This window comes from Ramlibacter sp. PS4R-6, assembly GCF_037572775.1.
GTDB lineage: Bacteria > Pseudomonadota > Gammaproteobacteria > Burkholderiales > Burkholderiaceae_C > Ramlibacter.
Genome location: NZ_JBBHKA010000001.1, coordinates 390702 through 446250, shown reverse-complemented (window position 1 = coordinate 446250; position 55549 = coordinate 390702). Strand labels below are relative to the sequence as shown.

At 68.4% G+C, this 55549-nt stretch carries 49 protein-coding genes, 2 tRNA genes and 2 rRNA genes (1 of these 53 running past the window's edge); 25 read left to right on the top strand and 28 right to left on the bottom strand.

Annotation, left to right across the window (positions count from 1 at the left end):
- The first annotated feature begins 70 nt into the window (after positions 1 to 70).
- Positions 71 to 1441: a glycosyl hydrolase family 8 gene (locus WG903_RS02155; protein ID WP_340072551.1), complete on the top strand. Its 1371-nt coding sequence runs from the start codon at positions 71 to 73 to the stop codon at positions 1439 to 1441.
- Here WG903_RS02155 and WG903_RS02150 read toward each other — a convergent pair.
- A complete protein-coding gene (locus WG903_RS02150) occupies positions 1431 to 1871 on the bottom strand; it encodes a PaaI family thioesterase (protein WP_340072550.1) in 441 nt (146 codons plus the stop codon). The genes WG903_RS02155 and WG903_RS02150 overlap by 11 nt on opposite strands.
- Before the next feature lie 173 nt (positions 1872 to 2044).
- Here WG903_RS02150 and WG903_RS02145 point away from each other — a divergent pair, with 173 nt between their 5' ends.
- Together WG903_RS02145 and WG903_RS02140 are read left to right on the top strand one after the other, a co-directional pair.
- On the top strand, positions 2045 to 3223 hold the full coding sequence (locus WG903_RS02145) for an SGNH/GDSL hydrolase family protein (protein WP_340072549.1): 1179 nt from the start codon (positions 2045 to 2047) through the stop codon (positions 3221 to 3223).
- A 17-nt stretch (positions 3224 to 3240) separates the two neighbouring features.
- Positions 3241 to 3903 carry an OmpW/AlkL family protein gene (locus WG903_RS02140; protein ID WP_340072548.1) on the top strand — a complete coding sequence of 221 codons (663 nt, stop codon included), beginning with the start codon at positions 3241 to 3243 and terminating at the stop codon, positions 3901 to 3903.
- On the opposite strand, the gene WG903_RS02135 is transcribed toward WG903_RS02140, so the two are convergent.
- The 4 genes from WG903_RS02135 to WG903_RS02120 are packed head-to-tail and all read right to left on the bottom strand — an operon-like array spanning position 3896 to position 6477.
- Positions 3896 to 4378: a 5' nucleotidase, NT5C type gene (locus tag WG903_RS02135; RefSeq protein WP_340072546.1), complete on the bottom strand. Its 483-nt coding sequence runs from the start codon at positions 4376 to 4378 to the stop codon at positions 3896 to 3898. The two genes, WG903_RS02140 and WG903_RS02135, sit on opposite strands and share 8 nt — an antisense overlap.
- On the bottom strand, positions 4378 to 4740 hold the full coding sequence (locus WG903_RS02130; protein ID WP_340072545.1) for a hypothetical protein: 363 nt from the start codon (positions 4738 to 4740) through the stop codon (positions 4378 to 4380). Before WG903_RS02130 ends, WG903_RS02135 begins: the two co-directional genes overlap by 1 nt.
- Before the next feature lie 7 nt (positions 4741 to 4747).
- A complete protein-coding gene (locus tag WG903_RS02125; RefSeq protein ID WP_340072544.1) occupies positions 4748 to 5308 on the bottom strand; it encodes a hypothetical protein in 561 nt (186 codons plus the stop codon).
- A gap of 11 nt (positions 5309 to 5319) precedes the next feature.
- Positions 5320 to 6477, bottom strand: coding sequence for a zinc-dependent alcohol dehydrogenase (locus tag WG903_RS02120; protein WP_340072543.1), 1158 nt, complete (start codon positions 6475 to 6477; stop codon positions 5320 to 5322).
- Between the two features lie 104 nt (positions 6478 to 6581).
- Between WG903_RS02120 and rocF the strand changes: the two genes are divergently transcribed.
- Complete coding sequence (gene rocF, locus WG903_RS02115; protein WP_340072542.1) at positions 6582 to 7490, top strand: arginase; 909 nt, start codon at positions 6582 to 6584, stop codon at positions 7488 to 7490.
- Here the strand turns inward: rocF and WG903_RS02110 are convergent.
- Positions 7487 to 7831: a hypothetical protein gene (locus WG903_RS02110; RefSeq protein WP_340072541.1), complete on the bottom strand. Its 345-nt coding sequence runs from the start codon at positions 7829 to 7831 to the stop codon at positions 7487 to 7489. The two genes, rocF and WG903_RS02110, sit on opposite strands and share 4 nt — an antisense overlap.
- A gap of 142 nt (positions 7832 to 7973) precedes the next feature.
- Between WG903_RS02110 and WG903_RS02105 the strand changes: the two genes are divergently transcribed.
- From WG903_RS02105 to WG903_RS02095, 3 genes are all read left to right on the top strand, one after another.
- On the top strand, positions 7974 to 9533 hold the full coding sequence (locus WG903_RS02105; protein WP_340072540.1) for a sensor histidine kinase: 1560 nt from the start codon (positions 7974 to 7976) through the stop codon (positions 9531 to 9533).
- A 65-nt stretch (positions 9534 to 9598) separates the two neighbouring features.
- Positions 9599 to 10969 carry a glutathione-disulfide reductase gene (gene gorA, locus WG903_RS02100; RefSeq protein ID WP_340072539.1) on the top strand — a complete coding sequence of 457 codons (1371 nt, stop codon included), beginning with the start codon at positions 9599 to 9601 and terminating at the stop codon, positions 10967 to 10969.
- Between the two features lie 81 nt (positions 10970 to 11050).
- Positions 11051 to 11389, top strand: a complete 339-nt coding sequence (locus WG903_RS02095; RefSeq protein ID WP_340072538.1) for a hypothetical protein — start codon at positions 11051 to 11053, stop codon at positions 11387 to 11389.
- A 3-nt stretch (positions 11390 to 11392) separates the two neighbouring features.
- Here WG903_RS02095 and WG903_RS02090 read toward each other — a convergent pair whose 3' ends face one another.
- Complete coding sequence (locus WG903_RS02090) at positions 11393 to 14359, bottom strand: L-glutamate gamma-semialdehyde dehydrogenase (protein ID WP_340072536.1); 2967 nt, start codon at positions 14357 to 14359, stop codon at positions 11393 to 11395.
- Positions 14360 to 14431: 72 nt separating this feature from the next.
- Between WG903_RS02090 and WG903_RS02085 the strand changes: the two genes are divergently transcribed.
- The gene (locus WG903_RS02085; protein WP_340072535.1) at positions 14432 to 14911 is read left to right on the top strand and encodes an Lrp/AsnC ligand binding domain-containing protein; all 480 of its coding nucleotides are present in this window, start codon (positions 14432 to 14434) and stop codon (positions 14909 to 14911) included.
- Here the strand turns inward: WG903_RS02085 and WG903_RS02080 are convergent.
- Positions 14908 to 15159, bottom strand: a complete 252-nt coding sequence (locus WG903_RS02080) for a hypothetical protein (RefSeq protein ID WP_340072534.1) — start codon at positions 15157 to 15159, stop codon at positions 14908 to 14910. The two genes, WG903_RS02085 and WG903_RS02080, sit on opposite strands and share 4 nt — an antisense overlap.
- Positions 15160 to 15284: 125 nt before the next feature.
- Between WG903_RS02080 and glpK the strand changes: the two genes are divergently transcribed.
- Both glpK and WG903_RS02070 read left to right on the top strand, forming a co-directional pair.
- A complete protein-coding gene (gene glpK, locus WG903_RS02075; protein WP_340072533.1) occupies positions 15285 to 16781 on the top strand; it encodes a glycerol kinase GlpK in 1497 nt (498 codons plus the stop codon).
- A gap of 77 nt (positions 16782 to 16858) precedes the next feature.
- The gene (locus WG903_RS02070; protein ID WP_340072532.1) at positions 16859 to 17410 is read left to right on the top strand and encodes a DUF3617 domain-containing protein; all 552 of its coding nucleotides are present in this window, start codon (positions 16859 to 16861) and stop codon (positions 17408 to 17410) included.
- Here WG903_RS02070 and WG903_RS02065 read toward each other — a convergent pair.
- Positions 17382 to 18071: a YggS family pyridoxal phosphate-dependent enzyme gene (locus WG903_RS02065; RefSeq protein WP_340072531.1), complete on the bottom strand. Its 690-nt coding sequence runs from the start codon at positions 18069 to 18071 to the stop codon at positions 17382 to 17384. The two genes, WG903_RS02070 and WG903_RS02065, sit on opposite strands and share 29 nt — an antisense overlap.
- Positions 18072 to 18128: 57 nt before the next feature.
- On the opposite strand from WG903_RS02065, the gene WG903_RS02060 reads away from it, so the two are divergent.
- Entirely contained in the window at positions 18129 to 19172 is a 1044-nt protein-coding gene (locus tag WG903_RS02060) for a type IV pilus twitching motility protein PilT (protein WP_340072529.1), read from the top strand.
- 19 nt (positions 19173 to 19191) lie between these two features.
- Positions 19192 to 20328, top strand: coding sequence for a PilT/PilU family type 4a pilus ATPase (locus WG903_RS02055; protein ID WP_340072528.1), 1137 nt, complete (start codon positions 19192 to 19194; stop codon positions 20326 to 20328).
- A 57-nt stretch (positions 20329 to 20385) separates the two neighbouring features.
- Here WG903_RS02055 and WG903_RS02050 read toward each other — a convergent pair whose 3' ends face one another.
- Positions 20386 to 21501 carry an ABC transporter substrate-binding protein gene (locus tag WG903_RS02050; protein WP_340072527.1) on the bottom strand — a complete coding sequence of 372 codons (1116 nt, stop codon included), beginning with the start codon at positions 21499 to 21501 and terminating at the stop codon, positions 20386 to 20388.
- Between the two features lie 116 nt (positions 21502 to 21617).
- Between WG903_RS02050 and WG903_RS02045 the strand changes: the two genes are divergently transcribed.
- Positions 21618 to 22520 carry an NAD(P)-dependent oxidoreductase gene (locus WG903_RS02045; RefSeq protein ID WP_340072526.1) on the top strand — a complete coding sequence of 301 codons (903 nt, stop codon included), beginning with the start codon at positions 21618 to 21620 and terminating at the stop codon, positions 22518 to 22520.
- Positions 22521 to 22523: 3 nt separating this feature from the next.
- On the opposite strand, the gene WG903_RS02040 is transcribed toward WG903_RS02045, so the two are convergent.
- From WG903_RS02040 to WG903_RS02030, 3 genes are read right to left on the bottom strand one after another with little or no spacing between them, the layout of a single operon-like run.
- Positions 22524 to 23297 (bottom strand): BON domain-containing protein, encoded by a 774-nt coding sequence (locus tag WG903_RS02040; RefSeq protein ID WP_340072525.1) that lies wholly within the window; start codon positions 23295 to 23297, stop codon positions 22524 to 22526.
- Entirely contained in the window at positions 23294 to 23893 is a 600-nt protein-coding gene (locus tag WG903_RS02035) for a phosphoheptose isomerase (RefSeq protein WP_340072524.1), read from the bottom strand. The genes WG903_RS02040 and WG903_RS02035 overlap by 4 nt, the downstream gene beginning before the upstream one ends.
- Before the next feature lie 32 nt (positions 23894 to 23925).
- A complete protein-coding gene (locus tag WG903_RS02030; protein WP_340072523.1) occupies positions 23926 to 24291 on the bottom strand; it encodes a YraN family protein in 366 nt (121 codons plus the stop codon).
- Between WG903_RS02030 and rsmI the strand changes: the two genes are divergently transcribed.
- Positions 24290 to 25189 (top strand): 16S rRNA (cytidine(1402)-2'-O)-methyltransferase, encoded by a 900-nt coding sequence (gene rsmI, locus WG903_RS02025; protein ID WP_340072522.1) that lies wholly within the window; start codon positions 24290 to 24292, stop codon positions 25187 to 25189. The genes WG903_RS02030 and rsmI overlap by 2 nt on opposite strands.
- Here the strand turns inward: rsmI and WG903_RS02020 are convergent.
- Both WG903_RS02020 and hemE read right to left on the bottom strand, forming a co-directional pair.
- Entirely contained in the window at positions 25186 to 27222 is a 2037-nt protein-coding gene (locus tag WG903_RS02020) for a primosomal protein N' (protein ID WP_340072520.1), read from the bottom strand. The genes rsmI and WG903_RS02020 overlap by 4 nt on opposite strands.
- Positions 27223 to 27569: 347 nt before the next feature.
- Complete coding sequence (hemE, locus tag WG903_RS02015; RefSeq protein ID WP_340072518.1) at positions 27570 to 28667, bottom strand: uroporphyrinogen decarboxylase; 1098 nt, start codon at positions 28665 to 28667, stop codon at positions 27570 to 27572.
- A 46-nt stretch (positions 28668 to 28713) separates the two neighbouring features.
- Here hemE and WG903_RS02010 point away from each other — a divergent pair, with 46 nt between their 5' ends.
- Positions 28714 to 29811 carry a tetratricopeptide repeat protein gene (locus tag WG903_RS02010; protein WP_340072517.1) on the top strand — a complete coding sequence of 366 codons (1098 nt, stop codon included), beginning with the start codon at positions 28714 to 28716 and terminating at the stop codon, positions 29809 to 29811.
- On the opposite strand, the gene WG903_RS02005 is transcribed toward WG903_RS02010, so the two are convergent.
- Genes WG903_RS02005 through WG903_RS01995 form a run of 3 tightly spaced genes read right to left on the bottom strand, consistent with a single transcriptional unit; the run spans position 29792 to position 33274 of the window.
- Positions 29792 to 30397, bottom strand: coding sequence for a thioredoxin family protein (locus WG903_RS02005; protein WP_340072516.1), 606 nt, complete (start codon positions 30395 to 30397; stop codon positions 29792 to 29794). The two genes, WG903_RS02010 and WG903_RS02005, sit on opposite strands and share 20 nt — an antisense overlap.
- A gap of 10 nt (positions 30398 to 30407) precedes the next feature.
- Entirely contained in the window at positions 30408 to 32534 is a 2127-nt protein-coding gene (locus tag WG903_RS02000) for a thioredoxin family protein (protein ID WP_445263566.1), read from the bottom strand.
- Positions 32531 to 33274 carry an alanyl-tRNA editing protein gene (locus WG903_RS01995; protein ID WP_340072515.1) on the bottom strand — a complete coding sequence of 248 codons (744 nt, stop codon included), beginning with the start codon at positions 33272 to 33274 and terminating at the stop codon, positions 32531 to 32533. The genes WG903_RS02000 and WG903_RS01995 overlap by 4 nt, the downstream gene beginning before the upstream one ends.
- A 64-nt stretch (positions 33275 to 33338) precedes the next feature.
- Between WG903_RS01995 and mdeB the strand changes: the two genes are divergently transcribed.
- The 3 genes from mdeB to WG903_RS01980 all read left to right on the top strand — a co-directional run bounded on the left by mdeB (position 33339) and on the right by WG903_RS01980 (position 37056).
- Positions 33339 to 35936, top strand: coding sequence for an alpha-ketoglutarate dehydrogenase (gene mdeB / locus WG903_RS01990; protein ID WP_340072514.1), 2598 nt, complete (start codon positions 33339 to 33341; stop codon positions 35934 to 35936).
- The gene (locus WG903_RS01985; protein ID WP_340072512.1) at positions 35933 to 36730 is read left to right on the top strand and encodes a creatininase family protein; all 798 of its coding nucleotides are present in this window, start codon (positions 35933 to 35935) and stop codon (positions 36728 to 36730) included. Before mdeB ends, WG903_RS01985 begins: the two co-directional genes overlap by 4 nt.
- A 149-nt stretch (positions 36731 to 36879) precedes the next feature.
- Positions 36880 to 37056: a hypothetical protein gene (locus WG903_RS01980; protein WP_340072510.1), complete on the top strand. Its 177-nt coding sequence runs from the start codon at positions 36880 to 36882 to the stop codon at positions 37054 to 37056.
- 63 nt (positions 37057 to 37119) lie between these two features.
- Here the strand turns inward: WG903_RS01980 and WG903_RS01975 are convergent, their stop codons facing one another.
- From WG903_RS01975 to WG903_RS01940, 8 genes are all read right to left on the bottom strand, one after another.
- Entirely contained in the window at positions 37120 to 37401 is a 282-nt protein-coding gene (locus WG903_RS01975; RefSeq protein WP_340072509.1) for a KGG domain-containing protein, read from the bottom strand.
- A gap of 153 nt (positions 37402 to 37554) precedes the next feature.
- Entirely contained in the window at positions 37555 to 37938 is a 384-nt protein-coding gene (locus WG903_RS01970; protein WP_340072507.1) for a thioredoxin family protein, read from the bottom strand.
- Positions 37939 to 37982: 44 nt separating this feature from the next.
- Positions 37983 to 38654 carry a histidine phosphatase family protein gene (locus WG903_RS01965; protein WP_340072506.1) on the bottom strand — a complete coding sequence of 224 codons (672 nt, stop codon included), beginning with the start codon at positions 38652 to 38654 and terminating at the stop codon, positions 37983 to 37985.
- A gap of 35 nt (positions 38655 to 38689) precedes the next feature.
- Entirely contained in the window at positions 38690 to 39655 is a 966-nt protein-coding gene (locus WG903_RS01960) for a threonine dehydratase (protein ID WP_340072505.1), read from the bottom strand.
- Position 39656: 1 nt separating this feature from the next.
- Entirely contained in the window at positions 39657 to 40331 is a 675-nt protein-coding gene (locus WG903_RS01955) for a VOC family protein (protein ID WP_340078181.1), read from the bottom strand.
- 2 nt (positions 40332 to 40333) lie between these two features.
- The gene (locus tag WG903_RS01950; RefSeq protein WP_340072504.1) at positions 40334 to 41182 is read right to left on the bottom strand and encodes a PhzF family phenazine biosynthesis protein; all 849 of its coding nucleotides are present in this window, start codon (positions 41180 to 41182) and stop codon (positions 40334 to 40336) included.
- Between the two features lie 8 nt (positions 41183 to 41190).
- A complete protein-coding gene (locus WG903_RS01945; protein WP_340072503.1) occupies positions 41191 to 41811 on the bottom strand; it encodes a glutathione S-transferase family protein in 621 nt (206 codons plus the stop codon).
- On the bottom strand, positions 41805 to 42998 hold the full coding sequence (locus WG903_RS01940; protein ID WP_340072502.1) for an aminotransferase-like domain-containing protein: 1194 nt from the start codon (positions 42996 to 42998) through the stop codon (positions 41805 to 41807). Before WG903_RS01940 ends, WG903_RS01945 begins: the two co-directional genes overlap by 7 nt.
- 136 nt (positions 42999 to 43134) lie before the next feature.
- Between WG903_RS01940 and WG903_RS01935 the strand changes: the two genes are divergently transcribed.
- On the top strand, positions 43135 to 44568 hold the full coding sequence (locus WG903_RS01935; protein WP_340072501.1) for an aminotransferase-like domain-containing protein: 1434 nt from the start codon (positions 43135 to 43137) through the stop codon (positions 44566 to 44568).
- Here WG903_RS01935 and WG903_RS01930 read toward each other — a convergent pair.
- Together WG903_RS01930 and WG903_RS01925 are read right to left on the bottom strand one after the other, a co-directional pair.
- Positions 44565 to 46214: a phospholipase D family protein gene (locus WG903_RS01930; RefSeq protein ID WP_340072500.1), complete on the bottom strand. Its 1650-nt coding sequence runs from the start codon at positions 46212 to 46214 to the stop codon at positions 44565 to 44567. The genes WG903_RS01935 and WG903_RS01930 overlap by 4 nt on opposite strands.
- 80 nt (positions 46215 to 46294) lie before the next feature.
- On the bottom strand, positions 46295 to 48157 hold the full coding sequence (locus WG903_RS01925; protein ID WP_340072499.1) for an ATP-binding cassette domain-containing protein: 1863 nt from the start codon (positions 48155 to 48157) through the stop codon (positions 46295 to 46297).
- 102 nt (positions 48158 to 48259) lie between these two features.
- Between WG903_RS01925 and WG903_RS01920 the strand changes: the two genes are divergently transcribed.
- From WG903_RS01920 to WG903_RS01895, 6 genes are all read left to right on the top strand, one after another.
- Entirely contained in the window at positions 48260 to 48712 is a 453-nt protein-coding gene (locus tag WG903_RS01920) for a (2Fe-2S)-binding protein (RefSeq protein WP_340072498.1), read from the top strand.
- Positions 48709 to 50982 (top strand): xanthine dehydrogenase family protein molybdopterin-binding subunit, encoded by a 2274-nt coding sequence (locus WG903_RS01915; RefSeq protein WP_340072497.1) that lies wholly within the window; start codon positions 48709 to 48711, stop codon positions 50980 to 50982. The genes WG903_RS01920 and WG903_RS01915 overlap by 4 nt, the downstream gene beginning before the upstream one ends.
- Before the next feature lie 489 nt (positions 50983 to 51471).
- Positions 51472 to 53006, top strand: a 16S ribosomal RNA gene (locus WG903_RS01910).
- Positions 53007 to 53093: 87 nt separating this feature from the next.
- Positions 53094 to 53170: transfer RNA gene (locus tag WG903_RS01905), tRNA-Ile, on the top strand.
- A 16-nt stretch (positions 53171 to 53186) separates the two neighbouring features.
- A tRNA-Ala gene (locus tag WG903_RS01900) sits at positions 53187 to 53262 on the top strand.
- Between the two features lie 284 nt (positions 53263 to 53546).
- Positions 53547 to 55549 (top strand): 23S ribosomal RNA (locus tag WG903_RS01895) (it continues 873 nt past the right edge of the window).
- The 16S and 23S rRNA genes sit together here with 2 tRNA genes alongside, the layout of an rRNA operon.

Below are 55549 nucleotides of genomic sequence, written 5' to 3'. Positions count from 1 at the left end.
GCTCAGCGTCACGACGCAGTCCCGGTCGCATCCCTGTCTCGGCGCAACCCGCACTTACGAGTTGTCGAACATGAGACGTCGCCAGATCCTTTCCTCCCTTCCGGCCGCAGCCGCGCTCACCCTCGTGGGTTGCGGCGGCGGTGGCGGGGGAGGCAGCACCGCCAGCGCCGCGAGCGGCGGCACCCCGACCGGCTCGACCGGTGTCGTGGAGACCACCACGCCGCAGACGGGCACGACCGGCTCGACCGGCACGCCCGCAACCACCACCGGGGGCACCACCACCGCTTCCGGCAGCGGCTACGCCTTCGGCTCGCGCAAGACGCCGTACGCCGCCGGCATCCTGCCCTCGCAGAGCAACGCCGCGATGGACGCGATGCTCACCGCGCACTACGACCGGTGGAAGGCGGCGCGCGTCGTCGCGGCCGACTCCATCGTCGCCGGCGGCTACGCCGTGAAATTCTCCGACGCCACCTTCCTGTGCGTCTCCGAGGGCATGGGCTACGGCATGTTGCTCGCCGTGCTGTTCGCCGGGCACGACCCCAACGCGCAGCAGCTGTTCGACGGCCTGTTGGCGGTGGTGCGCACGCGCTACGCATATGGCAACGCGACCTACGACGCGCTGGGCAAGTACCTGATGGATTGGCGCCTGTATGCCAACGGCGCCTCCGGCGGCGAAGGCTGGAACGCCGTGGACGGCGACCTCGACGTCGCGATGGCGCTGCTGATGGCCGACCGTCAGTGGGGCTCCGGCGGCAAGTGGAACTACCTGCAGGAAGCGAAGAACACCATCGCCGCGATCAAGGCGATCTGCATGCGCAGCGACGGCACCACCAAGGGCCTGCGCACCGCCGACGTGAGCCGCACCTCCGACTACATGGTCGGCCACTTCCGCGCGTTCGCGAAGGCCACCGGCGACTCGTTCTGGAACACGGCGATCGACCGCTCGTATGCCTTGGCGACGCTGATGCAGACGACCTTCTCGTCGGCCGGCCTCATGCCCGACTTCATCGTGGGCACGGACACGGCGACGCCGATCCCCTCGCCCGGCTTCCGTGGCGACGGCAACGCCAACGAAGACCGCTACTGGTGGAACGCCTGCCGCAACCCGTGGCGCTTCTCCTCCGACTACCTGCTGTCGGGCGATGCGCGCTGGAAGACCGTGACCGCGCGCATGATCGATTTCTTCCGCTCGTCCTCGGGCGGCGACCCGATGAACATCGGCACGGGCTACTACCTCAACGGCACGATGGCCACCGGCGGCCAGAGCCCGGCGTACCACGGGCCGATCTGCGCCGGCGCGTGCATCGACGCGCAGTACCGCCCCTTCCTCGACGCGATGTGGACGTGGAACGCGAAGAACCTGATCACCGGCTACTACGACGGCGAGCTGCAGCTGCTGTCGCTGGTGGTGGCGTCGGGGAACTGGTGGTCTACAGCCTGACGCGCACCGCGACCACTTCGGCGTTGGCGCATTCCACATCGCCCTGCAGGACGCGGCAGGCGACGGTGAAGCGCTTTTCGCTGCGGTCGACCACGCGCGCCCGCAGCTCCAGCGGCTGGTCGACTTTCGCGGGCTTGAGGTAGTTGACCGCCAGCCGGGCGGTCACGACCGCCGGGCTCTGCTCGATGGGGATCCCGGCGTCGCGGCAGTGCGTGGCCATCGCGGTCCACATCGAATGGCAATCGATGATGGAGGCGATGGTGCCGCCGTAGACGATGCCGGGATGGCCGATGTGGTGCGGCGGCGGCTGCCAGCGGCACACCACGTCGTCGCCCTCGACCTGGCTCTTGATCTGCAGGCCCAACGGGTTGAGCGACCCGCAGCCGAAGCAATGGACTTTCAGGACGTCCTGGAGCGCGCGGCCTTCCATAGCGGGGTCCCTCCTGGGGTGCGAGTGTGCCTGACCGCAAAGCCAGAGTCGCGCCTCTAGAGCGGATGCGTGAATACCCTGTGCGGCCCGCCCGGCCCGGGGGCCTACGATTCTCGTTCCGAAAAGCGAACGACCGTTCGCTTTTGTTTTCGCAGGACCACAGGAGCACGGGGATGAGATTTCTGAAGACGAAGCTGGCGGTGCTGGGCGCCGCCTTGGTGGTGGCGGCTTGCGGCGGCGGCGGTGCGGGTGACCAGCACCCGCGCGTCCCGTTCACGGCTTTGGTGTCGTTCGGCGACAGCCTGAGCGACGTCGGCAACGAGAAGGTCGGCACGATCGCGGCCGTCGGCGGCGGCAAGTGGACGGTGAACAGCCCGACGGCCCGCAACTGGACGGAGTGGATCGCGGCGGACATCGGCGCATCGGCGCCCTGCGCGGCGCAAACGGGCCTGCTGACCAACATCCCCGGCCTGACGGGGGCTGCCGTTGTGCAGCACACCGAATGCAACAACTACGCCGAAGGCAGCGCCCGCGTGTCGAACGTGTTCGGCCCGAACAGCGCGACGCTGCAGGCGGCCCCGTTCAGCCAGGTGAACCTGGGCCTCACGGCAACGCCGCTGACGGCGCAGGTGGCGAACTACCTGTCGCGCCACAACGGCGCGTTCAGCGGCACCGAACTGGTCACGGTGCTGGCCGGCGGCAACGACATCTTCATGAACGTCAACGCGGTCGGCGCCGCGGCCGGGGGCGGCGCGGGCGCGGTCGGCGCGGCGATCGCGGCCGGATGGGACGCCAGCACGCAAGGCGCCGTGGCGGGCGGTGGCGCCGCCGCCGTGCAGGCCGCCGCGACGGCGGCCGTCACGTCGATGGGCGTCGCGGGCGCGGAACTGGCGGGCCTCGTCAAGGCGCAGATGCTCGCCAAGGGCGCCAAGTACGTGGTGGTGGTGAACCTGCCCGACGTGACGCAGTCGCCGGGCTCGATGGCACTCGACGCGCAGACGCGCGGCCTGATCGGCCAGATGGTGCAGACCTTCAACGCCCAGCTGTCCGCCGGCCTGCAAGGCACCGGCGTCGTGTACGTGGACGCGTACACGCAGGGCCAGGACCAGATCGCGCACCCGCAGCAGTATTCGCTGGCGAATGTCACGACCGCCGCCTGCAGCAGCACGTCGCCCGCGAACCCGTTCGCGTCCGTGTCGGGCCGCTCGATCACCTGCTCCGAGGCCAGCGTCATCAGCGGCGACGTGACCCACTACCTGTTCGCCGACGACACCGGCCACCTCACGCCCTACGGCTACCAATTGCTCGCGCAATACGTCGCCGTGCAGATCGCCAAGGCCGGCTGGCTCTGAGCCCAGGAGAGAACAACATGAACAAGAAACTTGCCTTCATCGCCGCGGCATTTGCCGCTGCTGCCTGCGGCGCGCACGCGCAGCCGGCCGGCAGCCTGACGTTCCGCGTCGGCGCCACCATGATCAGCCCCGACGTCAGGAGCGGCGACCTGAGCGCGCCCAGCCTGCCCGGCACCAAGGTCGACGTGGGCGACAGCACGCAGCTGGGCGGCGGCATCACGTACATGGTCACCGACAACATCGCCATCGACCTGCCGCTGGCGCTGCCGTTCCGGCACGAGCTCACCGGCGACGGCGCCATCGCGGGCGCGGGCAAGATCGGCGAGGTGCGCTCGTTCCCGGTCACGCTGATCGCGCAGTGGCGCTTCGGCGCGGCCAACGCGCAGATGCGGCCGTACGTCGGCGCGGGCCTGACCTACGCCAAGACCTATCGCGAGCGCAGCACCGGCACGCTGTCGGCGCTGACGGGCGGTTCGCCCACGACCTTCAAGGTCGGCTCCAAGCTTGCGCCCACCCTCGCGGCGGGCCTCACCTACAACGTCAACGAGAAGTGGTTCGTGGAAGGCGTGGTGCACAAGACCTTCCTGAAGCAGACCGCGAAGCTGTCCACCGGGCAGTCGATCGACCTGAAGGTCGATCCGTGGGCGTTTTCCATCGGCGTCGGCACGCGCTTCAACTAGCGCGCAGCGACGGGAAGTACCGCGCGAGTTCCGCCAGGGACTCGCGCGCGTTCTTGTGGTGGATGAAGACGCCGCCGGCTTCCTCCCACAGGTGCCGGTGCTTCAAGGTGTCGTCCACCAGGACGTCGCCTTCGGAGCAGTGGTTGCGCTTGTCGACCGCCATCACCGTGAGGATCTTCGTGCCCGGGAAATGCCGCGCGGCCCAGCGCACCTTCTGGGGCGCCGCCCACTTGCCGATCGGCAAGCCGGTGAGGATCACCGGGTGCAGGTGCTTCACCGCCTCGAACAACGCCATCGCGTCGGGCATGAGCGGCAGGCTGCCGTAGAAGTCTGGGTGCGTGGCCAGCTTCTTCCAGAACGCGCCCTTGCCGCGCTGTTCCATGAATTCCTGCGGCCCCATGCCGAGCAGCTCGCGCGCGCCGGCGTCGAAGTCGGCGAGCACGCCGTCGCAGTCGAGGTACAGGCGCCTTTCCATCAGAACGAGGCAGGCTCCACGGTCACGTCCACCGGCTCGTCGAAGCGCTGCCAGCCGCGTGCGGCGATCACGTCGTTGCTCTCCTTCGCCTGGCGGCCCTCGGCGAGCGACCAGGTGATGTGGAAGGTGCCGCCGCCGGGGCGCGCCGTGGTGCCGTCGATCTCGACGACCACCGCTTCCACGCCGGCGCCGTCGTCGGCATGGCCGACGATGCGGCACGCCGCCGGCTTGGGCGGCGGCGTCGACGCAGCCACGTTGGCCGCGAGCGTGACGTGGTCGGCGATGGCCCTGGCGTAGCGCGGGCTGAAGCGCGTCAGCAGCGCGTCGCGCTGCGCCCGGTCCACCTTCCAGCCGATCACCATCCGCGCATCATCCCCGATTCCGCCGATTCACGGCCATGTACGCGAGGGCGGCCACGCCGCCGAGGACGGCGGCCTTGGCGATGAAGCCCTTGCGGTTGTAGCGCCACTCGGAGGCCAGCCCCATCTCCTTCCAGAGGTTGGGCACGTGCCCGTGCGCGAGGTCGTCGAGCAGGCCCTCGACCATGTTGATGCGGTCGGCGCCCAGCAAGATCAGCCAGTGGCGGATGTCGTTCTCGCTGTAGCGGAAGGCGGCGTCGCGCATCAGCCCCGACACGCCCGAAGGCCCGACGCTGGTGCCGAACACCGGCGTGATGCCGGGCCTCTCCGTGGAGTGGTGGATGCGGTGCGGCGCCGGGCGCTGGCGCTCGGGCTCGTGCCAATGCACGCCTTCCAGGCGCGGCGGCGTGCGCTCCTTCGGCACCGCGGGGCGGTTGGCCGGGTCCGCGTCGGCGCCCCAGCCGTCGATGTGCGCGGTGTCGCGATGCCGCTGCTGGCGCTCGGTGGGGTCGGTGCGCTCCACGTACGTGGGTGCGCCGTTGGCGGTCGAAGGGGTGGTGGTGACGTCCATGGCGCCCTCCTTCAATGCACCGCCGCGCCGCGCGGCACGATGATGGGCTTGATGATGCCGTCGAGCTTGCTCGAGAACATGTGGTACGCGTCGGGCACGTCCTCCAGAGCGAAGCGGTGCGTGATGATCTCGCTGGGCTTGAGGCGCCCCGCCTTCACGTGCTCGATCAGCCGTGGCAGGTGGCGCTTCACGGACGCCTGGTTGGCGCGCAGCGTCAGGCCCTTGTTCACCACGTTGCCGATCGGGACCATGTTGAACGTGGGCCCGTACACGCCGACGATGGACACCGTGCCGCCCTTGCGCACGGAGTTGATCGCCCAGTGCAGGGCCGTGGCCGCGCCCGCCTGCAACTTGAGCTTGACGCCGGTGAGGTGCTGCAGCGCGCTGCCCATTGCCTCGGCCCCGACGGCGTCGATGCAGACGTCGGCGCCCAGCCAGTCGGTCATGCGCTTGATGTGCATCGCCATGTCGCCGACCTCGCGGAAGTCGACGACCTCGCACTGGGCCCAGCGCTTGGCGAACTCTAGGCGGTAGTCGAGGTGGTCGACCACGATCACGCGGCCTGCGCCCATCAGCCACGAGGATTTCGCGGCCAGCAGGCCGATGGGCCCGGCGCCGAACACCACGACGGTGTCGCCTTGCCGGATATCGCCCATCTCGGCGGCCTGGTAGCCCGTGGGGCAGACGTCCGTGAGCAGCGCCGCGTCCTCGACGTCCATCCAGTCGGGGATGATGGTCGGGCCCACGTCGGCCATCGGCACGCGCACGAATTCCGCCTGGCCGCCGTCGTAGCCACCGGTGGTGTGCGAGTAGCCGAAGATGCCGCCCGCGGCGGTGGCCTGCGGGTTGACGTTGTGGCAGTTGCTGTACAGCTCCTTCTGGCAGAAGAAGCACGTGCCGCAGAAGATGTTGAAGGGCACCAGCACGTGGTCGCCCTTCTTCAGGTTCTGCACGGACGGGCCGACGGCCTCGACGATGCCCGTGAACTCGTGGCCGAAGGTCATGCCCACGCGGGTGTCGGGCACGAGGCCGTGGTACAGGTGCAGGTCGGAGCCGCAGATGCACGAGCGCGTCACGCGCACGATCGCATCGTTGGGGTGTTCGATCTCGGGCTCCTGCTTGTGCGCGACGCGCACGCGGTAGGGCCCGCGGTAGTTCATGGCCAGCATGTGATCCTCATGGGGGTGGACGGCCATTCTCGGCAACGGAAGCGCGGCATTGGTTAGGATGGACGCACTCGGTAGCAAAGACACCCGGACGGAAGAGCCAGACGATGAAGACGGTGAGTTTGATCGGCGCCCCCACGGACGTGGGCGCCAGCGTGCGCGGCGCGGGCATGGGGCCCGACGCGCTGCGGGTGGCCGGCATCTACGACGCGCTGGTGGCGATGAAGCTCAAGGTCATCGACCACGGCAACCTCGCGGGCCCGCCGACGCCGTGGCTGCCGCCGCAGGGCGGCATCCGGCACCTGGAGGAAGTGGTCGCGTGGAACCGCAGCGTGTTCGACCGAGTCGCGGCCGTGCTCGCCGCCGGGCAGGTGCCGTTGCTCATGGGCGGCGACCATTGCCTGGCCATCGGCTCCATCAGCGCCGTCGCGCGCCACTGCCGCTATGCCAAGAAGAAGCTGCGCGTGATCTGGCTCGACGCGCACAGCGACGTCAACAACCCCACCATCAGCCCCTCGGGCAACCTGCACGGCATGCCGGTGTCGTGCCTGCTGGGCGAAGGGCCGAAGCAGCTGGTCGGCTGGAGCGGCGAGCCGCAGGCGCTGACGCGCGACGACATCGACTTCATCGGTATCCGCAGCGTGGATGCCGACGAGAAGCAGGCCATCCAGGCGCTGGAGCTGTCCGTGTTCGACATGCGGCACATCGACGAGCACGGCATGCGCAACACCATGATCGAGGCCCTGCACGACGTGGACGACGCCACGCACCTGCACGTGAGCTTCGACCTCGATTGCCTCGACCCGATGGACGCGCCGGGGGTGGGCACGGGCGTGCGCGGCGGGCCGACCTACCGCGAGATGCAGCTGTGCATGGAAATGATCGCGGACACGGGGCGGCTCGGGTCGCTCGACGTGGTCGAGATCAACCCGGCGCTGGACGTGCGCAACCGCACGGCGGAATTGGCGGTGGAATTCGTCGCCAGCCTGTTCGGCGCCTCGACGCTGGCGCGCTAGCGGCTTTCGGCGTCCGCGTCGACGTCGGCGTCGAGGTCCGTGAGCTCGTCGGCATCGACGTCGGCATCCGGGAAGCCCTCGCCCGACTGCAGCGCCTGCTCCTCGGCGCTCGCCACGATCACATGGTCGGGCAGGATGTCGCCGCCTTCGCGGCCTTCCGAGTCGGGCGTGACCGCGCCGCGTTCGCCCGTGCCGACGGCGTCGCTGTCGGCGTGCGCCTCGAACGTGCCGATGGCGTCGCTGCCGCTGTCTGAGTTGTCGCTGGGGCCCAGTGCGTCGGCATCGCGGCCGGACGGGTGGGCGGGCGCCTTTTCCGCGCCGAGGATGCTGCTGTAGGCCATGGTGTTCTCCGTTTGGGGTTGCGACAGTGTGGTGCGCGGGGCGCGGCGCGGCGGTCGTCTGCCGGGCAGCGCGCCTGTCGGACGGGGCCGACGGCCCCGCCTCGGCCTTGCCGCGCGGCGCCGATTCGGGCCCAATCGGCCGATGGGTTCCGTCTCACGCTTTCCACACGCGGCGCCGCCGGCGGCTTCGGCCAGCGGGCAGTTCGCCGCCGCCTTCGAGTTCTCGCCGATCGGCATGGCGCTGCTCGACCTGGATTCGCGCGGCGAACGCGTGAACCACGCGCTGTGCGAGATGTTCGGCTTCCGCGAGGCCGAACTCATCGGGAGGTCGGCCATCGAGATCAGCCATCCCGACGACGTCGAGGAGGACCGCCGCCTGCGCGCGCTGATGCTCTCGGGCGCCTTCCCCAGCTACGAGCGTGACAAGCGCTACTTGCACCGCACGGGCCGCATCGTGTGGACGCACATCAGCTGCAGCCTGGTGCACGACGAGGTGGGGCAGCCCTGGCGCTTCCTGCTCCAGGTGCAGGACATCACGCAGCGCAAGCTGGCCGAGGAGGCGCAGCGCGAAAGCGAGGAGCGCTACCGCGCCACCTTCGAGCGCGCCGCGCTCGGCATCCTGCACATCGGGCTGGACGGGCGCATCGTGCGCGTGAACGAGACGCTGTGCCGCATGCACGGCTACTCGCGCGAGGAACTGCTGGCGATGTCGGCCGACGACCTGCTGGCCGACCGGGGCGCCTCGCGCGTGCGCGACGTGCAGGCGCTGCTGGACGGGCGCATCTTCTCCTACACCGCGCGCCGCGAATTCATGCGCAAGGGCGGCGAGGTCTGGCCGGCGCGGGTGTCGGTCACGCTGGTGCGCAGCGAGCTCACGGCGCCGTACTTCGTGTCCATCGTCGAGGACCTGACGGAGCACGAGCGCGACCAGCAGCGCATCCGCGACCAGGCGCGCGAGCTGGCCCGCGTCAACGAGGAGCTCGAGGCGCGCATCGTGCGGCGCACGGCGCAGCTGGAGGAGAGCAACGCGCAGCTGCGCATCTTCGCCTACTCGCTGGCGCACGACCTGCGCGGCCCGCTGGCCAGCACCGACGGCTTCGCGCGCCAGCTCGAGCTGCTGCTGGGCGACCGGCTGGACGAGCGCGCCCGCCATTACCTGAACCGGGTGCGCGCGGGCGTGCACTCGATGTCCGACCTGACCGACGCGCTGCTGTCGCTGGCGAACCTGTCGCAGGAGCCCTTGCAGCAGGCCAGCGTGGACCTGTCGGCACTGGCGCGCGCATGGCTCGAGCGCATCCGCGAGCGCGAGCCGGCTCGGCGCGTGCAGGCCGCGATCGAGGACACGCCGCGCGTGCAGGGGGATGCGCGCCTGCTCGCGCTGCTGGTGGACAACCTCCTGGACAACGCGTGGAAGTTCACCTCGCGCCGCAGCGAGGCGCGCATCGCCTTCCGCGCCGAAGCCGGCGAAGGCGGGCCCGTGTTCGTGGTCGAGGACGACGGCGCCGGCTTCGATCCCGAGTACGCCGACAAGCTGTTCCTGCCGTTCCAGCGCCTGCACGGCGCGCAGGAGTTCACGGGCACCGGCATGGGCCTGGCGATCGTGCACCGCATCGCGCAGCGCCACGGCGGGCGCGTGTGGGCGAGCTCGCGGCCCGGCGAGGGCGCCACCTTCCGCTTCCAGGTCGGCACGGCCCCGCGTTAGGCCCGCGCCGGCAAGGTTTCCCCGCCTGCGCCGACAATCCCCCATCTTCGCGTGGAGGGATTCGAATGGCCGATTTCGATTGCGACCTGTTGGTCATCGGCGCCGGCAGCGGCGGCGTGCGCGCGGCGCGCATGGCGGCGCAGCGCGGCGCGCGCGTCGTCGTCGTCGAGGCCGCGCAGCTGGGCGGCACCTGCGTCAACGTCGGCTGCATCCCCAAGAAGCTGTACAGCTACGCGGCGCACTACGCCGAGGACTTCCGCGACGCCGCGGGCTTCGGCTGGAACGCCGGGCAGCCCCAGTTCGACTGGGCCAAGCTGCGCGCCAACCGCGCCCGGGAGATCGCGCGCCTGAACGGCGTGTATGCGCAACTGCTGGCCGGCGCCGGCGCGAAACTGGTGAACGGCTGGGCGCGCCTCACCGGCGCCCACGGCGTGCAGGTCACCACCGCGCAAGGCGACGAGCACGTCACCGCCCGCCACATCCTGGTGGCGACGGGCGGCCGCCCGAGCGTGCCGGAATTCCCGGGCCGCGAGCACGTCGTCACCTCCGACGGCATGTTCGACATCGATCCCTTCCCGAAGCGCCTGATGGTGGTGGGCGGCGGCTACATCGCCTGCGAGTTCGCGTCGATCTTCAACGGCCTCGCCGCGCGCGTCACGCAGCTGTACCGCGGCGAGCAGGTGCTGCGCGGGTTCGACGACGACGTGCGCGCGCACGTGGCGCAGGAGATGCGCAAGCACGGGGTCGAGCTGCACACGGGCGCGGACGTCGCGCGCATCGACAAGGGCGCGGCGGGCCTGGCGGTGTCGCTGGTCGACGGCCGGCGCGTGGAGGTCGACGCGGTGCTGTATGCGACGGGCCGCGTGCCGAACGTGGCGGGCCTGGGCCTGGGCGGCGCCGGGGTGTCGCAGGGCGTCAACGATGCGATCGTCGTCGACCGCCACGGCACCACCAACGTGCCGTCCATCCATGCCGTCGGCGACGTGACCGCCCGCCTCCAGCTCACGCCCGTGGCGCTCGCCGAAGCGATGGCGCTGGTCGACCACCTGTTCGGCGACGGCCAGCGCCGCATGTCCTACGAGTACGTGCCGACGGCGGTGTTCACCACGCCCAGCATCGGCACCGTCGGCTACTCCGAAGCCCGCGCGCGCCAGCTGTTCGACAAGGTGCGCATCTACCGCAGCGAGTTCAAGGCGCTCAAGCACACCTTGTCCGGCAACAGCGAGCGCACGCTGATGAAGCTGGTGGTCGAGGACGAGACCGACCGCGTCGTCGGCCTGCACATGGTCGGCGCCGATGCCGGCGAGATCGTGCAGGGCTTCGCGGTGGCGATGAAGGCCGGCGCGACCAAGGCGGTGTTCGACGCGACGATCGGCATCCACCCCACGGCGGCAGAAGAGTTCGTGACGATGCGCGAGCCGGTGCCCCAGCCGTAAGGACGCAAAGGAGTCCACGTCCTACGCCACGCTGAGCCTCGCGCTGCGTACGCTGCGCTCTCCCCAACAAGGAGAGTACTCATGCAGATCAACGACATCAAGCAACGCATCGACGGCATCGAGGAAGCGGCCGACGAAGCCAAGCGCGCGGCGAAGGCCGCGCCCGGCCAGCTGCAGCAATCGGTCGAGGCCCTGCACCAGCAGGCGCGCCAGGCCCAGCAGGCCTGCAGCTCCGGCAGTTCGCAGCAGCAGGGCGACGCGTCGCAGCTGCGCGATCCCGTCATGCAGCTGGAGCAGGCGGCCGACCGCGCGTTGCAGGCCTGCAAGCAGGCGGGCAACGTCGACCCGCAGCTGAAGCAGGCCATCGAGCGCACGCACCAGCAGGCCTCGCAGCTGAAAAAGCAGCTGCAGATGGGTTAATCGCTACGCGAGCAACGCCACGTTGCCGCCGGCGGCGGTGGTGTTGATCGTGACCGTCTGCTCCGCGCAGAAACGGTACAGGTAGTGCGGGCCGCCGGCTTTCGGGCCGGTGCCCGACAAGCCTTCGCCGCCGAAGGGCTGCACGCCCACCACGGCGCCGATGATGTTCCGGTTCACATAAACGTTGCCACAGCGCGCGCGGCACGCGAGCGCATCCGCGCGCGTGTCGATGCGCGTCTGGATGCCCAGCGTCAGGCCATAGCCGAGCGCATTGATCTCGTCGATCAACGCCTGCGGGTCGCCCTTCCAGCGCACGATGTGCAGCACCGGGCCGAAGATCTCCTGCTTCACGTCGGCGACGGACTTCACTTCGAATGCCTGCGGCGCGATCAGCCGCGAACCGGGCGCGAACGCGCTCGGCGGCAGCAAGGGGCGCGCCTCGGCGTGCAGGCGCTTGACGTGGCGCATCAGGTTTTCCCACGCCTCGCCGTCGATCACCGGGCCGACGTCGGTGCGCAGTTGCGCCGGGTCGCCGGTGACAAGTTCGCGCGCCGCGCCCTGGATCATCTCGATCACGCCGTCGGCGATGCCTTCGTGCACGCACAGCAGGCGCAGCGCCGAGCAGCGCTGGCCCGCGGAGCGGAAGGCGCTTTGCACGACCGCGTCCGCGACCTGCTCGGGCAGGGCGGTGGAGTCGACCACCATCGCGTTGATGCCGCCGGTCTCGGCGATGAGCGGCACGATGGGCCCGTCCTTGGCGGCGAGCGTGCGGTTGATGATCTTCGCCACCTGCGTGGACCCGGTGAAGACGACACCGGCGATGCGCGGATGTTCGACCAGCGCGGCGCCGACCGTTTCGCCGGGCCCGTGCAGCAGTTGCAGCGCGTCGCGCGGCACGCCCGCGGCGTGCAGCAGCTTCACCGCTTCGAGCGCGATGGCCGGTGTCTGTTCGGCGGGCTTGGCCAGCACCGTGTTCCCGGTGGCGAGCGCGGCGGCGACCTGCCCCGTGAAGATCGCAAGCGGGAAGTTCCACGGGCTGATGCACACCCACGGCCCGCGCGGCAGCAGGCGCAGCACGTTGCTCTCGCCCGTGGGGCCCGGCAGGTCGGCCGGCTGCATGATGCGCTCGGCCTCGTTGGCGTAGTAGCGCAGGAAGTCCACGGCCTCGCGCACCTCGGCCACGGCGTCGCCCCAGGTCTTGGCCGCTTCCTTGACGATCACCGCGCACAGCTGCGGCAGGCGCTCGTCCATCGCGTCGGCGGCAGCGCGCAGGATGCGCGCGCGGCTGGCCACCGGCGTGTCGGCCCAGCCGTGGAAGGCGGCGAGCGAGCTCTGCACGGCGTCGGCCGTGCGCGCCGGGTCGAATTCGGCGACAGCCGCGACGGGCGTCGTCGCGTACGCCTCGAGCAGCGGCGCGCGCATCTGCGGCACGGTGAGGTCCGCGCCGGTGCTGTTCGCGCGGTCCGCGCCATACAGCTGCGGCGGCAGGGGCAGCGACCGCTTCGCCTCCAGGTGCAGCGGCGAGTCCAGCAGTTCGTCCATGCCCACGGATTCGTCCGCCAGCTGGTGCACGAAGGAGGAATTCGCGCCGTTCTCCAGCAGGCGGCGCACCAGGTAGGCGAGCAGGTCGCGGTGCTGGCCGACCGGCGCGTACACGCGGCAGGCGAGCCCGGGGTCCTTGAGCACTTCGCGGTAGATGCCTTCGCCCATGCCGTGCAGGCGCTGCAGCTCGAACGTCGCGCCAGCCGCGCGCGCCATCTGCACGATGGCCGCGAGGGTGCCGGCGTTGTGCGTGGCGAACTGCGGGTAGATCACGTCCTGCGCCGCGAACAAGGCGCGCGCGCAAGCCAGGTAGGAGACGTCGGTGTGGTGCTTGTGCGTGAACACCGGGTAGTGCGGCAGCCCCATCTCCTGCGCGCGCTTGATCTCCGCATCCCAGTAGGCGCCCTTGACCAGGCGGCACATCAGGCGGATGCCGTGGCGGCGCGCGATGCCGGCCACCGATTCGATCAGCTCCAGCGCGCGCGTCTGGTAGGCCTGCAGCGCCAGGCCGAAGCCCTGCCACTGCGGATGGTGGCGGGCCACCTGCGCCGCGAGCGCCTCGAACACGTCCAGCGAAATCTCGAGGCGGTCGACTTCCTCGGCGTCGATGGTGAGGTTGATGTTGGCGCGCGCGGCCTGCTGCGCCAGCTGCCACACGCGCGGCACGAGTTCGCCCAGCACGCGGTCGCGCTGCAGGGCTTCGTAGCGCGGGTGCAGCGCCGACAGCTTGATCGAGATGCCGTCGTTGCGTTCGACCGGCCCGCGCGCGTCGGCGCGCGAGGCGATCGCCTCGATCGCGTGCGTGTAGCTCGCGAGGTAGCGCTGCGCATCGTGTTCGGTGCGTGCGCCTTCGCCCAGCATGTCGAACGAGAAGCGCAGGTTCGGCAGGTCGCGGCGCGCGTCGTTCGCGGCATCCATCGCCTCGACGATGTCCTGTCCCAGCACGAACTGGCGGCCGAGCAGCTGCACGGCGCGCAACGTGGCGGCGACGACGGTGCGTGCGCCCAGGCGGCCGAGAAGCCCCGGCTCGGTTTCATGCGGCAGCAGTTTCTTGGACATGGAGATCGCCGCCTGCGACAGGCGCGCCAGCGCGCCGTCGGCCGCGCCCTCGAAGTCCGCGCGCCCCAGTTGGTCCGCCGTGAGCGCGATCGCGGTTTCCGCGTCCGGCACGCGCAGCAGCGCCTCGGCCAGCCGCATCAGCGCCAGGCCCTCGGCCGAGGAGATCGGGTATTCCTTCAGCAGGCTTTCCATCGCCCAGAACGGCGGCGGGTTCCTGCGCACGGCGGCGACCCAGGGTTTGGCGTTTTCCGCCGCGGCGGGCCAATTCAGCGCGGCTTCGAGCGAGGCGAGCCGGTGGCGCACCACGTCGGCTTCGGGTCGGTAGGGGGTGGGCAGGCGCTGGGCCTCCGGCGGGGCAGGGGTGTCCATGCCGGTATCGTCCCGGTTTCCGTGGTGAGTTTTGCGCTAAATTCCGGGAATCGGACGAATGATTCACTATCGATGGCCGCCGAAACCTCCGATCTGGACAAGATCGACCTGAAAATCCTGGACGTCCTGCAGCGCGACGGTCGCCTGTCCAACCTGAAGCTGGCCGAGGCGGTGGCGCTCTCACCGACGGCGGTGCTGGCGCGCGTGCAGCGCCTGACGCGCGAGGGCTACATCCTGGGCTACGAGGCGCGGCTGAACCCGCTGAAGCTGGGCGCCGGCATGCTGGTGTTCGTGGAGGTGCTGCTGGATCGCACGACGCCCAATGTGTTCGAGGCCTTCAACGCCGCGGTGCAGGTGCGCGGCGAGATCATGGAGTGCCACATGGTGGCGGGCGGCTTCGACTACCTGCTCAAGACGCGCATGGCGGACATGCAGGCCTACCGCGAATTCGCGGGCACGGTGCTGTGGCAGCTGCCCGGCGTGCGCGAGACGCGCACCTATGCCGTGATGGAAGAGGTCAAGAGCACCACGCGCCTGCCGCTGGCGCGCTAGCGCGCGTGCGCGGACATGTTCGCGATCTGCATGCGGGCGCGCGTTTCCGCGGTTTCCATCGCATGCTCCGGCGAATCGGCCAGGTGTTCCGAGCTGAACTTCGCGCAGGCGCGGGCTTGCCAGTAGTCCTCGGGCCGGGCCAGGCAGAGCTTGGCGAACCCCAGGTAGCGGTCACCGAGTTCGCCCATCTCGCAGGCATAGCTGGCGATGTAATAGCCCTTGATCGGGCCCACCACGCGCTCGTTCATGTTGTGCTCCCAACGACATCCCGCCTCAACCGTACACCTCGTTACGGTTTGCCCTTGTAGGACGGCACCCCCATGGGCAAGTAGGACAACACCGCGCCGGCGCGGGCCTCGCCACAATCGCGCCCATGACGACCTACCTGCTCGCCCTGGACCAGGGCACATCCAGCTCCCGCAGCATCGTCTTCGACGCCGGCGGCCGCATCGTCGCCCTGGCGCAGGAGGAGCTGCCCCAGATCTACCCGCAACCCGGCTGGGTCGAGCACGACCCGCGCGAGATCTGGCGCACGCAGCTGGCCACCGCGAAGGCGGCGCTGGCGCAGGCGAAGGTCGACGCCAGGGCGATCCGCGCCATCGGCATCACCAACCAGCGCGAGACCACGTTGCTGTGGAACCGCAAGACCGGCCAGCCGATCCACCACGCGATCGTGTGGCAGGACCGGCGCGGCGAACCGATGTGCGCGAAGCTGCGCAAGGACGGCAAGGAGGCCTTGATCCGTGAACGCACGGGCCTGCTGGTCGACTCGTACTTCAGCGCGACCAAGGCCGCGTGGCTGTTGGAGAACGTGTCCGGCGCGCGCGCCCAGGCCGAGCGCGGCGAACTGGCGTTCGGCACCGTGGACACATGGCTGATGTGGCAGCTCACGGGCGGGGCGCTGCATGCCACCGACGTGACGAACGCGTCGCGCACCATGCTGTTCAACGTGCGCGAGAACCGCTGGGACGAAGAGCTGCTGGCGCTGTTCGGCGTTCCTTCGTCGCTGATGCCGAAGGTGCTGCCGTCGTCGGCGGCCTACGGCGAAACGCTGGCCTCGGTGCTGGGCGCGCCCATCGCCATCGGCGGCGTCGCGGGCGACCAGCAGGCCGCGCTCTTCGGGCAGGCGTGCTTTCGCGAAGGCATGGCCAAGAACACCTACGGCACCGGCTGCTTCCTGCTGATGAACACCGGCGCGAAATTCCAGCAGTCGCAAAACGGCCTGCTCACCACCAGCGCCGCGCAGCTGGGCGCGCAGCCCGAGTACGCGCTGGAAGGCAGCGTGTTCGTCGGCGGCGCGGTCGTGCAATGGCTGCGCGACGGGCTGAAGGCGATCTCCAGCAGTGCGCAGGTGCAGTCGCTGGCCGAGAGCGTGCCCGACGCCGGTGGCGTGATGATGGTGCCGGCCTTCACGGGCCTGGGCGCGCCCTACTGGAAGCCCGATGCCCGCGGCACGATCACGGGCCTGTCGCGCGGCACCACCGTGGCCCACATCGCGCGGGCGGCCCTGGAGAGCATCGCCTACCAGAGCACGGCGCTGCTGCAGGCCATGAGCCGCGACGCGGTGGCCGCCGGCGCGGCGCCCGTGAGCGAATTGCGCGTGGACGGCGGCGCGGCGGTGAACGACCTGCTGATGCAGTTCCAGGCCGACCTGCTGGGCATCCCCGTCGTGCGGCCGGCCGTGACCGAAACCACGGCGCTGGGTGCGGCGTACCTGGCGGGCCTGTCCAGCGGCGTCTGGCGCGGCGTCGACGAGCTGTCCGCGCAATGGCGCGTCGAGCGCCGCTTCACGCCGGCGCTGGACCGCGCCCGCGCCGGCGAGCTCATGCAGCGCTGGGAACACGCCGTGCGGCAGGCGTCGCTGGCCTGACACACACGGGGTTAGCGCGGATTTCGCGCAGGCACGCGGCGGGCGCAGAATTCGCGTCTTCGTATTCGGGGGATCCCATGACCAAGCGCCTTCTCGCCGCGGCCGCACTGCTGGCGGCCGCACCGTTCGCATTCGCGCAGTCCATGAAGCCGGGGCTGTGGGAAATCTCGAACAAGATGCAATCGTCCAGCGGCCAGATGGAGCAGGGCATGGCGCAGATGCAGCAGCAGATGGCCAACATGCCGCCCGAGCAGCGCAAGATGGTCGAGGACATGATGAAGCAGCGCGGCATGAGCATGGGCGGCGGCTCCGGCGGCGGCATGACCGTGAAGTTCTGCATGAGCAAGGAGATGGCCGAGCGCAGGGAGATCCCGTCGCAGCGCGGCGACTGCAAGACCACGCGCCAGCAGATGACGGGCAACACGATGAAGATGGCCTTCACCTGCACCAACCCGCCGTCCAGCGGCGAGGGCGAGGTGACCTTCCAGGGGCCCGAGGCCTACCAGATGAAGATGGTGGTGCACACCCAGGTGCAGGGCAAGCCCGAGACGGTGAACATGCAGGGCTCGGGCCGCTGGCTGGGCGCCGACTGCGGCGACATCAAGCCGATGGCCGCGCCCCAAAAATAGCGGTCCCCACCCGCACCATCGTGCTGCCGGCGGCGATGGCCGCCTCGAGGTCGGCGGTCATGCCCATGGACAGCGTGTCCAGCGCCAGCCCGGCGCCGCGCAGCTCGTCGAAGAGCGCACGCGCGCGGGCGTGGACGGCCTTCTGGGCGGCGAAGTCCGCGGCCGGTTCGGGGATCGTCATCAGCCCGCGCAGCTTCAGCCGTGGCAGCTGCGCCACTTCCCGCGCCAGCGCCAACGCTTCCTGCGGCGGCACGCCCGACTTGGACGGGCCGCCATCGATGTTGACCTGGATGCACACCTGCAGCGGCGGCAGGCCTTCGGGCCGCTGCTCCGACAGGCGCTGCGCGATCTTCAGGCGGTCCACGGTCTGCGCCCAGGCGAAATGCGCGGCCACCAGGCGCGTCTTGTTGCTCTGGATCGGGCCGATGCAATGCCACTCGATCGGCAGGTCGGCCAGCAGGGCGGCCTTCTCCACCGCTTCCTGGATGTAGTTCTCGCCGAAGGCGCGCTGCCCGGCGGCGAAGGCCTCGCGCACCGCTTCGGGCCCGAAGGTCTTGGCCACCGCCAGCAGCGTGACATCTTCCACGCGGCGTTGGGCGCCCGCACAGGCGGTGGAGACCCTCTCCCGGACACGCTGGAGGTTGTCTGCAATCGTGGTCATAATGGTTCAGGCACGGTCGCGCCGTCTGGCGGCCGGCTGGTCATCGAAGAGGGATTTGTGGATATTACCCAGCTGTTGGCGTTCAGCGTCAAGAACAAGGCCTCGGACCTGCACCTGTCCGCCGGCCTCCCGCCCATGATCCGCGTGCATGGCGACGTGCGGCGCATCAACGTCGACGCGCTCGACCACAAGGCCGTGCACTCCATGGTGTACGACATCATGAACGACACGCAGCGCAAGCAGTACGAGGAATTCCTCGAGTGCGACTTCTCGTTCGAGATCGACGGCCTGGCGCGCTTCCGCGTCAACGCCTTCAACCAGAACCGCGGCGCCGGCGCCGTCTTCCGGACGATTCCGTCGAAGATCCTGTCGCTGGAGCAGCTCAACGCGCCCAAGATCTTCCAGGACCTCGCGCTCAAGCCGCGCGGGATGGTGCTGGTGACGGGCCCCACGGGCTCGGGCAAGTCGACCACGCTCGCGGCCATGATCAACCACCTGAACGAAACCGAGTACGGGCACATCCTCACGGTGGAAGACCCGATCGAATTCGTGCACGAGTCGAAGAAGTGCCTGGTGAACCAGCGCGAGGTCGGGCCGATGACGCTGTCGTTCCAGGCCGCGCTGAAGTCGGCGCTGCGCGAGGACCCGGACTGCATCCTGGTGGGCGAAATGCGCGACCTGGAGACGATTCGCCTCGCGATGTCCGCCGCGGAGACGGGCCACCTGGTGTTCGGCACGCTGCACACCTCGTCGGCCGCCAAGACCATCGACCGGATCATCGACGTGTTCCCCGCGGAAGAAAAGGAAATGATCCGCGCGATGCTGTCCGAATCGCTACAGGCCGTCGTGTCGCAGACGCTGTGCAAGACCAAGGACGGCGCGGGCCGCGTGGCGGCGCACGAGATCATGCTGGGCACCTCGGCCATCCGCAACCTGATCCGCGAAGCGAAGGTGGCGCAGATGTACTCCGCCATCCAGACCGGCAACAGCTTCGGCATGCAGACCCTGGACCAGAACCTGTCGGACCTGGTCAAGCGCAACGTCATCAGCCCGGCCGAAGCGCGCAGCAAGGCCAAGATCCCCGAGAACTTCCCGGGTTGATTTCTAGAGAAGGACCGTCATGGAACGCGACCAGGCATCGAAATTCATCAACGACCTGCTCAAGCTCATGGTCAGCCGCAACGGGTCCGACCTGTTCATCACGGGCGACTTCCCGCCGGCCATCAAGGTCGACGGCAAAGTCACCAAGGTGTCGCCGCAGCCGCTGACGGCGGCGCACACGCTGGCTCTGGCGCGTTCGATCATGAACGACAAGCAGGCTTCCGAGTTCGAGCGCACCAAGGAGTGCAACTTCGCCATCTCGCCGCCCGGCATCGGCCGCTTCCGCGTCAACGCCTTCGTGCAGCAGGGCAAGGTGGGCATGGTGCTGCGGGTGATCCCGACGAACCTGCCGACCATCGACGGCCTGGGCGTGCCGCAGGTGCTCAAGGAAGTGGTGATGTCGAAGCGCGGGCTGGTGGTGCTGGTGGGCGCGACGGGCTCGGGCAAGTCGACCACGCTCGCGGCCATGATCGACTGGCGCAACGAGAACAGCCAGGGCCACATCATCACGATCGAGGACCCGGTGGAATTCGTCCACCCGCACAAGAACTGCGTGGTGACGCAGCGCGAAGTGGGCCTGGACACCGACAACTGGGAAGCGGCGCTGAAGAACACGCTGCGCCAGGCGCCCGACGTGATCCTGATGGGCGAAATCCGCGACCGCGAGACGATGGAACACGCCATCGCCTTCGCCGAAACCGGTCACCTGTGCATGGCCACGCTGCACGCCAACAGCGCCAACCAGGCGCTGGACCGCGTGATCAACTTCTTCCCGGAAGAGCGCCGGCCGCAGCTGCTGATGGACCTGTCGCTCAACCTCAAGTCCTTCGTGTCGCAGCGCCTCGTGCCCAAGCAGGACGGCAAGGGCCGCCAGGCGGTGGTGGAGATCATGCTGAACTCCCCGCTCATCTCCGACCTGATCTTCAAGGGCGAAGTGTCCGAGATCAAGGAGATCATGAAGAAGAGCCGCAACCTGGGCATGCAGACCTTCGACCAGGCCCTCTTCGACGCCTTCGAGAACAACATCATCACGTTCGAGGATGCGCTGCGCAATGCGGACTCGATGAACGACCTGCGCCTGCAGATCAAGCTGAACTCGCAGCGCGCGAAGTCGTCCGACCTGTCGGCGGGCACCGAGAACTTCGCGATCGTCTGAGCGATCCGCCGCAACGAAAAGGGCGCCTTCCGGCGCCCTTTTTCATGGCCGCGGCGCTTACTGCCGCACCTTCCCCTTGCCGCCCAGGATCGTCATCTCGACGAACTTCGAGCCCGCGCGGATGTCCGGCCGGTACGCCACCGAGTAGCCGCCCATGTCGTAGTAGTCCATGCGGCCCAGCGCCTCGATGGTCTTGTCGCGGCTGACCTCCTTGCCCTGGCGGCGCACGGCCTCGATGATCACCTTGCCGGCGATGTAGCCTTCCATCATCGCGTAGCTCACCGGCACTTCGAGCGTGCCGGCCTTCGCGACCGCATCGGCGAATTCCTTGCCGATCTTGCTGGACATCTTGAAGGGGCTGGGCACGGCCTGCGCGATCGAGATGCCCTGCACCTGTTCGTCCTTGAGCTTGGAGCCGAGCTGTTCCGGATCGACGCCGGAATTGGCGAACAGCGCGGCATGGCCGCCGGCTGCGCGGTACTGTTCGACGAACGCGGCGGCGGCGGCACCCGACGCGACCATCATGATCGCCTGCGGCTGCACCTTGATCATCGCCTGTACCGCCTGCTGCACGTTGGCCGTGCCGGCGGGGTACCCCGCCATCGCGGCGATCGTGACCTTGGCCTTCTGCGCCGCCTCGCCGGCGGAGGTCATGAGCGCGACGCCGCCGGGGCCCTGCTCGTACATGATCCCCAGCTTGGTGATGCCCATCGTGCCGAGGTGTTCCGAAACCTTGAACATCTCGTCGCGCAGGCTGGCGCGCACGTTGAAGAGGTTCTGCGTTTCGGGCCGGATCTGCGCGGCGCGCCAGCCGACCAGCGCGATGCGGTTCTTGTCCAGCACGCCCGAACGCGCGATGGTCTCGATGTTCGCGATGCCGAAGTAGCCCGCGAGCAACGTCGCCTTGTCCTGGTCGATGAGTTCCTGCGTGAGGCGCAGCGTCTCTTCGGGCTTGCCGGCGTCGTCCTTTCGCACCAGCGTGATCGTGTTGCCGTTGATCCCGGACTTGTTGGCGGCGTTGAACGCCACCTGCATGCCGGCCGCATAGGCCTTGGCCTGGTTGCCGTCGATGCCGGAGAACGGCGCGACCTGCCCCACCACCACCTGCGCGGCCTGCGCCGCGCCAACGAAAGTACCCAAAGCCAGCGCAAAGCCGGCCGCCCACTTCTGCATTGCAGTTCTCCTCGTGAGAGCCCCCAACGGACAGCTCGACCATACGATAAGCACAAAGCACGGCGGCATGGGGCCTTCCCTAGAATGCCGGAACACAAATCGAAGGAGAAGTCACGATGGCGTCCACGAACCCCAAGACCTACGAGCCCACCCCGGCGCGCTCCGTGGCTTTTCTCGGACTGGGCGTGATGGGCTATCCCATGGCGGGACACCTCGCGCTGGCCGGGCACGATGTGCGCGTCTACAACCGCAGCGCGGAAAAGTCACGCGCGTGGGCGGGCGAATTCAAGGGCTCGAGCGGCGCGACGCCGAAAGAGGCCGCAGCGGGGCGCGACATCGTTTTCTGCTGCGTCGGCAACGATGACGACCTGCGTTCGGTGGTCCTGGGCGACAACGGTGCGTTCGCGGGCATGAAGGCCGGTGCGACGTTCGTCGACCACACCACCGCGTCGGCGAACGTCGCGCGCGAGCTCTACGCCGAGGCGAAGAAGCGCGGCCTGAACTTCGTCGACGCGCCCGTCTCCGGCGGGCAGGCCGGCGCGCAGAACGGCATGCTCACGGTGATGTGCGGCGGCGATGCCGCGCCGTTCGAGGCCGCCAAGCCCGTGGCGATGGCGTTCTCGCGCGCCTTCACGCTGCTCGGCGGCAGCGGCTCGGGCCAGCTCGCGAAGATGGTGAACCAGATCGCCATCGCCGGCCTGGTGCAAGGCCTGTCGGAGGCGATCGCCTTCGGCCAGAAGGCGGGCCTGGACATGCAGCAGGTGCTGGAAGTGATCGGCAAGGGCGCCGCGCAGAGCTGGCAGATGGACAACCGCGGCAAGACGATGATCCAGGACAAGTTCGACTTCGGCTTCGCGGTCGACTGGATGCGCAAGGACCTGGGCCTGTGCCTGGAAGAGGCCAAGCGCAACGGCGCGCGCCTGCCGGTCACGGCGCTGGTCGACCAGTTCTATGCCGACGTGCAGCAGATGGGCGGCAGGAGGTTCGACACCTCCAGCCTGATCAAGCGCCTGCGCTGATCGTTACTGGCGCGGGGCCGGCGGCAGCGGCGTGACCGCCGGAGCCGGCGTGCTCGTCACCGGCGCGGTCTGTACGGCCGGCGGGGGCGGCGGCGCTGGAACCGCGGCCGGTGCCGGCGCGGAAGCGGCGGGCGCCGGCGAGGCATTGGTCACGGGCGCGGGCGTCACGGAGCCCATGCGGCGCAGCTCGTCGTCCGAGATGATCTCGAAGATGCGCACCACGCGCTGCACGCCGCCGATGGTGCGCGCGATCTGCGTGGCCTTGTCGGCCTCGCGCTGCGTAACGCGGCCCATCAGGTACACGACGCCGCGCTCGGTCACCACCTTGTAGGCGCCGACGTAGAGCTCGCGGTCGTCGACCAGCGAGGCCTTGACCTTGGCCGTGATGAGCGCATCCGACGAGCGCTGGCCCAGCGTCGACGGCGGCAGCACGGCCAGCTCGTTCACCGTGCCCTTGACGTTGTCGACGCGCGAGATGATCTGCTCGGCGTTCTGCTTGGCCTGCTCGCTGGCCACCTCGCCGGTCAGCAGCACCTGGCGGTTGTAGCTGGTGACGTTGACATGGCCGCGGTCGCCCATGGCGTCGCGCACGCGCGAGCCGCCGCGCAGCTCGATGGTCTCGTCCTCGATCTGCGCGCCGGGCGTGCGGCGGTCCACCGCCACCATCGCGCTGACGGCGGCGCCGCCGATGATCAGCGGTGCGCAGCCCGACAGGGCGCCCGCGAGCGAAGCGGCCAGCAAGGCCGTGGCGAGGGCGGTGCGTGTCATGCGGGTCATGTCGGGGGTTCCTGTTCTCCGAGCAGCTGCGCGTCGACGCCATCGCAGATGCAGTGCAGCGTCAGCAGGTGCACCTCCTGGATGCGCGCCGTGCGTTCGTGCGGCACGCAGATATGGACATCGGTTTCCTTCAGGAGGTTCCCGATCTTGCCGCCGCCGCGGCCGGTGAGCGCCACCACCGACATCTCGCGCTCGTGCGCGGCCTCGATGGCGGCGATGACGTTGCCCGAATTGCCGCTGGTGGAGATCGCCAGCAGCACGTCGCCGCCCTGGCCCAGCGCACGCACCTGCTTGGAGAAGATGACGCTGTAGTCGTAGTCGTTGGCGATCGCCGTGAGGATCGACGTGTCGGTCGTCAGCGCGATGGCGCCGAGTTCGGGCCGCTCCCGCTCGAAGCGGCCGACGAACTCCGCCGCGAAGTGCTGCGCGTCGGCGGCCGAGCCGCCGTTGCCGCAGGCCAGAACCTTGCCCCCGCTGGTCACGCTGGCCAGGATGGCCTGGACGGCCGCCGCGATGGGCTTGGACAGCGCCTCGGCCGACTGGTACTTCAGGTCGGCGCTGTCGATGAAGTGTTGCTGGATTCGCGATTCGAGCATGGCTTTTCGATGATAACCCGAGGCCTTTTCCCCTAACCCGCGTCGAAGGCGGCCCGCAGCCAGTCGACGCGCCCGGCCTCGACGCTCACGACGTCGAAGCGGCAGGGCGGCGGCGAGGGCATGCGCATGAGGTAATGGCGCGCGGCGAAGACGATGCGGCGCTGCTTCACCGCGCCTATGCTCGCGGCGGCGCCGCCGAAGCGGCCGGACGCGCGTTGGCGCACCTCGACGAACACGAGGGTGTCGCCGTCGCGCATCACCAGGTCGATCTCGCCGCCGCCGCGGTGCGGCGTCCGATAATTGCGGGCGACCAGCTTCAGGCCGTTCGCCGCGAGGTGCGCGAGCGCGCGGTCCTCGGCGGCGTCGCCGGCCTGCTTGGTCGTCTTCGAAGGATCCATGAGCGCTTCTTTCGCCTCCGCCCTGAACGCCGCGCGCGACGCGGCCGGTGCACAGCATTATCCGCAGGGCACGCTGTACGTCGTCGCCACGCCCATCGGCAACCTCGCCGACACGAGCTTGCGCGCGCTGCACGTGCTGCAGCTGGCCGACGCCGTCGCCTGCGAGGACACGCGGCACACGCAGGCGCTGCTGCGCGCGTGGGGCATCGACGGCAAGAAGACGATTGCCGTGCACGAGCACAACGAGGCGCAGGCGGCGCAGGCGGTGGTGGAGCGCCTGGCGGCCGGCGAGCGCATCGCGTATGCGAGCGACGCGGGCACGCCGGCGGTGAGCGACCCGGGCGCGCGCCTGGTCGCGGCCGTGCGTGCGGCGGGTCATCGCGTGATCCCTGTGCCCGGCGCCAGCAGTGTCACGGCGGCGCTGAGCGCCGCCGGCGCCGTCGCCGAGGGTGGGGCGTTCGTGTTTGCGGGCTTCCTGCCGGCCAAGGCGGGCGAGCGCGAAGCCGCCGTCGCTGCGCTCTCTGCGGAGCCCCGCACCGTCGTGTTGCTCGAAGCGCCGCACCGCGTGGAAGCGCTGGCCGAGGCGCTGGCGCCCCTTGCCGGCCGGCAAGTGACCGTCGCGCGCGAGCTGACCAAGCAGTTCGAGCAGGTCGAGACGCTGGCGTGCGGCTCGCTTTCGGCGTGGCTGAAGGAAGACGCGCAACGCACGCGCGGCGAATTCGTCCTGGTGCTCCACCCGCAAGCGGAGGCGAAACCGGCCGACGAAGGGCAGCGCGTGCTGGCGATGCTGCTGGCCGAGCTGCCGCTGAAGACCGCCGTCAAGCTCGCCGCCGAGATCACGGGCGCGCCGCGCAACGAGCTGTACGACGCGGCTTTGCGCCTGAAGAACGGCAGCTAGATCGCGAGCGGGTCCACGTCGATGGCCCAGCGGATCAGGCCCTTCTCCCTGAGCCCGTGCAGCTCGCCGTGCCACGCGGCCAGGAAGCGCTGCAGCGCCGGGCGCGAGGCGCTCTCGACCAGCATCTGCGCGCGCTCGACGTTCGCGATGCGCTGCACCGTCGCCGGCACGGGCGAGTAGAGCGCCACCTGCCCGAGCTCGGGCATCGCCTGTGCACGCTGCGCCGCCGCGTGCAGCCACGCTTGCGCGGCTTCCTGCGTGCGGGCGTCGGCGCGCACCAGCGCCTGGAAGCCGAAGGGCGGCATGCCGGCCTGTTCGCGCTCGGCTAGCTGCCGCTCGGCGAACGCCGGGTAGTCGTGGCGGCGCAGCGCCGCGAAGAGCGCGTGCTGCGGATGCCAGGTCTGCACCCACATCTCGCTCGCGTGCCCCGCCTGCGCGTCGCGGCCTGCGCGGCCGGCCGCCTGCATCAGCAGCGCGAACAGGCGCTCGGGCGCGCGGAAGTCGCTGGAGAACAGCGCCGAGTCGACGTTGATCGCGGCGACCAGCGAGATGCGGCGGAAGTCGTGCCCCTTGGTCACCATCTGCGTGCCCACGAGGACGTCGACGTCGCCCGCGTGCATGCGCGCCAGTTGCGCCTCGAGCGCGCCTTTGAGGCGCGTGCTGTCCGCATCCATGCGCGCGATGCGCACCGCCTCGCCGTCCGCCCGCTTCACGCCCGCGAGCAGCTCGCCCACGTGCTCCTCCAGCTGCTCGGTGCCGCGGCCGATGGGCGCGATGTCCACGTTGCCGCACACCGGGCAGGCGCGCGGCACGCGGTCGGCGAAGCCGCAGTGGTGGCAGCGCAGGGTGCGGTCGATCTTGTGGAAGACGCGGTAGGCGCTGCAATTGGGGCAGTCGCTTTTCCACTCGCACGCCGTGCATGCGAGCACCGGGGCATAGCCGCGGCGGTTGAGGAACAGCAGCACCTGCTCGCCGCGCGCCACGCGCTGCTGGATCGCATCGACCAGCGGCGGCGACAGCACCGCGCCCTTGGGCTGCGCGTTCATGTCGACGACGCGCACGTCGGGCAGCCGCGCTTCGCCCACGCGCGTGGCCATCGCCAGGCGCTGGTAGCGGCCCTTGTTGGCGGCCTGCCAGCTCTCCAGCGACGGCGTCGCGGACCCGAGGATCACCTGCGCGCCTTCGAACTTGCCGCGCAGCACCGCGAGGTCGCGTGCGGAGTAGCGCGCGCCTTCCTGCTGCTTGTAGCTGGCGTCGTGCTCCTCGTCGACGACGACCAGGCGCAGGGCTGGCATCGAGGCGAACACCGCCATGCGCGTGCCGAGCACCACGCGCGCCGCGCCCGAGTGCGCCGCCAGCCAGTTGCGCAGGCGTTGCGGCGGCGTCATGCCGCTGTGCAGCGAGGCGATCGCGCTTTCGCCGAAGCGCTGGGCGAAACGCTCCTGCAGCTGCGGGGTGAGGTTGATCTCGGGCACGAGCACGAGCGCCTGCGCCTGCGCGTCGGCTTCCAGCAGCCGTTGCACCGCGCGCAGGTAGACCTCGGTCTTGCCGCTGCCCGTCACGCCGTACAGCAGGAAGGGCCGGTCCTGGCCCTCGAGCTGCGCGAGCACGTCGCGCTGGTCGGGTGTGAGCGGCGGGCCGTTCACGATGCCGCCGGCGTCTTGCGCGGCGTTCCCGCGCTTCATGCGGCGCTGCCACTGTGTGGCGTCGAGGTCACGCAGCTGTGGCGGTAACGCCGCAAGCGCGACCTCCCCGATGCTGCGCTGGTAATAGTCCGCTGCGAAAGACACGAGTTGTTGCCACTTCGGCGAAAGCGGTGAAATCCCGTCCAGCACCGCAGCCACGGGCTTGGCTGCAAAGCTTTCGTCCGCCTCTGCGCTGCGGGGCCACACGATGCCCAGGACTTCGCGCTTGCCGAGCGGCACGCGCACCAATGTTCCGGCCGCAAGTGCCTGCTCACTCGAATAACTCAGGGGCCCAGCCGCGCTGCTGTGCGCAGGCGTGGGCACGACGACATCGATGCGATGCAGCATGGAAGGGCGAAAAACGGCGCGAAGTTTCCGTTGAGCTTTACAAAGAGAAGCTAAGTGCTTGATTTACCAGCCGTTTGGCCCGTAGCCTCTTGTTGTGTGGATAACTTTGTTGAAATCCGTCCTGCGCGGCCGTGGGCGGCTTGAAAAATCAAGGGCTTGGCGCTCCGCCCCGAAAAAAACGCACGCAGGGAAGCCAAGGAAAATCAAGCACTTAGGAGCGCTACCGGATTTGTAGCAAAGTGCCGCCGGGCGCCGCCCCCGCCTGCCGGTTTTTGTGCATAAGTCAAGCGGGCGTGACGTTTTTCGCCACCTGTCTCCTAGGGAACACCCTGATGACTGGGGCCGGCTCAAGCGCTTGTGCCTCGCATGCGCCGTGAATGTGCGTGTACGGCGTCTACCAGTACCTTCACATGCTCGGCCGGCGTGAACTGGCTGATTCCGTGGCCCAGGTTGAAGATGTGGGACGGCCCCGTACCGGGCCCCGTGTGCGGGGCGCCGAAGTCTTCGAGCACCCGGCGCGCCTGCTCTTCGATGGCGGGCCCGTCCGCGAACAGCACCATCGGGTCGAGGTTGCCCTGCAGGGCGTGCGAATCGCCGACCAGCGAGCGGGCCGCGCGCAGGTTCACGGTCCAATCGACGCCGAGCACGTCGCAGTCCAGCGCCTTCATCTGCGCCAGCCAGGGGCCGCCGCCCTTGGTGAACACGATGCGCGGGATCGTTTCGCCTTCGTGTTCGCGCACGAGCTGCTTCAGCACTCGGGCGGTGTAGGCCAGGCTGAATTCCTGGAAGGCGCCGTCGGCGAGCACGCCGCCCCAGCTGTCGAAGATCATCACGGCCTGCGCGCCGGCGCGGATCTGTTCGTTCAGGTAGGCGGCCACCGCATCGGCATTCGTCGCGAGGATGCGGTGCATGAGGTCCGGCCGCGCGTACAGCATCGACTTGACCAGGCGGTAGTCGTCCGAGCCCGCGCCTTCGACCATGTAGCAGGCCAGCGTCCACGGGCTGCCCGAGAAGCCGATCAGCGGCACGCGGCCGGCGAGCGCGCGGCGGATCGACGTGACCGCGTCGAAGACGTAGCGCAGCTTGGCCATGTCGGGCACGCGCAGCGCGGCAACGTCCTGCTCGCTGCGCAGCGGCCGCGCGAACTTCGGGCCTTCGCCCGCTTCGAAGCTCAGGCCCAGGCCCATCGCGTCGGGCACGGTGAGGATGTCCGAGAACAGGATTGCGGCGTCGAGCGCATAGCGCTGAAGCGGCTGCAGCGTGACCTCGGTCGCGAAATCGGTGTTGGTGGCCAGGCCCATGAAGCTGCCGGCGCGGGCGCGCGTGGCGCGGTATTCCTCGAGGTAGCGGCCGGCCTGGCGCATCAGCCACACCGGCGTGTGCGGGGTGGCCAGGCGGCGGCAGGCGCGCAGGAAGCTGTCGTTGGCCAGGGGCGCAAAACTCATGGCCCGATTGTCGCAGGCGGGCACGGGCCGCCTATGATCGGCGGCGATGGACGAGAGCTTCGAGCGCGCGAAAGAGTTCTTCCTGGCCGGCGTGCGCCACTACGAGGCCGGGCGCTACGAACAGGCGCACGCGCAGTTCGAGGCCTCGCTGTCCTTCGTGCCGCAGCGCGCGTCGACGCTGATGAACCTGGGCGCGACGCGTATCCAGCTCGGCCGGTTCGAGGAGGCGGCCGAGGTGCTGGAAGAAGCAACCGAGGTCGATCCGTCGGATGCCCAGGCCTGGGCCCACCTCGCGACGGCGCTCGCGGAACTCGGCCGGCACGAGGATGCGCTGCGCTGCGCGGACAAGGCGCTGGCACTCGATGCCGCGCTGGCGTCCACGTGGAGCGTGCGCGGCATGCTGCTGCGCGACCTGCAGCGGCCGCAGGAGGCGGTCGAGTCCTTTCGCAAGGCGATCGAGCGCGGCGCGGATGCACCGCTGCACGAGTACTACATCGCGGCCATCACCGGCGAAGCCGCGCCTTCGCAGACGCCGGCGCGCTACGTGCAAACGCTCTTCGACAGCTACGCCGACGGCTTCGAGGACCACCTGGTCGAGGTGCTGCGCTACGGCGCGCCGGGCATTCTCGCCGGGGGCCTGCCGCAACGCGAATGGCGCAGCGCGCTCGACCTCGGTTGCGGCACGGGGCTGATGGGCGAGCAGCTCAAGCCGCGCGTGGCGCGCCTGGTCGGCGTGGACCTGTCGGCGAACATGGTCGGCCGCGCCCGTGAGCGCGGTCTCTACGACGACGTCGTACAGGCCGACGTCACCGGCTACCTCGCGTCGGCAAAAGAGGCATCCTTCGAGCTCGTCACTGCAGCCGACGTCTTCAACTACATCGGCGAACTGGCGCCTGTCTTCGACGCGGTGCGCCGGGTGCTCGCGCCGGACGGCTGGTTCGCGTTCACGGTGGAATTGACGGTAGCGGGCGCGGACGTCGAGCTGCAACCGAGCATGCGCTACGCGCATTCACGGGGCTACGTCGAATCGCTGGCGACGCGGTGCGACTTCGAAGTCGCGGCGCTGGCCGAACACCCGATCCGCGAGGACCAGCGCCAGCCGATCCCGGGCCTGTTCGCCTGGCTCAGGAATCCGCGTACTTGACGGAGCAGCCGTAGGGCCGCGTGACGGGGTTGGAGATCGGCTTGCCGGCCAGCGCTTCGTCCAGGCCCGTGCGCACGTAGTTCACCGCCTTGGCGATGTCCGCCCGGTCGCTCGACGCGATGCTGTCGATGCCGCCGGCGTAGACCAGCTTGCCCTTCGGGTCCACGATGTACATGTGCGGCGTGGTGCGCGCACCGAAGGCACGGCCCACGAGGCCGTCCTCATCGACGAGCAGGGCCGTCGGCGCGGAGTTGCGCCCCTTCTGCCACGCGACGACCTTCGCGGGCTCCATGTATTCCCACGACGACTTCGCCGTCGAATTGACCGACAGCCACACCACGCCCTTGGCGGTGGCGTGGGCCTGCGTCGCGCCCATGTTGCCGCTGTCGTAGTGCTTGCGAACGTAGGGACAGCCGGGGTTGGTCCACTCGAGCACGACGTATTTGCCGCGGAAGTCCGAGAGCTTCACGGCCTTGCCGGCCGCATCCTTCAGCACGAAGCCCGGGGCGGGCTGGCCGACCGAGGGCGCGGCGGCGGCGGCGAAGGGGATGGCGAGCGACAGCGCAATCAGGTGGCGACGCAACATGGCAGACCTCCTAGAGTTTCGCGAGCGTGGAACGCACTTCCTCGACCCCGAGGATCTCGGACAACACGACGGGCGCGCGGCCCGGCTGGTAGTACACGTACACGGGCACGCCGCTGCGCCCCAGTTGCGCGAGAGCGGCGGTGATGGCGGGATCGCGCCGCGTCCAGTCGGCGCGCAGCATGGCGACCTTGCGCGACTCGAAATCGGCGAGCACCTGCGGGTTCGTGAGCACGGCCTTCTTGTTGTACTGGCAGGTGACGCACCACGCGGCGGTGAAGTCGACGAACACCGGCTGGCCCGAGGCCAGCACCTGCTCGACCCGGCCCGGCGCCCACGGCTGCCACGGGCCCTGCGCATGCGCGTTGGCGGCGTTGGCCTGTACGCGCGTGATGGCTGGCCCCGCGGTCCATGCCAGCAGGGCGAACGACGCCAGCGCGAGGGCCCCCAGCGCGGTGCGCGCGCGCCCTTGCAGCGTGAAGGCCCACACCACCATGGCGAGGGCGACCAGCAGCGCGAGCAAGGCCGCCGCGCCGTCGATGCCGCTTTGCTGCCCGATGACCCACACGAGCCACGCGACGGTGGCGAACATGGGGAAGGCCATGAAGCGGCGGAAGATGTCCATCCACGCGCCCGGCCTGGGCAGGTGGCGCGCGACCGCGGGGACGAGCGTCGCCGCGAGGTAAGGCAAGGCCATGCCGATGCCGAGCGCCGCGAAAATTGCGAGGGCCTCGAACGCCGGCAGCGTGACGGCCACGCCGAGCGAGGCGCCCATGAAGGGCGCGGTGCACGGCGACGCGATCGCCACCGCGAGCACGCCCGACAGGAACGCATCGACCACCGGGTGCCGCGCCTGCAGCGAGGCCAGGGGCGAAGGCAGCAGCGTGCCGAACTCGAAGAGGCCCGCGAGGTTCAGGCCGATCAGCGTGAACAGCGCGGCCAGCGCGGCGACGAAGGCCGGCGACTGCAGCTGGAAGCCCCAGCCGAGCTGTTCGCCGGCCGCGCGCAAGGCGAGCACGAGCGCGCCGAGCGCCAGGAACGAGACGATGACACCGGCCGCATAGGCGATGCCGCCGACGCGCAGCGCGCGCCGGTCCCGTGCCTGTCGCGTGTAACCCAGGACCTTGATCGCCAGCACCGGGAAGACGCAGGGCATCAGGTTCAGCACCATGCCGCCGACCAGCGCCAACAGCAGCGCGGCCGCGAAACCCAGCGGCGGTGTCGCCGGCGCGCGGGCGTTGTCGCCCAGGGCTTGCGCGAGCTCGGGCGAGACGCCGGCGGCCGCGGCCACTTGCGGCCAGGCGCCCAGGACCTTCAACTCCGCGCGCCAGCCGACGCTGCCGGTGCTCAGCACCACCGGCATCACTTGCGGGCTGGCACTGCGTTGCGGCGACAGCGGCACGCGCGCCGTCCACTCGGCGCCTTTCCATTGCTGCTGGATCGCAGGCCCGTTCTCGATGACCTCCGCGGTCTCGGGCAGGAAGGTGAGCGTCTGGCCGCGCGCCTCGACCGGCAGGCCCTGCACGGAGATCGCGAGGGCATCGCCGTCGATGCGCGCCGTGCTCTCCGGGATGATGCCCGTGCCCGCGATGACGGGCCGGGGCTGCGCCTTCAACGCGGCCTCGAACGCGGCCGCATGCATCGCGGTGCTGCCGCGCGCGGGCACCTTCAGCGTGAACTGGCCTTCCTCGGGGATGCACTCCTTCTTGCAGACCAGCCAATTGGCGTGCAGCTTCACTTCGACATCGCCGAAGACGGGCGGCTTAAAGTCCGGCGCGACCTTCACCGGCACCGGCAGCAGCACGGTGCCTTCGTAGCCGTAGTTGGCCAGGTTGCCGATGGGGATCTTCTTCGGCAGCGGCCAGGCGATGTCGCCCGCCGTCATGCCCGCGGGCAGCGTCCATTGCACCTGCGTCGGCAGGCCGGAATCGCCCGAGTTCTTCCAGTAGGTATGCCACTGCGGCTGGTGCGCGAGCTGCAGGCCGACCCAGAAGGTCTTGCCGGGCTGGATGCCTTCGGGCGCGTTCGCGACGAGTTCCGCGCGCACGCGCTCGCTCGTCACCGTGGCCTTGCCTTGCGCGAACGCCGGCAGGGCCAGCAGCGCCGCGAGAAGGAAGGACGACAGGCGCACCATGCTCATTGCGCGAAACCCAGCACGACGCGTCGCGTCGTAGCGCTCTTCTTCTCGATCTTCGTCACGACCACTGCGCCGATCTCGGAGGTGTTGGCCACGTGCGTGCCGCCGCAGGGCTGGAAGTCGACCTGCTCGCCCTGCCCGATGCGGATCGTGCGAATGCGGCCCGTGCCGCGCGGCGGCTGCACCGACATGCTCTTCACGAGCGCGGGGTTGGCGTCGAGCTCTTCGTCGGTGATGGAACCGACCTGCACCGGATGCGCCTCGCCCACCAGGCGCGCGATGCCGGAAGTGAGGGCGTCCTTGTCCAGGGGGTCGGTCATGTTGAAGTCCAGGCGCGCGTACTCCGGTGTGATCGAGCACCCGTTCACGAGTTCCGGCACCAGGTGGCAAAGCAGGTGAGTCGTGGTGTGGAAGCGCATCAGCTTATGGCGGCGGTCCCAGTCCACGCGCGCCGTCACCTCGGCGCCCGGCACCAGTTGCGCGAGCAAAGCCTCCTGGCCCGGCGCGGGCACGTGAGCGATGTCGTTCGTCGGGCGGCCTTCCGCGTCCTTGCACTTGCGCGTGTCGGCGATGGCGACCTCGCAGCCGTCCGCCAGGACGAGCACGCCGGCATCACCGGCCTGGCCGCCGCCCAAGGGGTAGAACACGGTGCGATCGAGGACGATGCCCGGATCCCCCACCGAAACGACGCGCGCCCGGCATTCCTTCGCATACGAATCCTGGCGGAACAGCTCTTCGGTCATGCGGGAATTGTCGCCTTTTTGGCGCGGGCACGCGTCGCTGCGGCCATTGGCCTACAGTGGCGGAATGACCGACCAAAGCCTCACCCGTTTCCTCGCTCCAGAGGGGGTGGACCTGGACCCATCCGAGACCGCCGAATGGCGCGAGGCCTTACTGGCGCTCGTCGCCACCGAGGGTCCGGCGCGCGCCCGATTCATCCTCGACCAGCTGGCCGCGCTGGCGCGCGACCCGCACGTGGCCTGGTCGCCCGAGCTCGTCACGCCCTACGTCAACACCATCGCGGTCGACCAGCAACCGGCGTTCCCGGGCGACCTCGCGATCGAGGAGAAGCTCGCGTCCATCATGCGCTGGAACGCGCTGGCGATGGTCGTGCGCGCGAACGCGGCGTTCGGCGAGCTGGGCGGCCACATCGCGTCGTACGCCAGCGCGGCCGACCTGTTCGAGGCGGGCTTCAACCACTTCTTCCACACGCGCGACCTGGTGTTCTTCCAGCCGCACAGCGCGCCGGGCGTTTACGCGCGGGCCTTCCTCGAAGGACGCCTGAGCGATGACGACCTGGCGCACTTCCGCCAGGAAATCACCGGTGCGCGCAAGGGCGTGCGTGGGCTGTCTTCGTATCCGCATCCCTGGCTGATGCCCGACTTCTGGCAGTTCCCCACGGGCTCCATGGGCATCGGGCCCATCAGCTCGATCTACCACGCGCGTTTCATGCGCTACCTCACGCACCGCGGCTTGCTCGATTGCACGGCGCGCAAGGTGTGGGGCGTGTTCGGCGACGGCGAGATGGACGAGCCCGAGAGCATGAGCGCCCTCACGCTCGCCTCGCGCGAGAAGCTGGACAACCTGGTGTGGGTGGTCAACTGCAACCTGCAGCGCCTGGACGGGCCGGTGCGCGGCAACGGCCGCATCGTCGACGAGCTGGAGAAGCTGTTCCGCGGCGCGGGCTGGAACGTGATCAAGCTGCTGTGGGGCAGCGACTGGGACGGCCTGTTCGCGCGCGACGTGACGCAGGCGCTGGCGCGTGCGTTCTCGCACACCGTCGACGGCCAGATGCAGACCTTCGCCGCCAAGGACGGCCGCTTCAACCGCGACAACTTCTTCGGCCAGGACGAGGAACTCGCGCGCCTGGCGCAGGGCATGACCGACGAGCAGATCGACCGCCTCAAGCGCGGCGGCCACGACCTGGTGAAGATCCACGCCGCCTATGCCGCGGCGGCGAACTTCAAGGGCGGGCCGACGGTGATCTTCGCCCACACGAAGAAGGGCTACGGCATGGGCACGGCGGGCCAGGGCCGCATGACCACGCACAGCCAGAAGAAGCTGGACGACACCGCGTTGCTCGAATTCCGCAACCGCTTCAACCTGCCGCTGTCGGACGAACAGGCGAAGAACCTGGAGTTCTTCAAGCCGCAGCCCGAAAGCCCGGAAGCGAAATACCTGCTGGAGCATCGGCAGCGGCTGGGCGGTTTCATGCCGGCGCGGCGCAGCGAAGCGCCGAAGCTCGCCGTGCCCGACGTCGATTCGTATGCGGCCTTCGCCACCGCGGCGGCGGGCAAGGAGATGTCGACCACGATGGCCTTCGTGCGGCTGCTGGGCAACCTGCTCAAGGACCGCGAGCTCGGCCCGCGCATCGTGCCCATCGTCGCCGACGAGGCGCGCACCTTCGGCATGGCCAACCTGTTCAAGCAGGTGGGCATCTACTCGAGCGCGGGTCAGAGCTACGAGCCGGAGGACATCGGCTCGGTGCTGTCGTACCGCGAGGCGCTGGACGGCCAGATCCTGGAAGAGGGCATCAGCGAGGCCGGCGCCATCGCCAGCTGGACGGCCGCGGCCACCAGCTACAGCGTGCACGGCTTCCCCATGCTGCCCTTCTACATCTACTACTCGATGTTCGGCTTCCAGCGGGTGGGCGACGCGATCTGGGCCGCCGCCGACCAGCGCTCGCGCGGCTTCCTGCTGGGCGCCACGTCCGGGCGCACGACGCTGGGCGGCGAAGGCCTGCAGCACCAGGACGGCTCCAGCCACATCGTGGCGGCGACGATCCCCAACTGCAAGGCCTACGACCCGGCCTTCGCCGGCGAGATGGCCGTGATCATCGACCACGGCATGCGCGAGATGCTGGTGGACCAGCAGGACGTCTTCTACTACCTCACGCTGATGAACGAGAACTACGCGCAGCCCGACGTGCCGGCCGGTGCGGGCGAAGGCATCGTGCGCGGCGGCTACCGCTTCGCTACCTACGGCAAGGGCGAACCCCAGGTCACCTTGCTGGGCTCCGGCGCGATCCTGACCGAGGTGCTGAAGGCGGCGGAGCAGCTGGCGGCGGCGGGGATTACCAGCGAGGTGTTCAGCATCACGAGCTGGACCGAGCTGGCCCGAGACGGCTTGCATTGCGAACAGCGCGCCGCGCGCGGCGAGGCGAACACCACGCCCTGGCTGCACGGCATGCTGGGTGCGTCGAAGGCGCCCATCGTGGCCGCCACCGACTATGTGCGCACGTTGCCCGAGAGCATCCGCGCCTTCCTGCCGGCCGGGCGCCGCTACGTCACGCTGGGCACCGACGGCTTCGGCCGCAGCGACACCCGCGCGGCGTTGCGGGAATTCTTCGGGGTGGATGCCGCCAGCATCGTCCGGCAAGCCCGGGCGTTAACATCCGGCGCATGAGCCTTCCCCGGGCCTGGGCCGACCTCAAGACCACCGACTTCCCGCGCCTGGACGCCACGCGCACCGTGGCCGTCCTGCCGCTGGGCGCCACGGAGCAGCATGGCCCGCACCTGCCGCTGGATGTGGACCGGGCGATCGCCGAAGGCATCGTCGCCGCCGCGCTGCCGCAGGTGCCGGCGGACGTGCCGGTGCTGGTGCTGCCGGCGCAGGCCGTGGGCTACAGCCCCGAACATGCCGCCTTCGAAGGCACGCTGACCCTGCCGTACGAGGCGGTGCTGGCCAGCTGGATCGCCCTCGGCGAGGGCGTGGCCCGCGCCGGGGTGAAGAAACTGCTGCTGTTCAACGCGCACGGCGGCCAGTCGAGCCTGATGGACATCGCCGCGCGCGAGTTGCGCGGGCGCGGCCTGATCACCTACCGCTGCGACTGGTGGAACCTGCCGCTGGGCGAGGCGGTGACGGGGCTCTTCAGCGCCGACGAACACCGTTTCGGCGTGCACGGCGGGGAGATCGAGACCTCGCTCATGCTGGCGCTTGCGCCGCAGTCGGTGGACATGGCCCAGGCCCAGGACTTCGCGTCCACCTCGCGCGACAGGGCCCGGCAGTTCCCGGTGATGGGCCAGTCCGCCAAGCTGGGCTGGCACGTGCAGGACTACAACCCGCACGGGGCGGCCGGCAACGCCAAGGCCGCAACGGCCGAAAAAGGCCGGGCGCTCCTGGATGCTGCGTCGCGCCAGTTGGCCTTGCTGCTGCAAGAAATCTCCCAGCTGCCGCTCGCGACCTTGGCCCAGCGGTAGCGCTGGCGCACGGCAGCCCTGCCGTGCATCCTTCACGGCGAATGTTGTTTTACGTGCACGCGTCGCAGCGAAACCGCACCGCGTGTGCCATGTGTCACATTCGAGCAAGCTAGGCTTCCCTACACTTCGATACAAGAAAGGAAGCCACCATGCGTTTCGCCGCCGTCCCGTTGCCGAAAACCGAGCCGACCCGCTCGCCGGCCGCGGAGTTCGTGCGCAAGCTGCTGGGTGGCGAGAAGGCGCTCCTGCCCCAGCAGGCGCCTGCCCTTGGCGAGCCGCCGCCGGCCGACCTGGACCAGCGCGTGCGTCTCGTGGGCGAGTGGTAAGGCTCTCCAGCCGATAAAAAAAGGGCGCCTTTCGGCGCCCTTTTCGTTTCTTCGGTGCAAGCCTCAGCGGTTGCTGTCCGAACTGCCGGAGCGGTCCGAGCTAGAGCCGCTGTTGCCCTGTTCCGCGGCCTTGCGGGCGCGGTTGGCGGCGCTGCGGGCCATGCCGCCCTTGCGACCGGCCTCGCGTGCCTCTTCGGACGTGAACTCGTGGGCGGTCCCCTTTTCGTGCGCGGCCCGGCCCCCTTCGCTTGCGATCTCGCGCTGGCGCTGCGGATCCATCGACGCGAAGCCGCGGTTCGACTTGCGGGAGCCGCCGCTTTCGTTACCCATGTTGTCGGATGCCATGATGAGGATCTCCTGAATCCAAAATGCGGTTGAAACTACATGGCCGCATGCGTGCTTGCCATGGCCCGATTGAGCTTGCGAATCGATGGGCCTGTCGTCAGGGAGAAAAGGCGCAAGGTGTAGGAGCGGGCCTTGCCGAGTTACCACCGGTTGCTATGGTTTCGGTAGCACACCCGCATGCAGCCGCGCCAGCAAGGGACCTGCCTCTTCTGAAACAGGTGGGCGCGAAAGTGCTTCATCCGTATGCGCATGCTTCAGGCTGGCGATGAGGCGCGACAGTTGCGCCGCTTGTGGCTGGACAGGACCGAGGAACAGTGCCTCATCACCGCGGCCGACCAGCACCGTGGGGAAGGTTTCGATGTCCACGTCGCCCATCGCGTCGGCTTCGTCCTCGACATCGACCCACGCGAAACGCAAGTCGCCGCGCGCCTTCGCGGCATCGTTGAACACCGAGCGCCATTCGCGGCACACGTTGCACCATTCGGCGCACAGCGCGATGACCCACCAGCGGGGCGTTGCGGCGTCTTCGGCGGACATGCGCGGCAGTTTAGCGGCGGCCTTGGCGCCGTGCCCGCGTGGGGTCAGGCGTAGGTGACCCAGTCGGCGTAGGCCGGGTCGTCCAGGTGCGGGAGGGCGTTGTACATCACCAGCATCGTGCGCTTGGGGTTGAAGGCGAACTCGGTCACCGAGGTGTTGCGGATGCGCAGGTTCAGCTCGATCGTCGTCTCGGGGCTGGTGCCCAGCACGTGGCCGACGGCGGTGGAGATCGGCCCGCCGCTGGTGACCATCAGCACATTCTGGCCGTAGTGCTTGCTGCGCACGTGGTCGAGCGCCCCGGACACGCCGGCGACGAACTGCTCGTAGCTGGGCATGCCTTGCGGCTGCGCGTCGCCGGCCATCCACTTGGCCAGGCCGTCGCGCAGCAGGCGGAAATGGTGGCGGTACATCTCGGGCGTGGTGGCCTTCTGCAGCGGCCCGGGGTGCACCGTCGCGATCACGGCCTCGCTGTCGTACTCGTTCAGGCCCTCCCACGACAGGTGTTCGCCCGCGTGGTTCATGCCTTCGAGGATGCCCTCCAGCGTCTGCTTGTGGCGGCGCAAGGTGCCGGCGACGAGGCCGTCGAAGCGGATGCCCTTGTGGGCGAACCATTCGCCCAGGCGCACGCTCTGGCGCCGGCCCAGCTCGCTTAGCTGGTCGTAGTCGTCGGCGCCGAACGAAGCCTGCCCGTGCCGCACCATGTACAGGGTTCCCATGCCGCGATTCTGGCCGCGGCGGGCGCGCCGTGCTGCTACGCGGGCGACAGCACCTGCGCGAACACGGCCGTGTCGACGTTGCCGCCGGTAAGCGGCACGCCGACGCTGCGGCCGCGCCACTTGTCGCGCTGCTGGATGGCCGCGGCCAGCGCTGCGGCCCCGGCGCCTTCGGCCACGTTGTGCGTGTCGGCGAAGAGCACGCGCATCGCCTCGGCCACCTCGCCGTCGGTCACCGTGACGACCGCATCGGCTTCGCGCACCAGCACGTCGACGGCTTCCTCGTCGGCGAGGCGGCAGGCCATGCCGTCGGCCAGCTGCGTCGTGACCGGCGACTCGACCACGCGCCGGGCCTTGAACGATTCGAGGTAGGTGGTCGCATGCGCCGAGACGACGCCGACGAGGCGGCTGCGCGCACCGGTGTGCGCGCGCGCCGCGGCGGCGGCGCAGAAGCCGGAGCCCTGCCCAATGGGCACGAAGACCACGTCCGGCTCGGCGCCGCGCCCGAAGCTCTCGAAGAACTCGACCCAGTAGGTCATCACGCCGCGGACCAGGTCGCGGTGGAACGACGGCACCATGTGCAGCCTGTCGCGCGCCGCGATGCCCATCGCGTACTCGCGCGAGGCCTGGAAGTCCTCGCCATGTTCCACCAGCTCGACGCCCAGCGCGCGCATGGCGGCGTTCTTCTCCACCGAATTGCCGCGCGGCACGACGATGGTGGCCGGCAGGCCGTGCTGCCGCGCCGCGAAGCCGATCGACTGGCCATGGTTGCCGCGCGTCGCCGTGATGACGCCGCGCGGCTTCTCGCCCCTGGCCAGCGCGTCGAAGTAGGTGAGGCCGCCGCGCACCTTGAAGGCGCCGGCCGGCGTGTGGTTCTCGTGCTTGACCCACACCGTCATGCCGAGGCGGCGCGCGAGCAGCGGCCAGGCGAATTGCGGCGTGGGCGGTACCACGGCGCGCACGGTGGCGAACGCGGCCTGCACTTCGTCGGGCGTGAAACGCATCTCAGGCTCCTTGCGATTCGAGCCGCACGCGGCCCCTCGGGGTGTCGAGCTCGGCAACGAGGTTGGCGGGCCCTTCCTGCACGGCGACGTGGCGCAAGCCGATGGCACCGAAGGCCTGGCGCAAGCGGGCGGCATCGGGATGCGTCGCCGCCAGAGACGCCAGCGCGATGCCGCTGGCGGGCAGGCTGTCCGCCGGGTGCGGGCTGTCCCACTGGATCAGCGTGGGCAAGGCGCCGTCGAAGAGGCGCGCGCCATCGTGCCGCACGCTGATTTTCCAGCGCAGGAGCCCTGCCGGCGTGTTGCGCTCGGCCGCGACGAGTGGACCGCGCTCGATGCCGAATTCCGCGAGCGCGGCGACGGCGCCGGCCGCGTCGTTGCTGGCGGCGACGAAGTGAACCAGCCGCGGCCTGCGCGCGAGGGCTGCGTGCATGGCCTCGGTGTCAAGGTCGAACCAGCGCGCGTGCGCAGGCCGCGGGGCCGCGGGATCGATCGCGATGATCTCGAAGTAGGCGCGCGGATACGCGGTGCCGCCGAGGGCGAACACGCGGTTGTGCGTGCCCATCAACGGATGTTCGCCGCCGGCCACCGGCTCGAAGCCCAGCATCTCGCGGCACCAGGCGATGCCTTCCGCGAGCGAACGCGCCGCGACGACCAGGTGGTCGAGCTGCGCCTGCAGCATCACAGCAGCACCGTGCCTTCGATGCAGCTCACCGTCTCGCCGCCGACCCAGACCTGCCCGTGGTCGTCGCGCTCGACGTGCACGCGGCCGGCGCGGTCCAGGCGCGTGCCTTGCGCCGCAAGGTAGCGCGCGGGCATGAGGCCGTCATCGATCAGCCATTGCGCCAGGCTGGCGTTGAGGCTGCCCGTTACAGGGTCTTCCGGGATGCCGACCGGATCGGCGAAGGCGCGCACTTCGAGCATCGGCTCCCCGTCGCGCGCATTGGCGTAGCGCGCCGCGACGCCGACCTTGTGGCCGTGCGCGCGCAACTGCGCATGGTCGGGCTCGAGCGCCAGCACGGTGTTCGGGTCCTCGACGAAAAGCGTCAGCCACACCGGGCCGTTGTCGAGCGTGCGCGCGGCGAGAATGGCCTCCGCTTTCAGGCCGAGCGCGGTGGCAACCTGAGCGAGCGCGGCGGGGCCGGGCGCGGTGCGCTTGGACACCGGCGCGGCGAAAGCCAGGCGCGCGCCGTCGCGGCGCAGGTTCACCAGCCCTTGCTTGCACTCCTGCACGATCAGGTCGCGGCGCTTGGCCTTGCCGCCGGCCTGCAGCCAGGCGTGGCAGGTGCCGAGCGTGGGATGGCCCGCGAAAGGCAGCTCGCCGCCGGGCGTGAAGATGCGCACGCGGTAGTCGGCCGCATCGGTGGTCGGCGGCAGCAGGAAGGTGGTCTCCGACAGTTTGGTCCAGTGCGCGAAGTGCTGCATCTGGTCGTCGGACAGGCCGGTGCCGTCGAGCACCACGGCCAGCGGGTTGCCGCGGTAGGCCTCGGCGGTGAAGACGTCGACTTGCTTGAAGGCGCGTTTCTGCATGGGGAGCCTCACGAAAGGGTCAGGTCGAGGACGCCGCGCGAGGCTGCGTTCGCGCGGATGCCCGCGTACCAGCGGTCGACGTGGGGCAGCTCGATCTGCGACACGGGCGTGCCGCGCCAGCGATGGATCTCGCACGCGATGGGGATGTCGGCCATCGTGAACGTGTCGCCGGCCATGAACGGCTGCCTGGCGAGGTGCGCGTCGAGCGTGCGCAGCAGCGGCTCGGTCGCGGCGATCGATTCGTCGATGAGCGCCTGCTGGCGTTTCTCCGGCGGCGTGCGCAGGAGCTGCACGAAGGCATTGCGGCCGGCGGGGTTCAGCGTCGTCTGCTGCCAGTCCATCCAGCGCTCGGCGTCGAAGCGGGTGCGCAGGTCCTGCGGGTAGAGGCCCTTCTGCGCATGCTTCGCGCACAGGTAGCGCACGATCACGTTCGACTCGTACAGCTGGAAGCCGTCGTCCTCGATGGTGGGCACCAGCGCGTTCGGGTTCATCGCCAGGTACTGGGGCGTCTTCACGACGCCGAACTCGTGCCCGGCGTCGGTGCGCTCGAAGGGCAGGCCCAGCCACTGCGTGGTGAGCACCACCTTGCGCACGTTGATCGAGGAGATGCGGCCCCAGATCTTCAGCATCGCGCCTGCTCCCGGATGGCTTGCGCGAGCGCAGCGATGCCGCGGTCGATCTGCTCGTGCGTGGCGGTGACGAAAGACAGGCGCAGCGCCCGCAGGTCGGGCTCCTGCGCGTAGAAAGGCGCGCCCGGCACGAAGGCGACGTTCTTTTCCACGGCGCGCGGCAGCAGCTCGATCGCGCTCATGCCCGCGGGCAGCCGCGCCCAGAGGAACATGCCGCCATCGGGCGTGTTCCATTGCACGTCCAGGCCTTGCATTTCGCGCTGCAGCGCCGCCAACATCGCATCGCGCTGCGACTTGTACAGCGCGCGGATCGTCGGCACGTGGCGGTCGAGGAAGCCGTCCTTCATGACCTCGGCCACCATGCGCTGGTTGAAGCCGGGGCTGTGCAGGTCGGCGGCCTGCTTGGCCTGCAGCAGCTTCGGGAAGATCGCGCGCGGCGCAACGACATAGCCCAGGCGCAGGCCGGGGGCGAGCACCTTGGAGAAGGAGCCGAGGTAGATGCAACCGTCCGGATGCCGCGCGGATAGCGGGGCCGGCGGCGGCGCATCGAACCACAGGTCGCCATAGGGGTTGTCTTCCACCAGGGGCAGGCCGAGTTCCGCGGCACGCTGCGCGAGCGCCGAACGCCGCGCTTCGGACATGGTGCGCCCGGTCGGGTTCTGGAAGTTGGGCAGCACGTAGAGGAAGCGCGCGTCCTTCGACAGCGCACCCAGGCGCTCGACGTCCACGCCTTCCGCATCGCTGGGCACGCCGACGATCTCGGGCTCCATCGGCGTGAAAGCCTGCAGCGCGCCCAGGTAGGTCGGCGTCTCGACCAGGATGCGCGAGCCGGCGTCGACCAGGACCTTGGCGACGAGGTCCAGCCCCTGCTGCGAGCCGGTGGTGATGAGCACCTGCGCGGGGTCGACTTCCCACGGCAGCATGCGCGCCACCGCTTCGCGCAGCGGCGCGTAGCCTTCGCTGGCGGCGTACTGCAGCGCGCCGCGGCCGTCGTCGGCCAGCACCTTGTCGCACGCCTGCGCGAACTCCGAGATCGGGAAGGTCTGGGGCGACGGCAGGCCGCCGGCGAAGCTGATGATGCCCGGGCGCTCGGTGACCTTCAGGATCTCGCGGATCACCGAGGGGTTCATCTTCTCGGCGCGGCGCGCGAGTTGCCAGTGCGTGTGCTTCAGGTCGTTCAGTTTCATGGTTGCTCCGTGGGCGCTTGCGTTTCCGTCGAGGTCACTGTACTGTCGCGCCCAATACACCACCCATACAGTTGGGCGGCTCAGTCCGTGATCTGTATTGGTCCGCCCGGCAGTACACGAAAGGTTGATTTCCGCCATGCTGATGAAGGCCTCGTCGCAATCGCTCACCGAGCAGCTGTCGGCGCGCTTCGCGCAGCGCATCCGGGACCGCTTGCTGGCGCCGGGCGCGCGGCTCCCCTCCGTCCGCCAATGCGCGCAGCAGCAGGGCGTGAGCCCGTCGACGGTGGTGGCCGCATACGACCAGCTGCTGGCGCAGGGCCTGGTGGAGGCGCGCAAGAACCGCGGCTTCTTCGTCCGCGAGAGCCGGTCGGAGACGCCCGCGCCCGCGAAGCCCGACGTCGGCGCGCTCACCGCCGCCGCCGGCTTCGCGTCCACGCGGCCGTACGCGCCGATCGACGCGACAGCGCTGATCCGCGGCATGTTCCACAAGATCAGCCACAAGCCGCAGCCGGGCATGGGCGTGTTCCCGTCGGAGTGGCTCGAGTCGACCTTCATGCCGGCGGCGGTGCGCAAGGTGACGCACACGTGCACGTTGCAGGAGTTCTCGCTGCAGTACGGCGAGCCGAAGGGCGACAGTGGCTTGAGGCGCGTGCTGTCGCAAAAGCTCACCGCGCTGAACATCCATGCCGCGCCGGAAAACATCATCACGACGGTCGGCGCCACGCACGCGCTCGACATCGTGAGCCGCACGCTGCTGCGCGCGGGCGACCATGTGATGGTGGAAGAGCCCGGCTGGGCCGTGGAGTTCGCGCGGCTGCACGCGCTGGGCATGCGGCTGCTGCCGGTGCCGCGGCGGCCCGACGGGCCCGACCTGGAGGTGATGGCGCGCTACTGCGAGGTGCACCAGCCCAAGCTGTACGTGAGCGTGAGCGTCTTCCACAACCCCACGGGCTACTGCCTCACGCCCGGCAGCGCGCACCGCGTGCTGCAACTGGCGAACGCGCACGACTTCCACATCGTCGAGGACGACACGTACAGCCACATCGCGCCGGAACATGCGACGCGCCTGTGCGCGCTCGACGGCCTGCAGCGCACGATCCACGTCAGCGGCTTTGCCAAGATCCTCGCGCCGAACTGGCGGGTGGGCTTCCTCGCCGCGCACCCGTCGCTGATCGAGCAGCTGCTCGACACCAAGCTGCTGGCCACGCTGACCACGCCGGCGCTGCTGGAAAAGGCGCTGGCGCTGTGCATCGAGCAGGGCCAGCTGCGCCGCCACGCCGAGCGCATCCGCACCCGGCTGGACGCGGCGCGCAGCCGCAGCGTGAAGCTCGCGCTCGCCGCGGGCTGCACGTTCGCGGCGGAACCCGCGGGCCTGTTCGGCTGGGTCGATACCGGCGTGGACAGCGACGCGTTGGCGCAGCGCATGCTCGACGAGGGCTACCTGCTCGCGCCCGGCGCCTTGTTCCACGCCGATCGCAAGCCGTCCACGCTGATGCGCATCAACTTCGCGACGACGCAGGACGCCGCGTTCTGGAAGAAGTACGCCGAAGTCGTGCGGACGATGCGCTAGAGCATCTCGTCCGGCGCGAAGGGCGCGATGATGCCGGCGAGCAGCCGCTGCTTGGCGGTGGCTTCCGGTTCGGTGAACGAGTCCTTGTAGTCGGCACCGGGCGGAGCCTGCCAGAGCAGCCCGCCGTCCGCGCGCGCCACCACGCGGTAGGAGCCGCGCTGGATCATGGCATCGATCACCTGCGTGGCCGCGCCGGCCAGCGCCGCGCTGCGGATCACCAGTCCCGCCTCGCTGTTCTTGGTCTGCGAGCGCAGGTCGAGGTTCATCGACCCGATCACCGCCAGCCGCCCGTCGATCATCACGGCCTTGGTGTGCAGGCTGGCGCGCGACGTGTTGCCCTTGGAGCCGCCGCCGGCCGAGCCGATGCCCGAGCCGCCGCCGGTCCCGCCGGACGCGCCGGCCAAGGCGGCGCGCATCTCGTGCAGCTCGACGCCGGCTGCCAGCAGGTCCTTGCGGTAACGCGCGTAGCCGACGTGGGCGGCGGGCGCGTCGTTCGACGCGAGCGAGTTCGTCAGCACGCGCACGCGCACGCCGCGTTCCTTCATCTTGCGGAAGCGCTCGACCATCGCCTTGCCGGGCACGAAGTAGGGCGACACGATCAGGATGTCCTGCTTCGCGCCGTCCATCAGGGCCAGCAGGCCGTCGACCACGGTGTCGCCGGCATTCACTTCATCGTCGTCGCGGTCGATCTTGCCCGGCTTGTCCATGAGCAGCGCGGACGGCGCCCAGGTGAAGCGCAGGTTGCGCAGGTCGAAGGATTGGGGGTCGGCACGCGCCGGCGTTGCAGGCGCCACGTCCGGCATGACGCTGCCCTTCTGCTTCGGCGGCTCGGCGGCCGCGGCGGCCTTCAACGGTCCGTCGGGCGCGTCCTTGCCATCGGGCCCCTTGCGCAGCCGCTCGAGGTCGGCCGGCGACACGAGGGTCTGCATCGGGTATGCCAGGTCGTCGTTCCAGAAATGGTCGAAGCTCGCCGACATGTCGCGCACGACGCGGCCCGCGGCCAGCACGTCCAGGTCGACGAAGTTGCTCTTGCCGTCCACGCCGAAATACGCGTCGCCGAGGTTGCGGCCGCCGGTGATGCCGATGGCGTTGTCCGCGATGAACATCTTGTTGTGCATGCGCTTGGCGATGCGCGCGCTGTCGTGGAGCGAGCCGACCAGCCGCGTGACAAGCGATTCGCGCGAACCCGGCAAGGGGTTGAACAGGCGCATCTCCACGTTGGGCACGAAGGCCAGGTTGAGCACCTGCGCGTCCTTGCCCACCGTGTTGAAGTCGTCCAGCAACACACGCACGCGCACGCCGCGCTGCGCCGCTGCGCGCAAGGCTTCGAGCAGGGTCTCGGTGCTGCCGTCGGCGTGGATCGCGTAGTACTGCAGGTCCAGCGTCCGTTGCGCGTTGCGGATGAGCGCGAGGCGGCTTTCGTAGGCCAACTCGATCGTGTCCAGCAGCACGAAGCCCGAGTCGCTGCGGCCGCGGTCCTGCGCACGCCGCTGCGCGACGAACTGGCCGAGCGCCGTCTGCTCCGGGGTGCCAAGCGCTTGCGAGGGTTTGCGGTCGACGTTCGCGGGCAGGCTCGCGCAGCCCACGGCCCATGCCGCGAGCACGACAGCGAAGAGAAAGCGACGCACGAGGTGGCCCAGAGTCATGCGGTCACTCTAGCTTGGGGCGCGCGCGCGAGGGCGTCGCCAAGGTCAGCCGTACGCGCCTGCGCGTGACGGACAAATCCTCAAGACGGCGTGCTGCCCAGCTTTTCCCAGCGTTCCAGCGCTTCGAGCAGCTCTTCCTCGATCTGCGCGCTGCGTTGCAACAGCGCGGCAGCCTGCTGCGCATCCTTGGCGAACAGGCTGCCGTCCGCCAGCTGCTCGTGGATCGCCTTCTGCTCGGCTTCGAGCGTGTCGATCAGCGCAGGGAGGGCTTCGAGCTCGCGCTGTTCCTTGTAGCTCAGCTTGCGCTTCGCGGCGGCAGCGCGCGCGGGCGGCGCCTTGGCCGGCGTTGGCGGCGGCGCAGGCGTGGGAGCCAGCGCCCGCGCGCGCCGCGATTGCGTCAGCCAATCCTCGACGCCGCCTTCGTATTCGCGCCACAGGCCTTCGCCTTCGAAGACGATCGTGCTGGTGACCACGTTGTCCAGGAAGCTGCGGTCGTGGCTGACCAGGAAGACGGTGCCGTCGTAGGCCTGCAGCAGGTCCTCGAGCAGTTCGAGCGTGTCGATGTCCAGGTCGTTCGTCGGCTCGTCCATCACCAGCACGTTGGCCGGGCGCGCGAACAGGCGTGCCAGCAGCAAGCGGTTGCGCTCGCCACCGGACAGCGAGCGCACCGGCGACGTCGAGCGCGATGGCGAGAAGAGGAAGTCGCCGAGGTAGCTCTTGACGTGCTTGCGCTGGCGGCCGATCTCGATCCACTCGCTGCCGGGGCTGATGAAATCCTCCAGCGTCGCGTCGGGGTCGAGCGCCTCGCGCATCTGGTCGAAGTAGGCCACCTGCAGGTTCGCGCCCTGGCGAATCTTGCCCGCATCGGGCGCCAGCTCGCCCAGCATCAGGCGCAGCAGCGTCGTCTTGCCGGCGCCGTTGGGCCCGATCAGGCCGACCTTGTCGCCGCGCAGGATGGTGGACGTGAAGTTGCGCACCACCGTCTTCGCGCCGAAGGATTTCGTCACGTTGGCGAGCTCGGCCACGATCTTGCCGCTGGGCAGCCCCGTCGCGACGTCGAGCCTGACGCTGCCCAGCGCCTCGCGCCTGGCTGCCCGCGTGGCGCGCAGGCGCTCGAGGCGCGCGATGCGGCCTTGCGCCCGCGTGCGCCGCGCCTCCACGCCCTTGCGCACCCACACTTCTTCCTGCGCCAGCAACTTGTCGGACTTGGCGTTGACCACCGCTTCCTGCGCGAGCTGGGATTCCTTCTGCTCGCGGTAGCGCGAGAAGTTGCCGGGGTAGGAGCGCAGCTGGCCGCGGTCCAGCTCGACGATGCGCGTCGCGACGCGGTCGAGGAAGGTGCGGTCGTGCGTGATCGTCACGACGCTGCCGCGGAAGGCGACCAGCAACTCTTCGAGCCACTCGATCGAATCGACGTCGAGGTGGTTGGTCGGCTCGTCCAGCAGCAGCACGTCGGGGCGGCGCACCAGCGCCTGCGCGAGCGCGACGCGCTTCTTCGTCCCGCCGGACAGGTCGCCGATGCGTGCCGTGGCGTCGAGGTGCAGGCGCTGCAGCGTCTCGTTGACGCGCTGCTCCCATGTCCAGCCGCTGCGCGCCTCGATCCCGCGCTGCAGCTCGTCGTGGTCGCCGCGGCCGTGCGTGTAATCGTCGATCAGCGCCAGCAGGTCGGCCAGCGCGCCACGCACCGCGTCGAAGACCGTGCTGGCGGGGTCGAGCACGGGTTCCTGGGCGACGTAGGCGACGGCAAGCCCTTGCTGCAGCTGCAGGACGCCGTCGTCGACGCGCTCCAGCCCGGCGAGGATTTTCAGCAGCGATGACTTGCCCGCGCCATTGCGGCCGATCAGGCCGACGCGCTCGCCGCCTTCCAGCGCGAAATCGGCGTGGGCCAGCAGCGGCGCATCGCCATAGGCGAGTTGCGCATCGAGCAGGGTGATGACGGCCATGGAGCGCGCGATTATCGGCTGCGGGCTGGAGCGGCTGCTCTATGCCGTGCTCTGCCGCGCTGATAGAGTGGCCGCTCGCGCCTCGGCGCACGAGGAGGGCTAGTGGACTTGCACATCAACGGTCGGCCGCACGCGGTCGAGGCCGAACCCGACATGCCGCTGCTGTGGGCGCTGCGCGACCTGCTGGGCCTGACGGGCACGAAGTTCGGCTGCGGTGTGGCCGCCTGCGGCGCGTGCACCGTGCGCGTGGAAGGCCAGCCGGTGCGCTCCTGCGCGACGCCGCTCGCCAGCGTCGCGGGCAAGAAGATCCAGACGATCGAGGCGCTTGGCGCGCCGGGCAAGCCGCACCCCCTGCAGGCCGCGTGGATCGCCGAACAGGTGCCGCAATGCGGCTATTGCCAGAGCGGCATGCTGATGGCCGCCGCGGCGCTGCTCGAGAAGACGCCGAAGCCGACCGATGCGCAGATCGACGAGGCGATCACCAACCTGTGCCGCTGCGGCACCTACCAGCGCGTGCGCGTCGCGATCAAGCGGGCCGCGGGGATCAAGGCGTGAAGCGACGCACCTGGCTCCTGGGTGCGGCCGGCGCGGGCGGCGTGCTGCTCGTCGGCTGGGGCGTGATGCCGGCGCGCTCGCGTCTGGGTGGCGCATCGTCGATGGCACCGGGCGAGACCGATGTCGCGCTCAATGGCTGGATCAAGATCGCGACGGATGGGGGCGTGGTGCTGGCGATGCCGCGCAGCGAGATGGGGCAAGGCGTGCACACAGCGCTGCCGATGCTCGCCGCCGAGGAACTGGACGTGCCGCTGGCGGTGATCCGCATCGAACCGGCGGGGCCCGAGAAGATCTACGGCAACGTCGCCAACATCCTGGGGTTCCTGCCTTTTCATCCGATCGAGGAGGAAAGCGAAGACGGCTTCGCGCGCACGAAGGTCAGGGCCTCGCGCTGGATCGTCGGCAAGGTCGCGCGCGAACTCGGGATCAACGCGACAGGCGGCTCCGCGAGCGTCGCAGACGCCTGGGACGTCGTGCGCCAGGCTGCGGCGACGGCGCGCGCGTCGCTGTTGGGCGCGGCCTCGCTGCAGTGGCGCCTTCCCGTCGAGGAGCTCGTGGTGCGCGACGGCGTGATCTCGCACGCCTCGGGCAAGTCGGCGAGCTACGGCGAAATGGCGAAATACGCCTCGGCCACGCCGCCGGGGACGGTGCGCCTGAAAGAGCCGAAGCAATGGAAGGTGATCGGGCGGTCGGCGCCGCGGCTCGACGTGCCGGCGAAGGTGGATGGTTCGGCGCAATTCGGCCTGGACGTGCGGTTGCCCGGCATGAAGTTCGCCGCGATCCGCCTGGCACCGACGATCGGCGGCGCACCGGCGGCCGTCGACGCGGCGGCCGCCCTGCGGATGCCCGGCGTCGAACGCATCGTGATGTTGCCGCCGTATGCGGGGTCGAGCGCGGGCTTTGCGGTGGTCGGCCGCAGCTACTGGCATGCGCAGCGCGCGGCGCAGGCGGTGGACGTGCGCTGGGACCCGCGGCCGGCGGGCACGCTGGACTCCCCCCGCATCGCGCAGGACCTGGAAGCAGCCGTGCGCGGGTCGTCCGGGTTCGCATTCTTCTCGGCTGGCGACGTCGCGCAGGCGGAAGGGCAGGCGGCCCGCGTCGTCGAGTCGTGGTACTCGGCGCCGTACCTGGCGCACGCCACGATGGAGCCGATGAATTGCACCGCCCGCGTTGCGGGCGGGAAGGTGGAAGTCTGGGCACCCACGCAAGTGCCGGGGCTGTGCCGTGAAGCTGCGGCGCGCGTGGCCGGCGTGAGCGAAGCGGACGTGACGGTGCACGTGACCTTGTTGGGAGGCGGCTTCGGGCGCCGGCTCGAAGTCGACTATGTGGCCTATGCGGTGCGCGTTGCGCTGGATTGCGGCGGCGCGCCGGTGCAACTGGTGTGGTCGCGCGAGGAGGACATGGCGCACGACTTCTACCGCCCGATGCAGGTCGCCCGCGTGCGCGCCGCGCTCGATGCGAAGGGGCAGGCAACGAGCCTGAACATCAAGTCGGCCGGCGACGCGATCTCGCCGCGCTGGATCGCGCGGACACTGCCTGCGCTCGCGGGACCGGTCGACGTGCCCGACAAGACGACGGCGGAGGGCTTGTTCGACCAGCCCTACGCCTTCGCGAACCAGCGCATGGAACACGTGGCCACGCGCGCCGGCATCCCCGTGGGCTTCTGGCGCTCGGTCGGACACTCCCACAACGCATTCATCACCGAGTCCTTCATCGACGAATTGGCGGCGCAGGCGCGCCGCGATCCCCTGGACTTCCGACGGCAACTGCTGGGCCATGCGGCGAGGCACCTGGCCGTGCTCAACCTGGCCGCAGAGAAAGCCGGCTGGGGCACGCCGCTTCCCGCCGGCCGCGCGCGCGGCGTGGCGCTGCACGAGTCCTTCGGCACGGTTGTCGCGCAGGTCGCCGAGGTCTCGCTGGAAGGGGGTACGCCGCGCGTTCACCGTGTCGTGTGCGCCGTCGATTGCGGCATCGTCGTCAATCCCAACATCGTGGCCCAGCAGATGGAAAGCTCGGTGGTGTTCGCCCTTTCCGCGGCGCTGCACGGGCGCATCGACATCCATGAAGGGGCCGTGCGACAGCGCAACTTCACCGACTACCCGCTGGTCCGTCTGGCTCACGCGCCAAGGGTGGAAACGTGGCTCGTGCCGAGCCAGCGGCCACCGGCCGGCGTCGGCGAACCGGGTGTGCCGCCGCTGGCCCCCGCCGTGGCCAACGCCCTGTTCGCGTTGACCGGTCGCAGGGCCCGCTCGCTGCCTTTGGCGGCCTGAGCCGCTGGGCTGAAGAGCACCGATTTTTCCGTGCTATAGTCGCGGGCTCTGCTCAAAACGGCCAGCGCAATGCGCGAGCCGGACGGGCAGATGAAACGAGGCGTGAATCTGGACCGGCAGTCAAAAACTGGTATAGAATTCAAGGCTTCGCTGACAACGGCAAGCGGCGGCGTCCCACAGGGAACCGCAGCGAAACGAGGTCAGCAGGTGGGGCAGAAAAACCCACAAGGTTGACAGGCCTTAAAAAAATCTGCGAGAATACAAGGCTTCGCTGATCGCAGCGGAAGCAAGCGGGAAACGGGAAGCGCAACGCCGAACGCCCTGCAGGATCCTTAAAAACATACAGCCGATAAGCGTGGGCGTTTGAAGGCGATTGCCAGGTTCTTCGGAACCAAGGTCGCAAGACCTTTCAAACGCTCAAACAGATAGACAAGACGCTTTGAGCAATCAAAGCACCTTGTCGATTCCTATGAGCAAACATTCAAGATCGAACTGTAGAGTTTGATCCTGGCTCAGATTGAACGCTGGCGGAATGCTTTACACATGCAAGTCGAACGGCAGCACGGGGGCAACCCTGGTGGCGAGTGGCGAACGGGTGAGTAATACATCGGAACGTGCCCAGTCGTGGGGGATAACTACGCGAAAGCGTAGCTAATACCGCATACGATCTACGGATGAAAGCGGGGGATCGCAAGACCTCGCGCGATTGGAGCGGCCGATGGCAGATTAGGTTGTTGGTGAGGTAAAGGCTCACCAAGCCGACGATCTGTAGCTGGTCTGAGAGGACGACCAGCCACACTGGGACTGAGACACGGCCCAGACTCCTACGGGAGGCAGCAGTGGGGAATTTTGGACAATGGGCGCAAGCCTGATCCAGCCATTCCGCGTGCAGGATGAAGGCCCTCGGGTTGTAAACTGCTTTTGTACGGAACGAAACGGCGCTCTCTAATACAGGGCGCTAATGACGGTACCGTAAGAATAAGCACCGGCTAACTACGTGCCAGCAGCCGCGGTAATACGTAGGGTGCGAGCGTTAATCGGAATTACTGGGCGTAAAGCGTGCGCAGGCGGTGATGTAAGACAGATGTGAAATCCCCGGGCTCAACCTGGGAACTGCATTTGTGACTGCATCGCTGGAGTGCGGCAGAGGGGGATGGAATTCCGCGTGTAGCAGTGAAATGCGTAGATATGCGGAGGAACACCGATGGCGAAGGCAATCCCCTGGGCCTGCACTGACGCTCATGCACGAAAGCGTGGGGAGCAAACAGGATTAGATACCCTGGTAGTCCACGCCCTAAACGATGTCAACTGGTTGTTGGTCCTTCACTGGATCAGTAACGAAGCTAACGCGTGAAGTTGACCGCCTGGGGAGTACGGCCGCAAGGTTGAAACTCAAAGGAATTGACGGGGACCCGCACAAGCGGTGGATGATGTGGTTTAATTCGATGCAACGCGAAAAACCTTACCCACCTTTGACATGTACAGAACCCTCCAGAGATGGAGGGGTGCCCGAAAGGGAGCTGTAACACAGGTGCTGCATGGCTGTCGTCAGCTCGTGTCGTGAGATGTTGGGTTAAGTCCCGCAACGAGCGCAACCCTTGTCATTAGTTGCTACATTCAGTTGGGCACTCTAATGAGACTGCCGGTGACAAACCGGAGGAAGGTGGGGATGACGTCAAGTCCTCATGGCCCTTATAGGTGGGGCTACACACGTCATACAATGGCCGGTACAAAGGGCTGCCAACCCGCGAGGGGGAGCCAATCCCATAAAACCGGTCGTAGTCCGGATCGCAGTCTGCAACTCGACTGCGTGAAGTCGGAATCGCTAGTAATCGTGGATCAGAATGTCACGGTGAATACGTTCCCGGGTCTTGTACACACCGCCCGTCACACCATGGGAGCGGGTTCTGCCAGAAGTAGTTAGCCTAACCGCAAGGAGGGCGATTACCACGGCAGGGTTCGTGACTGGGGTGAAGTCGTAACAAGGTAGCCGTATCGGAAGGTGCGGCTGGATCACCTCCTTTCTGGAAACCGCAATCAATCTCAAACGTCCACACTTATCGGTTGTTGGAAGATGTCGCCAGCGACGTTTTGCTCGTTGCGACCGGCCTGGGTCTGTAGCTCAGTTGGTTAGAGCACCGTCTTGATAAGGCGGGGGTCGGTGGTTCGAGACCACCCAGACCCACCATCCCATCCAGGAACACGGGGGATTAGCTCAGCTGGGAGAGCACCTGCTTTGCAAGCAGGGGGTCGTCGGTTCGATCCCGTCATCCTCCACCAAACACCACTCAACACCCAAGCGGCTTCGCAAGAGGCTTCTTGGTTGTTGATGCCGCATCTGCGGCTTCAATCGGCTGTTCTTTAACAATTCATAGAGTCGAATCAGCGTTGATAACGGAAACCGCTTCATGGCGGACCGTGCCGTTATCAACATTTTTGATTGCGTCAACTGAACTTCAATTTCGAGTCAAATCGATTTCTGAAGACGGCATAACGCGCGAGGTGAAAGACCTCGCAGGTCCTTGATGAACGATGAATCCTCGTGAGAGGGATCAAAGTTATAGGGTCAAGTGACTAAGAGCATGTGGTGGATGCCTTGGCGATTACAGGCGATGAAGGACGTGATAGCCTGCGATAAGCCCCGGGGAGCTGGCAAATAAGCTTTGATCCGGGGATTTCCGAATGGGGAAACCCACCGAAAGGTATCTTCAGCTGAATTCATAGGCTGAAGAGGCGAACCGGGTGAACTGAAACATCTCAGTAGCTCGAGGAAAAGACATCAACCGAGATTCCGAAAGTAGTGGCGAGCGAAATCGGACCAGCCTGCTAGTGATAGCGCAGAACTTAGCGAAAGCTCCTGGAAAGGTGCACCAAAGAGGGTGATAGTCCCGTACGCGAAAAGATCTGTGTGGTACTGAGCTAGCGACAAGTAGGGCGGGACACGTGAAATCCTGTCTGAAGATGGGGGGACCATCCTCCAAGGCTAAATACTCGTAATCGACCGATAGTGAACAAGTACCGTGAGGGAAAGGCGAAAAGAACCCCGGGAGGGGAGTGAAATAGATCCTGAAACCGCATGCTTACAAAAAGTCGGAGCCCGCAAGGGTGACGGCGTACCTTTTGTATAATGGGTCAGCGACTTACATTCAGTGGCAAGGTTAACCGAATAGGGTAGCCGCAGGGAAACCGAGTCCGAACAGGGCGATCAGTCGCTGGGTGTAGACCCGAAACCAAGTGATCTATCCATGGCCAGGATGAAGGTGCCGTAACAGGTACTGGAGGTCCGAACCGACTAGTGTTGCAAAACTAGCGGATGAGCTGTGGATAGGGGTGAAAGGCTAAACAAACTTGGAAATAGCTGGTTCTCTCCGAAAACTATTTAGGTAGTGCCTCAAGTATTACCTTCGGGGGTAGAGCACTGTTTAGGCTAGGGGGTCATGGCGACTTACCAAACCTATGCAAACTCCGAATACCGAAGAGTAGAGCTTGGGAGACAGAGCACCGGGTGCTAACGTCCGGACTCAAGAGGGAAACAACCCAGACCGCCAGCTAAGGTCCCTAAAATTGGCTAAGTGGGAAACGAAGTGGGAAGGCTAAAACAGTCAGGATGTTGGCTTAGAAGCAGCCATCATTTAAAGAAAGCGTAATAGCTCACTGATCGAGTCGTCCTGCGCGGAAGATGTAACGGGGCTAAGCCAGTTACCGAAGCTGCGGATTTGCACGCAAGTGCAAGTGGTAGGAGAGCGTTCCGTAAGCCTGTGAAGGTGTCTTGTGAAGGATGCTGGAGGTATCGGAAGTGCGAATGCTGACATGAGTAGCGTTAAAGCGGGTGAAAAGCCCGCTCGCCGTAAGCGCAAGGTTTTCTACGCAACGTTCATCGGCGTAGAGTGAGTCGGCCCCTAAGGCGAGGCAGAGATGCGTAGCTGATGGGAAACGGGTCAATATTCCCGTACCGATTGCAAGTGCGATGTGGGGACGAAGAAGGTTAACTCGGCAGACTGTTGGATGTGTCTGTTCAAGCCCGTAGCCGTGCCTGGTAGGTAAATCCGCCGGGCTTAGGTGAGAGGTGATAACGAAGGTGCTTGCACCTGAAGTGAGTGATACCCTGCTTCCAGGAAAAGCCACTAAGCTCCAGCTTGCAACGACCGTACCGCAAACCGACACTGGTGCGCGAGATGAGTATTCTAAGGCGCTTGAGAGAACTCGGGAGAAGGAACTCGGCAAATTGACACCGTAACTTCGGAAGAAGGTGTGCCTTTAGTAGGTGAAGTCCCTCGCGGATGGAGCCCAATGAGGTTGCAAAAAATCGGTGGCTGCGACTGTTTAATAAAAACACAGCACTCTGCAAACACGAAAGTGGACGTATAGGGTGTGACGCCTGCCCGGTGCTGGAAGATTAAGTGATGGGGTGCAAGCTCTTGATCGAAGTCCCAGTAAACGGCGGCCGTAACTATAACGGTCCTAAGGTAGCGAAATTCCTTGTCGGGTAAGTTCCGACCTGCACGAATGGCGTAACGATGGCCACACTGTCTCCTCCCGAGACTCAGCGAAGTTGAAATGTTTGTGA

What these genes read in the sequence shown, in the direction of transcription:
- WG903_RS01995 (WP_340072515.1), bottom strand. Translation starts at nt 33,274, where the DNA reads ATGACCGAAGAGCTGTTCCGCCAGGATTCGTATGCGAAGGAATGCCGG.
- WG903_RS02045 (WP_340072526.1), top strand. Translation starts at nt 21,618, where the DNA reads ATGGCGTCCACGAACCCCAAGACCTACGAGCCCACCCCGGCGCGCTCC.
- WG903_RS02055 (WP_340072528.1), top strand. Translation starts at nt 19,192, where the DNA reads ATGGAACGCGACCAGGCATCGAAATTCATCAACGACCTGCTCAAGCTC.
- WG903_RS02090 (WP_340072536.1), bottom strand. Translation starts at nt 14,359, where the DNA reads ATGGACACCCCTGCCCCGCCGGAGGCCCAGCGCCTGCCCACCCCCTAC.
- WG903_RS02120 (WP_340072543.1), bottom strand. Translation starts at nt 6,477, where the DNA reads ATGCTGGCCATGAACTACCGCGGGCCCTACCGCGTGCGCGTCGCGCAC.
- WG903_RS02010 (WP_340072517.1), top strand. Translation starts at nt 28,714, where the DNA reads ATGGACGAGAGCTTCGAGCGCGCGAAAGAGTTCTTCCTGGCCGGCGTG.
- WG903_RS02110 (WP_340072541.1), bottom strand. Translation starts at nt 7,831, where the DNA reads ATGGCCTACAGCAGCATCCTCGGCGCGGAAAAGGCGCCCGCCCACCCG.
- WG903_RS01970 (WP_340072507.1), bottom strand. Translation starts at nt 37,938, where the DNA reads ATGTCCGCCGAAGACGCCGCAACGCCCCGCTGGTGGGTCATCGCGCTG.
- WG903_RS02145 (WP_340072549.1), top strand. Translation starts at nt 2,045, where the DNA reads ATGAGATTTCTGAAGACGAAGCTGGCGGTGCTGGGCGCCGCCTTGGTG.
- WG903_RS01930 (WP_340072500.1), bottom strand. Translation starts at nt 46,214, where the DNA reads ATGACTCTGGGCCACCTCGTGCGTCGCTTTCTCTTCGCTGTCGTGCTC.
- rsmI (WP_340072522.1), top strand. Translation starts at nt 24,290, where the DNA reads ATGAGCGCTTCTTTCGCCTCCGCCCTGAACGCCGCGCGCGACGCGGCC.
- WG903_RS02105 (WP_340072540.1), top strand. Translation starts at nt 7,974, where the DNA reads ATGGGTTCCGTCTCACGCTTTCCACACGCGGCGCCGCCGGCGGCTTCG.
- WG903_RS01985 (WP_340072512.1), top strand. Translation starts at nt 35,933, where the DNA reads ATGAGCCTTCCCCGGGCCTGGGCCGACCTCAAGACCACCGACTTCCCG.
- WG903_RS01965 (WP_340072506.1), bottom strand. Translation starts at nt 38,654, where the DNA reads ATGGGAACCCTGTACATGGTGCGGCACGGGCAGGCTTCGTTCGGCGCC.
- WG903_RS02150 (WP_340072550.1), bottom strand. Translation starts at nt 1,871, where the DNA reads ATGGAAGGCCGCGCGCTCCAGGACGTCCTGAAAGTCCATTGCTTCGGC.
- WG903_RS02080 (WP_340072534.1), bottom strand. Translation starts at nt 15,159, where the DNA reads ATGAACGAGCGCGTGGTGGGCCCGATCAAGGGCTATTACATCGCCAGC.
- WG903_RS02155 (WP_340072551.1), top strand. Translation starts at nt 71, where the DNA reads ATGAGACGTCGCCAGATCCTTTCCTCCCTTCCGGCCGCAGCCGCGCTC.
- WG903_RS02030 (WP_340072523.1), bottom strand. Translation starts at nt 24,291, where the DNA reads ATGGATCCTTCGAAGACGACCAAGCAGGCCGGCGACGCCGCCGAGGAC.
- hemE (WP_340072518.1), bottom strand. Translation starts at nt 28,667, where the DNA reads ATGAGTTTTGCGCCCCTGGCCAACGACAGCTTCCTGCGCGCCTGCCGC.
- WG903_RS02035 (WP_340072524.1), bottom strand. Translation starts at nt 23,893, where the DNA reads ATGCTCGAATCGCGAATCCAGCAACACTTCATCGACAGCGCCGACCTG.
- WG903_RS02095 (WP_340072538.1), top strand. Translation starts at nt 11,051, where the DNA reads ATGCAGATCAACGACATCAAGCAACGCATCGACGGCATCGAGGAAGCG.
- mdeB (WP_340072514.1), top strand. Translation starts at nt 33,339, where the DNA reads ATGACCGACCAAAGCCTCACCCGTTTCCTCGCTCCAGAGGGGGTGGAC.
- WG903_RS02125 (WP_340072544.1), bottom strand. Translation starts at nt 5,308, where the DNA reads ATGGACGTCACCACCACCCCTTCGACCGCCAACGGCGCACCCACGTAC.
- WG903_RS02065 (WP_340072531.1), bottom strand. Translation starts at nt 18,071, where the DNA reads ATGACCACGATTGCAGACAACCTCCAGCGTGTCCGGGAGAGGGTCTCC.
- WG903_RS01980 (WP_340072510.1), top strand. Translation starts at nt 36,880, where the DNA reads ATGCGTTTCGCCGCCGTCCCGTTGCCGAAAACCGAGCCGACCCGCTCG.
- WG903_RS01935 (WP_340072501.1), top strand. Translation starts at nt 43,135, where the DNA reads ATGCTGATGAAGGCCTCGTCGCAATCGCTCACCGAGCAGCTGTCGGCG.
- WG903_RS02070 (WP_340072532.1), top strand. Translation starts at nt 16,859, where the DNA reads ATGACCAAGCGCCTTCTCGCCGCGGCCGCACTGCTGGCGGCCGCACCG.
- WG903_RS01950 (WP_340072504.1), bottom strand. Translation starts at nt 41,182, where the DNA reads ATGCAGAAACGCGCCTTCAAGCAAGTCGACGTCTTCACCGCCGAGGCC.
- WG903_RS02085 (WP_340072535.1), top strand. Translation starts at nt 14,432, where the DNA reads ATGGCCGCCGAAACCTCCGATCTGGACAAGATCGACCTGAAAATCCTG.
- WG903_RS02135 (WP_340072546.1), bottom strand. Translation starts at nt 4,378, where the DNA reads ATGGAAAGGCGCCTGTACCTCGACTGCGACGGCGTGCTCGCCGACTTC.
- WG903_RS02005 (WP_340072516.1), bottom strand. Translation starts at nt 30,397, where the DNA reads ATGTTGCGTCGCCACCTGATTGCGCTGTCGCTCGCCATCCCCTTCGCC.
- WG903_RS02020 (WP_340072520.1), bottom strand. Translation starts at nt 27,222, where the DNA reads ATGCTGCATCGCATCGATGTCGTCGTGCCCACGCCTGCGCACAGCAGC.
- WG903_RS02040 (WP_340072525.1), bottom strand. Translation starts at nt 23,297, where the DNA reads ATGACCCGCATGACACGCACCGCCCTCGCCACGGCCTTGCTGGCCGCT.
- WG903_RS02050 (WP_340072527.1), bottom strand. Translation starts at nt 21,501, where the DNA reads ATGCAGAAGTGGGCGGCCGGCTTTGCGCTGGCTTTGGGTACTTTCGTT.
- WG903_RS02000 (WP_445263566.1), bottom strand. Translation starts at nt 32,534, where the DNA reads ATGAGCATGGTGCGCCTGTCGTCCTTCCTTCTCGCGGCGCTGCTGGCC.
- WG903_RS01925 (WP_340072499.1), bottom strand. Translation starts at nt 48,157, where the DNA reads ATGGCCGTCATCACCCTGCTCGATGCGCAACTCGCCTATGGCGATGCG.
- glpK (WP_340072533.1), top strand. Translation starts at nt 15,285, where the DNA reads ATGACGACCTACCTGCTCGCCCTGGACCAGGGCACATCCAGCTCCCGC.
- WG903_RS01940 (WP_340072502.1), bottom strand. Translation starts at nt 42,998, where the DNA reads ATGAAACTGAACGACCTGAAGCACACGCACTGGCAACTCGCGCGCCGC.
- gorA (WP_340072539.1), top strand. Translation starts at nt 9,599, where the DNA reads ATGGCCGATTTCGATTGCGACCTGTTGGTCATCGGCGCCGGCAGCGGC.
- WG903_RS02130 (WP_340072545.1), bottom strand. Translation starts at nt 4,740, where the DNA reads ATGGTGATCGGCTGGAAGGTGGACCGGGCGCAGCGCGACGCGCTGCTG.
- WG903_RS01960 (WP_340072505.1), bottom strand. Translation starts at nt 39,655, where the DNA reads ATGCGTTTCACGCCCGACGAAGTGCAGGCCGCGTTCGCCACCGTGCGC.
- WG903_RS01975 (WP_340072509.1), bottom strand. Translation starts at nt 37,401, where the DNA reads ATGGCATCCGACAACATGGGTAACGAAAGCGGCGGCTCCCGCAAGTCG.
- rocF (WP_340072542.1), top strand. Translation starts at nt 6,582, where the DNA reads ATGAAGACGGTGAGTTTGATCGGCGCCCCCACGGACGTGGGCGCCAGC.
- WG903_RS02140 (WP_340072548.1), top strand. Translation starts at nt 3,241, where the DNA reads ATGAACAAGAAACTTGCCTTCATCGCCGCGGCATTTGCCGCTGCTGCC.
- WG903_RS01945 (WP_340072503.1), bottom strand. Translation starts at nt 41,811, where the DNA reads ATGCTGAAGATCTGGGGCCGCATCTCCTCGATCAACGTGCGCAAGGTG.